Source organism: Shewanella sp. 553 (assembly GCF_059338375.1).
On the sequence record NZ_CM181701.1, the window covers coordinates 114555 to 171519 of the forward strand.

Genomic DNA, 56965 nt, shown 5'->3' on the forward strand with positions numbered 1-56965 from the left:
ATGCTGTTAACAAAACGATTTTTGCCCTATTTTGTCACCCAATGTTTAGGCGCATTAAACGATAATATTTATAAAAATGTTTTACTCTTGATGGTGGCTTATAGCCAGATCAATGAGTTGCCAATCAGCATTAATTTATTTGTCAATTTGGCCGCGGGCCTGTTTATTTTACCCTTCTTTCTTTTTTCAGCTCATGCCGGGATGCTCGCTGACAATATGGACAAGGCGAAGCTTATCCGCAGACTCAAACAACTCGAAGTGGTTATCATGTCGTGCGCTGCGATGGCGATGTTGTCTCAAAGCTACATGGTGATGTTACTGCTGTTATTTTTAACTGGCTGTCAGTCGGCCTATTTCGGGCCGGTAAAATATTCACTCTTACCGCAAGTATTGGCCGAAGAAGAGTTAGTTACGGGTAATGCTTGGGTCGAAATGGGTACATTTTTAGCTATTTTAAGTGGCACATTGAGCGCTGGGCTGTTGATGACGAGTGCGCATGGGATTGTCGCCAGTGCCTTGATTGTCTTTGTACTTTCCCTGTGTGGTTATTTGGCCAGTCGTGCCATTCCGGCTTTGCCTCTACAGCATGACGTAACCCCAATTCGTTTTGCTCCTTTATCTGACACATGGCGCGCCATTACCCAGGTGAGAAAGACGCCAAGCATCTGGATGGCGATCATCGCCATTAGCTGGTTTTGGTTTCTCGGTGCCACTTACCTAACGCAATTTGCTTATTTTGCTAAGTTACATCTGTCCTCTGATGCTAGCGTAGTGTCGCTATTATTAGCGCTATTTTCGGTGGGTATCGCGGTGGGCTCCTTTTTATGTGAACGCTTATCCTATGGTCATGTTGAGTTAGGTGTCGTGGCTTTAGGCATGGCTGGGTTGACCCTGTTTGGCCTCGATTTAGTCTGGGCTATTCCACCAGCGCCGTTAGATCCCTTGTGGGTTTATAGTGTGGGAGACTTTATCGCCACAACAGCGCATTATCGACTGATGTTTGACTTGTTGATGGTTGGGGTCAGTGGGGGCTTGTTTATCGTCCCGTTGTACGCTTTTATCCAGTCGCGTGCTGTACCGGGTAAATGCGCACAGGCGATTGCTGCTAATAATATTGTTAATGCGCTGTTTATGGTGTGCTCGGCATTATTGGCCATGTTACTGCTGGCGGGATTTGGGTGGAGTATCCCTGAGTTATTTACCTTACTGGCGGTACTTAATCTGGCGGTCGCTGCCTATATTTATGGACAAGCGCCTGAGTTTCGCTGGCGCTTTATCAGTTATCTCTTTCGTCATGTGCGTTACCGCTTCAGTGTCGAAGGGTGTGAAAAATTGCCCAAACAGGGGGCTGCGCTGCTGGTGTGTCCTCATATCAACCAGTTCGATGCTTTGTGCGTGATGGGCGTATCGAGTCGTCCGGTGCGCTTTGTAATGCCATCCTCTATCATGGCGAGCTCTGTTAAGCCGGCAGGAGTGATCCCTTTGGCTATGGGTGAGATAAGCGGCGCAAGCAATAATGAAGCATTAACCATGATTGAGCAGGCGTTAGCCAATGGCGAGTTACTGTGCCTGTTAAGCGATAATTTAACCGTGAGTGATGCCATGACGGCGAGTTATCAGGCTCAATTTAACGCCTTGATCGCAAGTATTGCGGCGCAACCTCCTGTGAAGGTTATACCGGTTGCAATTAAAGGATTAGCAGAGCCGAGTGAGAGTCAAGCAAACACACTTCAACCTCGGCGGGTTTGGCCAAAGGTGTCGCTAATTGTCGGTGATGCCATGGCGGTATCTCAGGTGAGCGCCACATCACTGCAACAGCAAATCACTCGCTTGATGACAGACCCATCATAAAATCAAGACCCCGGCTTAAAACCGAAACTCATTATCTACATTTTGGAGTTTAGCTTTGGGATGAAATAATCCTAAATAGCTAAGCTATCTCGGATTATTCCATCGCTTTGCTCGAATTCAGGTGAGTGATTCAGTCACGCTTAATGGCGGTCATGTCATTAAGTGATGTTATTGGGGCGTGTATTGATCGAGCCACTGATGCACAGCTTGATGATCACCTTTAAAAATAATCCGATCGGCTTTTTTATCAATCTGATATTGGTACATAGGATCGTAGTATTTACTCAGCAGCACGTTTATCCACTCGAGATGAGCTGCTGTCGTGCCCTGGCTTTGTTGTACATTTAAGGCATGAGTCACCATCGCCTGCAGTTCATCATGTTGTTTGCCGCCAAGGCGTTTTTTTATGCCACTGATGCTTTGCGACAAATAATCGGCAAAAGCGATAAAGCCTGCCTCTTCGCCGAGGCGATCAAGATAACCTTGATGCATCTTATGGACATATTCGTCGAGCAATCGGTTTAATCTGGCTGTTTGGCTCTCCTCTAATACCACCACTTTTGCCACTTGCATGCCTTTATAAAAGGCTTGTGGTAGCGCAGAGCGACCAATGAGGTAGCTTTCATCTTCGAGCAGTAACGATTTGGCTTCGCTAGCTTGGTGTTTTAGCAGTGCCACAGCGAGGTTATTTTCGAAGTTGATCTGCGAAGGTTGCGGCTCGTGGTAGCGGCCAAAGCTTGAGCCGCGATGATGGGCAAGGCCTTCTAAATCCACGCCTTCTGGGCGCTGTAATAAAAAGTCCGTTTTACCACTGCCAGTGATGCCGCTGAGGATCAACATGGGTTTTACCCTAGGGGTTTGATCTATGGTGTCTATCAAAAACTGACGCATCGCCTTATATCCGCCTTCGATATAGGGGACGGATAGCCCAGCCTCCTTAAGCCATTGCTGTGTCAGTTGTGAACGCAGTCCACCGCGGAAACAATATAGGTAAGCATTAGGGTGACGAGCAAAATACTCGCGCCATGCATCGACCCTTTGTTGTTTGATATCACCATGAACGAGCGTATGACCTAAGGCAATCGCGGCGGCTGGCCGCGTTGCTTATAACATGTGCCCACCTGTTCGCGCTCATCATCTTGCATTAAGGGTAAGTTAGTACTGGCCGGAAACGCCCCTTTATCGAACTCGATGGGCGCGCGCACATCCATTATGGGGTGGTCGTTGATGAACAGCTGGGTGTATTGGTTTTTAGAAACCATAAGTGGTGACATTAGCGCAGTTCCACGAGTTGCTTCGTTGCGGGTTTGGTGACCAAATGACCAATACTGATTGGGGCAATATCATTAGCCTCGAGCAGGCTAATTAAAGCCGCTTCATGGCTTGCTGAAACGGCAATCAATAATCCGCCACTTGTTTGTGGATCGCACAATAGTGCTTTTTGTTCCTCATTGACCAGGGGTAAATGTTCGCCATAGCTGTCGTAGTTTCTATGGGTACCACCGGGAATGCAGCCCATCTGCAGGTAGTCTTTCGCTTTGGGTAACAAGGGCAGGGCGTCGATATCAATCTTAGCTGCTACATCAGCACCTAAGCACATCTCAATGAGATGGCCCGCTAAGCCGAAACCTGTCACATCTGTCATGGCACTGACGCCGGCAATTTTTGCGATAGCTGGGCCGATTTTATTGAGCTGGCACATGGCCTCTGGAGCGATATTACTATCTTCATCGGCTAGCTTTTTTTGCTTCTGAGCCGTGGTCAAAATACCGATCCCCAGTGGTTTAGTGAGATACAGTTTATCGCCGACTTTAGCGGTATTGTTTTGTTTGAGCTCGGTTAACGGAATTTGCCCTGTAACGGCCAGCCCAAAAATGGGTTCAGGTGCATCGATACTGTGGCCACCCGCCAGCATGATGCCAGCATCGGCGCACGCTTGGCGACCGCCATCGACAACTTGCTGAGCGATCTCTGCTGGTAACGTATTCACTGGCCAGCCCAATATGGCGATAGCCATCATTGGTGTCCCGCCCATGGCATAAATATCGCTAATCGCGTTGGTGGCGGCAATGCGGCCGAAGGTAAAAGGATCATCCACTATCGGCATAAAAAAGTCAGTGGTGCTGATAATGCCCGTGTCATCATTAAGCTTATAGACGGCAGCATCATCGCGGGTACTGTTGCCAACGAGAATATTCGGGTCGTCGAAGTGAGGTAGTTGTGATGCCAGAATCGTTCCCAATACTTTGGGAGAAATTTTGCAGCCACAACCTGCGCCATGACTGTATTCGGTAAGTTTGATCTTGGTATCTGACATGAGCTCGAACTATCTCTAAATGAACGGGTTAGCCGCCCATGATAGACCCATCTATTTAGCACTTCAATCTGTGGTAAGGCAGATGTGCGTTACGCACGTCAAAGGGGCGGTTAAATTTATGTGGGGGGAGGAAAAACCGGGTCACTGATAAGTGGCCCGGTGTGATAAAACCCTAACTTAGATATAATTGGCGGTGAGTAATTTCCAGTTGCGCTTACGCATGAGTAGATCTTGTTTGAGTTCTTCGACCCTGAGCATTAACTGTTTGTGGGTCAGTTTTTGCCGCTTGGCGTCTAATAACTCTTTGTGCGCTTGGTAATATTCGCTAATGTGGGTTTTGAGTAACTCATATTCGTCATGCAGTTTCTCGAGTATCTCTTCACCATTGGCTAACTGTTCGACTTTGTTGCGAGTGCGTTTTAGCTGCATCTGTAATTTAGCGCTCTCGATTCGTTCCTGTGGCGTGACGCGCAACTGGGTGGCCAATCCTGTCCATGCCATCATATTGATAAGCCACTTGGTGGGGTCGTATTGCCACCAATGGATGCCATTGCGATAGTCGTTTTCAAAAATATGGTGGAAGTTATGGTATCCCTCACCGTAGGTAAAGACCGCTAAGATACCATTATCTCGTGCGGTGTTTTTATCTGTGTATGGCTGTTTACCCCAGATATGTGCTAGCGAGTTAATGAAGAAGGTGCAGTGATGAACGACGACTAATCGAAGTAGGCCTGCCATGAGTAACATGGCCCATATATCGCCATTGAGCCAACCCAGTAACGCAGGTAAGCCAATGTTCATGATCAGCATGAGTGATAGATAATGTTTGTGCTGCCACATCACAATTTTATCATTTTGCAGGTCACGTACGTTTTTATAATCGTGGTAACGCTGGGCTTGATATTCTCGCAACATCCACCCTATATGGCTATACCAGAAACCCATGTTCGCCGAATAAGGGTCTTTATCGTTGTCATCAACATGCTTATGGTGAATGCGATGATCTGATGACCAGTGTAAGGCACTATTTTGTAAAGCCAGCGCGCCACCTAATGTAAATAATAGACGCATTGACCAATGTGATTTATAGGTGCGATGAGACCAAAGTCTATGATACCCAGCGGTAATTGATAATCCGCTCGCAAAGGCCAAGCCGATAAAGGCCACCCATTCGGCAATACCATAACCGTAGGTGATGCCGTACCAAGGTACGAGTATGACAGCACCTAAAAAGGTGATGGCAAACAGCAGTATATTAGTCCATATGAGGGGAGGTTTTTTCATTATAATATCCAACAGCCAAATTGAGCGTACATCTGTAAGCCAATTTAACGTGCTTAATAGGCTAGGTCAAGATAGGCTGCGTTTTTATGTTAAAGAATGTATTATTGCTAGATTCTCTTTATCTAGTGGATTCATCATGATGGGCGTCAGGGCACAGCAGAAAGAAAAAACGCGTCGCGCGTTAGTTGATGCTGCATTTAATCAGTTAAGCGCAGAGCGCAGTTTTTCTAGCCTAAGCTTGCGAGAAGTGGCTCGTGAAGCCAATATCGCGCCAACTTCATTTTATCGTCACTTTAAAGATATGAATGAACTGGGTTTGACCATGGTCGATGAGGGCGGTTTAACATTACGCCAGATGATGCGTAAGGGACGTCAACGCGCCGAGGCGGGTGGTAGCGTGATCCGTATCTCGGTCGAGACCTTTATGGAGGTGCTTGAATCTAACCCTAACGTATTCCGTATTCTGTTACATGAACGTTCGGGCACATCGGCGCCGTTTCGTGCTGCGGTCGCGCGTGAGATTGAGCACTTTATATCAGAGTTAGCGCATTACACCGAAGCCACGGCGAGGCGCTCACCAGAATTAGCCCGTGCCCAAGCTGAGGCATTGGTCACATTGGTGTTTAACGCAGGAGCTGCAGCGTTAGATATGAAACGAGTGGATCGTAAGATATTAGCCGACAGGTTGGTTATCCAGTTGCGTATGGTGGCGAAAGGGGCTGAGTCGTTACAACAAAAAATGGAAAACCGCTGAGCCAGTATGAGGTTTTAGCGAGACTCGATACGCAAAAGGGCCTAATGGCCCTTTTTGGATCTTAATACTTAGATCTTAAGGTTTTAGTGTGAGCTGAACAATTTGGTGTTTAGCGTTTTTCTAATAACACACCAGACTCCATGTGATCGGTATATGGGAACTGATCAAATAGCGCAAAGCGGGTGATTTTGTGGGTCTTATCCAACACTTTGAGGTTATCTATTAGCGTATTTGGGTTACATGAAATATAGATGATCCGCTGATAACCTTGCACCATGGCTAAAGTATTGTCATCAAGACCGGCCCGTGGCGGGTCAACAAATATGGTGTTGCAGTTATAGCTGTCTAAATCTATCCCTTCGAGACGTCTATAGCTGCGTTTCTTGGCTAAGGCGTCGGTGAAGTCTTCGGCCGACATACGAATGATCTGCACATTCTCTATATTATTGGCTTCAATATTATATTGCGCAGAGTCGACCGAAGGTTTAGCTAATTCAGTGGCGAGCACGCGGTTGAAGTTTTGTGCCAAGGCAATAGAGAAGTTGCCATTACCACAATAGAGCTCTAACAGATCGCCACTGCTCTCTTTGGTGCTATCGATCGCCCACTCTAGCATCTTGATAGACACTTGTCCGTTAGGTTGAGTAAAGCTATTTTCTACCTGTTTATAAATCAAAGTCTGCCCATTAACGGGCAATGACTCAATCACATAATCGCGATCTAGCGTCAGCTTTTGTTTGCGCGCACGGCCAATTATATTGACGTTAAATTGTGTACCCAGACGTTGCTTGAGGGCTTGTGCTTCATCTTGCCATTGTTGGTCAAGCTGTTTGTGGTACAGCAATGAGACTAAGATCTCACCGCTTAGGGTAGACAAAAAGTCGACCTGAAATAGCTTATGGCGTAATACAGTGTTAGGACGAAGCTCGGCCATTAACGCTGGCATCATTTGATTGATTAGCGCACTGGCAGGTAAGAACTGCTCACAGCGCACTTTTTGATTGAGCGCCTTGTCGAACATATAGTAATAAAGATCTTCGCCCTCATGCCATACGCGAAATTCGGCGCGCATACGATAGTGTTCGGGTGTCGACGCGAATACTTGCAATGATGGGGTGTCAAAGTCAGCAAAAAGTTGCGCTAATTGTTCACGTTTAGCATCGAGTTGCTTATCGTATTGGTTAGGATCCATTGCTTCTAAATTCATTTTTAAACACCGTTACTATCATTGGGGCGCAAATAGTATACTACCCTGCCTTGATGTCCAATATCTGGCTTTTGATTTATCCCTCGCTATGGGAAAATATCATGTTTATCTTATTTTGAGTTTACCCACGGGGAATTGAGTTTGTCGGCAAATATTTTAGTATTCGATTCAGGTGTGGGTGGGCTTTCCATACTCTCTGAAATTAAACAAACACTGCCCAATGAAAACTATTATTATTTATTTGATAACGCCAGATTGCCTTATGGTGAGCTTGAAGAACAAGTATTGATTAGTGGCGCCGTGCAGCTAATTACTCAAACGGTAGATAAAGTTGCCGCCGATATTGTTGTCGTGGCTTGTAACACTGCCAGTACCCTGGTATTACCAGCACTGCGTGCTCAACTGGTTATTCCGGTAGTTGGGGTGGTACCTGCGATTAAACCCGCGGCCGCCATGAGTATGAATAAACGTATCGGATTACTCGCCACTCCAGGAACCGTTAACCGCAGCTATACACATACGCTAATCCAAAAGTTTGCCGCTGATTGCGAAGTGACATGTTTTGGGTCATCAGAGTTGGTGCTGTTGGCTGAAGCTAAAATGGCGCAAGAACGCATTGATTATGAGTTACTTGCCCAAATCTTGTTACCCATAAAACAATCAGGCATAGATACATTAGTCTTAGGCTGCACGCACTTTCCTATTTTAAAAGTGGAGTTACAAGATTATCTTGGTGAAGGGGTCAGGTTATTAGACTCTGCAAAAGCGATAGCTGCCAGAGTTAAAACCTTGCTCAATAGTGATATTGCAGAAGGAGGTAGGGGAGCAAGCCATGCTTTCTTTACGACACAAGAGATATCTAAAGGATTAAAAACAACACTAGTGGAATATGGCTTCTCATCTATTGGTCAGTTAAGGCCATAGAGTCTGACATAAGACCACTAATGTTATTTGCTCATACTATATAAGTATGCTTTTACTGCTAAAGGTAAAAGAGGATCGCTAACTAGTTAGCTTCCTGAGTAGATTCTGGCTTGTCAGCATCTTGTGACTTTGCTTCACGCACTTTAAGTGTACGCTCCTGAAAATCAAACTCGTTTAACTTAACCATGGCTTTCTTAGCACCCGCTTCTGACATCTCGATAAATCCGAAACCTTTACGGCGTCCCGTTTTACGATCGCGAACTAAACGTACTGAGTTTACTGGGCCGTACTTACCAAATAACACCTTTACTTCGCCTTCATGGACACGATATGGCAAGTTGCCAACATACAGTGTCATCGTAGGGCCTTTATACTGTTCATCAGTATCGGTATCTGACTTAGGTGATTGAAGGGTAAAAATAACGCTTGCGATAATAGCACCAGTGAAAAACGCGATTGCAGAATAGAAGTCTGGCGCGAACTGAGATATTGCCAATGCGCCAACAAGGGCGACGATCAAAACAATAAGAAATGGCTTTTGCATATATTTGTTCTCTGAAGAATTGATAATTAACTGTTAACAGCTCGTATATGGTAATGAATTATTGGCAATTACACTAGTATATTGACGAAAAAACGAACTTAATTAACGATTAATATAACTGAGTCGTTAGCCCCATCGGTGTAAAACCACACAAAGTGATATAAAAAGCGCCATAACGGCGAAAAGATCATCGAGCGATCGCCGAACGTTTAAAAAACCCTTGCGCCCCCCAGATATCTCCCTATAATGCGCAACCACTGACACGGCGAAGCTCGCAGAGATAAGTCGTAAAGCACTAAGTAACTTGGTTAAACACCTAGCTTACAGCGTGGTCAGGCACTGAAAAGTGCCGCATCAAAAAGTTTTCAAAAACTGCTTGACGCGAACCACGGATTGCGTAGAATACGCAGCCCTAGCCACTTGGAACTACCGAGATGTGCTAACGCTCTTTAACAATTTATCAAGTAATCTGTGTGGACACTCACAGGTGTTGAGTTAATCGAAATTGCCTAACCTTCGGGTTGGCAATCAAAGAATTAAATCAATGTAACGATGAGTGTTCATAGCAATATGTACAAACGTTTTTAAGATTCTTCCGAGTCTTTTAAACGGAATCAGAATTCATTGAGCCGAATCGCAAGATTCAACAAAACTTTAATTGAAGAGTTTGATCATGGCTCAGATTGAACGCTGGCGGCAGGCCTAACACATGCAAGTCGAGCGGTAACAGGAAGAAAGCTTGCTTTCTTTGCTGACGAGCGGCGGACGGGTGAGTAATGCCTAGGGAACTGCCCAGTCGAGGGGGATAACAGTTGGAAACGACTGCTAATACCGCATACGCCCTACGGGGGAAAAGAGGGGACCTTCGGGCCTTCTGCGATTGGATGTACCTAGGTGGGATTAGCTAGTTGGTGAGGTAATGGCTCACCAAGGCGACGATCCCTAGCTGTTCTGAGAGGATGATCAGCCACACTGGGACTGAGACACGGCCCAGACTCCTACGGGAGGCAGCAGTGGGGAATATTGCACAATGGGCGCAAGCCTGATGCAGCCATGCCGCGTGTGTGAAGAAGGCCTTCGGGTTGTAAAGCACTTTCAGCGAGGAGGAAAGCTTAAACGTTAATAGCGTTTAGGTGTGACGTTACTCGCAGAAGAAGGACCGGCTAACTTCGTGCCAGCAGCCGCGGTAATACGAGGGGTCCAAGCGTTAATCGGAATTACTGGGCGTAAAGCGTACGCAGGCGGTTTGTTAAGCGAGATGTGAAAGCCCCGGGCTCAACCTGGGAATTGCATTTCGAACTGGCAGACTAGAGTCTTGTAGAGGGGGGTAGAATTTCAGGTGTAGCGGTGAAATGCGTAGAGATCTGAAGGAATACCGGTGGCGAAGGCGGCCCCCTGGACAAAGACTGACGCTCAGGTACGAAAGCGTGGGGAGCAAACAGGATTAGATACCCTGGTAGTCCACGCCGTAAACGATGTCTACTCGGAATTTGGTGTCTTGAACACTGGGTTCCCAAGCTAACGCATTAAGTAGACCGCCTGGGGAGTACGGCCGCAAGGTTAAAACTCAAATGAATTGACGGGGGCCCGCACAAGCGGTGGAGCATGTGGTTTAATTCGATGCAACGCGAAGAACCTTACCTACTCTTGACATCCAGAGAATTCGCTAGAGATAGCTTAGTGCCTTCGGGAACTCTGAGACAGGTGCTGCATGGCTGTCGTCAGCTCGTGTTGTGAAATGTTGGGTTAAGTCCCGCAACGAGCGCAACCCTTATCCTTATTTGCCAGCACGTAATGGTGGGAACTTTAGGGAGACTGCCGGTGATAAACCGGAGGAAGGTGGGGACGACGTCAAGTCATCATGGCCCTTACGAGTAGGGCTACACACGTGCTACAATGGCAAGTACAGAGGGTTGCAAAGCCGCGAGGTGGAGCTAATCTCACAAAGCTTGTCGTAGTCCGGATTGGAGTCTGCAACTCGACTCCATGAAGTCGGAATCGCTAGTAATCGTGGATCAGAATGCCACGGTGAATACGTTCCCGGGCCTTGTACACACCGCCCGTCACACCATGGGAGTGGGCTGCACCAGAAGTAGATAGCTTAACCTTTCGAGGAGGGCGTTTACCACGGTGTGGTTCATGACTGGGGTGAAGTCGTAACAAGGTAGCCCTAGGGGAACCTGGGGCTGGATCACCTCCTTACCTATACGACTAACTTAATGTTTGTTGAGTGTTCACACAGATTACTTGATAGAAAGAAAGAGCAAAATATCGAAAGATAATTTTTGAGGGATTTGATTCAGTTAGAATTAAATAACCAAAAAGAATGGGTCTGTAGCTCAGCTGGTTAGAGCGCACCCCTGATAAGGGTGAGGTCGGTGGTTCAAGTCCACTCTGACCCACCAAATCTTCGTTTATTCTATGTTAACTTATTACTCGTTTAGTGAACTAAACGTCGCAACAAGTTACCTTGACTAAACTCGATTTGGCTTCGCCAAAATTATTTGGCATTCGATATATTTGTTTGACTGCATGTAAATGGGGCTATAGCTCAGCTGGGAGAGCGCCTGCCTTGCACGCAGGAGGTCTGCGGTTCGATCCCGCATAGCTCCACCATTTACTTGCACATGGATAGAGATGCCAAAGATAAATGCAAAATTTATCTTTGGCTTTTTTAAGCCCGCTCTTTAAAAATTTGGAAAGCTGATAGTGTTAATGTGAAAGGGACTGTGATTGCTTACTTTGTAGGTGGTTATGGTTTGTAGCATTGACGCGAAAATTAAAATTGAGTTCTCAAACACTTAAATCAAGTGCCGAATCATTGTAATGATGATTCATGAGTATTCTTTTGGCGAAAGTAAACACCATTAGTTGCGATACAACATCAAGCTTACCCGCTTGATAAAGTTTGTTTCCTTGTGAAACTCATTTGGGTTGTATGGTTAAGTGACTAAGCGTATACGGTGGATGCCTTGGCAGTCAGAGGCGATGAAGGACGTAGTAACTTGCGAAAAGCGTTGGCGAGCTAGTAACAAGCATTTGAGCTAACGATGTCCGAATGGGGAAACCCACATGCATAAGCATGTATCACAACATGAATACATAGTGTTGTGAGGCGAACCCGGGGAACTGAAACATCTAAGTACCCGGAGGAAAAGAAATCAACCGAGATTCCCCTAGTAGCGGCGAGCGAACGGGGATTAGCCCTTAAGCGTAGAGGGTGTTAGTGGAATGTGTTGGAAAGCACAGCGGCACAGGGTGATAGCCCCGTACATGAAAACTAACTTTACGTGAAAACGAGTAGGACGGGACACGTGACATCTTGTCTGAACATGGGGGGACCATCCTCCAAGGCTAAATACTCCTGACTGACCGATAGTGAACCAGTACCGTGAGGGAAAGGCGAAAAGAACCCCTGTGAGGGGAGTGAAATAGAACCTGAAACCGTATACGTACAAGCAGTGGGAGCGGTTCTTGAGACCGTGACTGCGTACCTTTTGTATAATGGGTCAGCGACTTACATTTTGTAGCGAGGTTAAGCGAATAGCGGAGCCGTAGGGAAACCGAGTGTTAACTGCGCGTTTAGTTGCAAGGTGTAGACCCGAAACCCGGTGATCTAGCCATGGGCAGGTTGAAGGTTGAGTAACATCAACTGGAGGACCGAACACACGTATGTTGAAAAATGCGGTGATGACTTGTGGCTGGGGGTGAAAGGCCAATCAAACCGGGAGATATCTGGTTCTCCTCGAAAGCTATTTAGGTAGCGCCTCGAGCGAATACCATTGGGGGTAGAGCACTGTTAAGGCTAGGGGGTCATCCCGACTTACCAACCCTTTGCAAACTCCGAATACCAATGAGTACTACTCGGGAGACACACGGCGGGTGCTAACGTCCGTCGTGAAAAGGGAAACAACCCAGACCATCAGCTAAGGTCCCAAAGTTATTGCTAAGTGGGAAACGATGTGGGAAGGCTTAGACAGCTAGGATGTTGGCTTAGAAGCAGCCATCATTTAAAGAAAGCGTAATAGCTCACTAGTCGAGTCGCCTGCGCGGAAGATTTAACGGGGCTAAGCAATACACCGAAGCTATGGGTACTAGCGCTTGCGCTAGTGCGGTAGAGGAGCGTTCTGTAAGCCGTTGAAGGTGAAGGGGTAACCCACGCTGGAGGTATCAGAAGTGCGAATGCTGACATGAGTAACGATAAAGGGGGTGAAAAACCCCCTCGCCGAAAGACCAAGGGTTCCTGTCCAATGTTAATCAGGGCAGGGTGAGTCGACCCCTAAGGCGAGGCCGAAAGGCGTAGTCGATGGGAAACAGGTTAATATTCCTGTACTTCTGCTAACTGCGATGGAGAGACGGAGAAGGCTAGGCTAGCGCGGCGTTGGTTGTCCGCGTTTAAGGCTGTAGGTGGTGCACTTAGGCAAATCCGGGTGCACATACACTGAGAGTTGACGACGAGGTTCTACGGAACTGAAGTAGTTGATGCCATGCTTCCAGGAAAATCTTCTAAGCTTCAGGTTAGCAGGAATCGTACCCCAAACCGACACAGGTGGTTGGGTAGAGAATACCAAGGCGCTTGAGAGAACTCGGCTGAAGGAACTAGGCAAAATGGTACCGTAACTTCGGGAGAAGGTACGCTCCTGTTGGTGATGAGACTTGCTCTCTAAGCTGACGGGAGTCGCAGATACCAGGTGGCTGCAACTGTTTATCAAAAACACAGCACTGTGCAAACTCGCAAGAGGAAGTATACGGTGTGACGCCTGCCCGGTGCCGGAAGGTTAATTGATTGGGTTATCTTCGGAGAAGCTCATGATCGAAGCCCCGGTAAACGGCGGCCGTAACTATAACGGTCCTAAGGTAGCGAAATTCCTTGTCGGGTAAGTTCCGACCTGCACGAATGGCGTAATGATGGCCACGCTGTCTCCAGCCGAGACTCAGTGAAGTTGAAATTGCGGTGAAGATGCCGTATACCCGCGGCTAGACGGAAAGACCCCGTGAACCTTTACTATAGCTTGGCACTGAACATTGACCCTACATGTGTAGGATAGGTGGGAGACTTTGAAGCAGGAACGCCAGTTCTTGTGGAGTCAACCTTGAAATACCACCCTTGTAGTGTTGATGTTCTAACTCTGGCCCCTGAATCGGGGTTGAGGACAGTGCCTGGTGGGTAGTTTGACTGGGGCGGTCTCCTCCCAAAGAGTAACGGAGGAGCACGAAGGTTGGCTAAGTACGGTCGGACATCGTACGGTTAGTGCAATGGCATAAGCCAGCTTAACTGCGAGACATACACGTCGAGCAGGTGCGAAAGCAGGTCATAGTGATCCGGTGGTTCTGAATGGAGGGCCATCGCTCAACGGATAAAAGGTACTCCGGGGATAACAGGCTGATACCGCCCAAGAGTTCATATCGACGGCGGTGTTTGGCACCTCGATGTCGGCTCATCACATCCTGGGGCTGAAGTCGGTCCCAAGGGTATGGCTGTTCGCCATTTAAAGTGGTACGCGAGCTGGGTTCAGAACGTCGTGAGACAGTTCGGTCCCTATCTGCCGTGGGCGTTGGATGATTGAAGGGAGCTGCTCCTAGTACGAGAGGACCGGAGTGGACGAACCGCTGGTGTTCGGGTTGTCATGCCAATGGCATTGCCCGGTAGCTACGTTCGGAATCGATAACCGCTGAAAGCATCTAAGCGGGAAGCGAGCCCTAAGATGAGTCATCCCTAGGACTTTAAGTCCTCTAAAGGGCCGTAGGAGACTACTACGTTGATAGGCAAGGTGTGTAAGCGTTGTGAGGCGTTGAGCTAACTTGTACTAATGACCCGTGAGGCTTAACCATACAACCCAAAAGGGTTTCTAACTAAGTGAATACTTAGCGAAAGAATACCGACACTTGATTTAGTGTACTCAAATTTAAAACAGCTTTCTAAATTTCCAAATTTGTCTGGAAACCATAGCATTGTGGTACCACCTGATCCCATCCCGAACTCAGAAGTGAAACGCAATCGCGCCGATGGTAGTGTGGGGTCTCCCCATGTGAGAGTAGGTCATTTCCAGACGCCTAATACGATAAAGCCCGTTGCTAATGCAACGGGCTTTTTTCGTTATTGTTTTCATAAAATAGATCTAGATAGCTCTCTATATTAGCTAAATTGAGAACCGACAGTCTTATTGGATCATTGCAAGGATAACCTCTCTTGAGATCTGATCGATAAAAGTGAGACTAACGGTTACAATAGCTTTTTTTCATGCTACTTAGAATTATGGACTCCATTATTACTCATTCATTAGTCACGCATAATACCTTAGGTATAGATGTCAGTTGTGAACGCTTAATAAAAGCGACTGATGAGCAACAACTCATCGATACCTGTCTTGAGACGGCAAATACTAACAGGCCGTTATTGGCCATTGGTGGCGGTAGCAATATCGTGTTAACGGATAGTTTCATGGGTACCGTGGTGCTTATTGCAACTAAGGGGATTAATGTCGTTGAAGATGAAGACCGTTTTTATTTATCGGTGGCTGCAGGTGAGAATTGGCACGAGTTAGTACAATTTTGTTTAACGCATAATATGCCAGGTCTTGAGAATTTAGCGTTAATCCCAGGTTCTGTAGGCGCTGCACCTATCCAAAATATAGGTGCATATGGCGCTGATTTTTCGCAGTTTTGTGAATGGGTAGAATATCTAGATCTTACCACTGGAGAGCGTGTAAGGCTTAGTTCGGAGCAATGTTTATTTGGTTATCGGGATTCGATTTTTAAATCGACATTAAAAGATAAAGCAGTGATTTTGAATGTGGGCCTTCGGTTAGAAAAACAGTGGCGCCCAAATTTAAGTTATGGCCCATTGCAGCAATTAATATCAGATAGGTTAACACCAACAATGATTTTTGATTGTATCTGCGAGACGCGTAGCAGTAAATTGCCTGATCCCGCAGTATTAGGTAATGTGGGTAGCTTTTTTAAAAACCCTATCGTTTCTAGTGAACACTTTACTCAACTACAACAAGAGTACCCAGCTATTGTTGGCTACCCGGTGAACGTTGATAGCGTAAAGTTAGCAGCGGGTTGGCTTATCGAAAATGCGGGATTAAAAGGCCATGCTATTGGTGGTGCGGCCATACATTTAAAACAAGCCTTGGTTATCGTAAATGTCGGCAAAGCCACAGGGGCTGATGTCTGTACATTAGCGCGTGAGGTGATACAGCGGGTTAACCAAATATATTCGGTCTGTTTAGAGGTTGAGCCACGTATCATCGGTGCAGTAGGAGAAAGGGAATTAAATCATGCATGAACAATGGCTGCGTAAACGCGCAATTATTAAATCACTCGCAGGTGGAGAGTTTGTTTCGGGAGAAGCGCTAGCTCATGAGCTTGGGATCTCAAGGGCTGCCATCAGTAAGCATGTGGCAAGTCTAGAGGAGTTTGGGGTTAATATTTATAGTGTTAAAGGTAAAGGCTATAAATTATCGACTCCATTGTCTCTTATCGATGAGCAACGTTTGAAGGCACAAATTAAAGGTCGTTGTTTTTACTTTAATGATATCAATAGCACTAATGCGTTTTTATTAAATCATGTCAATGAACTCAGCAGTGGTGATATTTGTGTTGCCGAGCATCAATCGGCTGGGCGAGGCCGAAGAGGGCGCACTTGGGTTTCGCCCTATGGTTGCCACCTATATACTTCCTTTTTTTGGCAGTTCTCACAAGGTATGTCGCAAGCTATGGGGTTGAGCCTTGTGGTTGCGTGTTCATTAGCCACAGTATTGCGTGTGTTAGGCGTCGATGGAATAGGGGTTAAGTGGCCAAATGATATCTATCTTAATCATAAAAAATTAGCCGGTATTCTTATTGAGATGAGTGGTCAGGCTGACTACGAATGCAATTTGGTTATTGGAATAGGGATTAACCTTTCGATGTCGGCAGAGCAGGCGGATAAGATTGATCAGCCTTGGAGTGATCTGTCTGAGTTAAGTCAACAACCTGATAAGACTGAGCTAATGATAGCGCTGCAGCAGCAACTGGTGAGCGATCTTAGTTTGTTTGAATCGCAAGGACTGAAGGCGTTCAAGCAACGTTGGCGAGAAGCCGATTTGTTTGACGGTAAAGTCGTTAAATTGCTGATGGGCGACAATAGTGTTGAAGGTATTTGTTGTGGCATAGATGAGCAGGGAGCCATTTTACTTGATAACGGCGATGGTATAAAGGCGTATGTCGGCGGTGAAATATCGATGCGGCCAGTATGAGGCGCTAAACTAGCGTACATGATAAACGCACGCTAGTTTACTGCCTATTTACGTAACAGCACCTGATTCATCATATGGTCGGTGCCTTTACTTAAAATCAGATGCGCTCGATCGCGGGTCGGTAAGATATTTAAATTAAGATTGGGGCCATTGATACTGTCCCAGATGTTGGCCGCAATACGAGTCGCTTCAGTGTCGTTGAGATCCGAATAGTGATGAAAATAAGAGTTCACATCACTAAATGCTCCTTGTCTAAATTTTAAGAAACGCGATATATACCAATGCTTTAGTAGTGATTCGTCTGCATCTACATAGATAGAAAAATCTACAAAGTCAGATACAAATGGTTGTGAGATTGCTACATGACTGTCTTGGCTGGTTTGTAATACATTTAACCCTTCGATAATCAGAATATCGGGTTGTTCAATAACCTGCTGAGTATCAGCGACTCTGTCATAGGTTATGTGAGAATAGATGGGGGCATGGACTGTACTTTCGCCGGCTTTTATCTTCGATATAAATTCGACCAACATCTTCATATCGTAGCTTTCGGGGAAGCCCTTACGCTGCAATAAACCACGACGCTTCAATTCTGCCAGTGGGTACAAAAAGCCATCAGTGGTGACCAGATCAACCTTTGGATGTTCTGGCCACTGTCTTAATAAGGCTTGCATGATACGCGCTGTGGTGCTTTTACCCACAGCAACACTGCCTGCGATACTAATAATGTAAGGGCGCTTTGGCGGTTCTCGGCCTATAAATTGGCTTAATACTAGGCCGCGTTGTTGTTTGGCACCGATGATAAGGTTTAATAGTCGACTAAGGGGTAAGTAAATATCGGTGACTTCATCGAGTGAGATAGATTCATTGATACCGCGTAAGTCTTCGAGATCTGTTTCACTGAGGGTAAGTGGTACCGATTTTCGTAGTTCAGCCCATTGTTGGCGCTCGAAAGCAAGATAAAGCGCATTGTGAATTTGATTAGTGGCTAACATGGATAAATCTCCCCTTAGGCAACGCACAGTACACCATCGTCTTTATGTGAACAACTGCAAAAATGCTATTCCTACAGGAGGGAATAAGTAATCGCTCTCTTCTGCCTGAATAGTGCACAGTAAGTGATGCTTTTGGTGGAAAAAGCGCCGCTTAAGCGTTTTTTTTACAGATATTTCAAATTAGCTATTGCACTTGTGCTCATGATTCCCTAATATCCGCTACCGAAATGACACGCCGGCATAGCTCAGTTGGTAGAGCAACTGACTTGTAATCAGTAGGTCCCGAGTTCGACTCTTGGTGCCGGCACCATTTCTCTGGAGGGGTTCCCGAGTGGCCAAAGGGATCAGACTGTAAATCTGACGGCTCAGCCTTCGAAGGTTCGAATCCTTCTCCCTCCACCATTTTTTAGGTAGTTAGGTAACCTTAGTTAGGTTGCGCGGATGTCGTATAATGGTATTACTCCAGCCTTCCAAGCTGATAACGCGGGTTCGATTCCCGCCATCCGCTCCAATTTTCGCTGATTGTGCCCATATCTAAGAGCAATCCCATCTAAAAGGGTCAGTTCTCGATAACTGCCTTCAGCTCCTACTAAGCCCCCTAATTATCTTAATGAATCGATTCGATGACATAATATGCATCGGATTTTTTGTTGTATGTAGATTTCATCACCAAGTATCTCTAATTGGGGCAATACCATGGCTAAAGAAAAATTTGAACGTAGCAAACCTCACGTAAACGTGGGCACCATCGGTCACGTTGACCATGGTAAAACCACTCTTACTGCAGCAATCTCTGCTGTATTGACTAAGACATACGGCGGTGAAGCTCGTAACTTTGCACAAATCGATAACGCTCCAGAAGAGCGTGAGCGCGGTATTACAATTAATACTTCTCACATCGAATATGACACTCCATCACGTCACTACGCACACGTAGACTGCCCAGGTCACGCGGATTATGTTAAAAACATGATCACTGGTGCTGCACAGATGGACGGCGCTATCCTAGTAGTTGCTTCTACAGATGGTCCAATGCCACAGACTCGTGAGCACATCCTGCTTTCACGTCAGGTTGGTGTACCTTTCATCATCGTATTCATGAACAAATGTGACATGGTTGATGACGAAGAGCTTCTAGAACTAGTAGAAATGGAAGTTCGTGAACTTCTATCTGAATATGACTTCCCAGGTGATGACCTACCAGTTATCCAAGGTTCTGCGCTTAAAGCCCTTGAAGGCGAGCCAGAGTGGGAAGCTAAGATCCTTGAGCTTGCAGAAGCGCTAGATACTTATATTCCAGAGCCTGAGCGTGCAATTGACGGTGCATTCATTCTTCCAATCGAAGACGTATTCTCAATCGCTGGCCGTGGTACTGTTGTAACTGGTCGTGTAGAGCGCGGTATCATCAAAGTAGGTGAAGAAGTAGAAATCGTTGGTATTCGCGATACTACTAAGACCACTTGTACTGGTGTTGAAATGTTCCGTAAACTGCTTGACGAAGGTCGTGCAGGTGAGAACTGTGGTGTACTACTACGTGGTACTAAGCGTGATGAAGTTGAGCGTGGTCAAGTATTGGCTAAGCCTGGTTCAATCACTCCACACACTACATTCCAGTCAGAAATCTATGTTCTGTCAAAAGAAGAAGGCGGACGTCACACTCCATTCTTCAAAGGTTACCGTCCACAGTTCTACTTCCGTACAACAGACGTAACCGGTACTATCGAATTGCCAGAAGGCGTAGAGATGGTAATGCCTGGTGACAACGTACAGATGACAGTAACGCTGATCTGCCCAATCGCGATGGACGAAGGTTTACGCTTCGCTATCCGTGAAGGTGGCCGTACAGTTGGTGCTGGTGTTGTAGCTAAGATCATTGCTTAATAGCAAAGTGTCTTAACACAATACTGAAAAAGGCAGCCTAGGCTGCCTTTTTCATTTTTAGTCATTGATATTTGTTGGCAACAGGCCCTGAGCCGCCTTGCCAATTGCATTGAATAAGAATACAATCTATGGCCGATTTTTGACCCTCTGGGCTTACTTTTTGCTCTAGTAGTGGGTAAGCTCGGGCATACAGTGGAATGGTCAACACAATCTTACTTGAGAAAGAATTTTGCGACTGACCAAACTTAAGCTCAGGTCGTAGTGAGTAACGGAAGTAACCGATGACAACAAATACTGAAAATCAGGGTAACTCTCTGGATATGGTAAAATGGGGCGTAGTAGTTATTCTGCTGGCTGCTGCCATTATTGCTAATCAGATGTATAGCGAAGCAAGCGTATTGGTGCGTGCTATCGGTGTCGTAGTGGCATTCGCAATAGCCGGCTTTATCGCTCTTCAAACCGAGAAAGGCAAGCAAGCGTTGGCCTTTGCTCGTGAGTCGCACATTGAAGTTCGTAAAGTGGTTTGGCCTACGCGTCAAGAAGCGCTAAACACGACTTTTATCGTTTTAGCGGCAACAGGCATTTTGGCTCTTATCCTTTGGGGTATGGATGCTGTATTGCTGAGAATTGTTAATTTTATTACAGGCGTATAGGCACTTCGTATGACTGAAGCTAAAAAAAGATGGTATGTGGTTCAGGCCTTTTCTGGTTATGAAGGTCGCGTATGTAAATCATTGCTTGAACACATCAAAATGCATGAAATGGAACACTATTTCGGTGAGGTTTTAGTACCGACTGAAGAAGTGGTTGAAATGCGTGCAGGCCAGCGTCGTAAGAGTGAACGTAAATTCTTCCCTGGCTATGTATTAGTCCAGATGGAAATGAATGACGAAAGCTGGCACTTGGTGAAAAGCATCCCTCGTGTAATGGGCTTCATTGGTGGTACGTCAGATCGTCCTGCGCCGATTTCAGATAAAGAAGCCGATGCGATTTTACAGCGTCTACAAGAAACTACTGAGTCGCCAACGCATCGCGTGATGTTTGAACCTGGTGAAGTCGTGCGCGTGACCGACGGTCCATTCGCTGACTTTAACGGCACGGTAGAAGAAGTCGATTACGAGAAGAACCGCGTCAAAGTATCGGTAATGATCTTTGGTCGTTCAACGCCAGTAGAGCTTGATTTTAGCCAGATCGAAAAGAGCTGATTAAATAAAGCGCAAAACGTATTGGAAATGGCTGCGGATTTTTGTATAATCCGCAGCCATTATTTTCGGGGAGCTAATAGGCATGTCGCCTTTAGCGTTTGTACCCATACTTGAGGAAAATGTCTCATGGCAAAGAAAGTTGATGGTTACATCAAACTACAAGTAGCAGCCGGTGCTGCAAACCCGTCGCCACCAGTTGGCCCTGCATTGGGTCAGAAAGGTGTTAACATCATGGAATTCTGTAAAGCATTCAACGCTCGTACTGAGAAGTTCGAGAAAGGTATGCCAATTCCTGTTGTTATCACTGTTTACACTGATCGCTCTTTCACTTTTGAAACTAAGACTCCTCCAGCTTCGTTCCTACTGCTTAAAGCAGCGGGTCTTAAGTCTGGTTCAGGCCGTCCTAACACTGAAAAAGTGGGAACTATCAAGCGTAGCGCTGTCCAGGAAATCGCTGAGACTAAAGCCGCTGATATGACTGGTGCTGATATTGAAGCGATGATTCGCTCAATTGAAGGTACTGCGCGTTCAATGGGTTTGGTAGTAGAGGATTAATATCATGGCAAAGCTAACTAAACGCGCGCGTTTGATCCGCGAAAAAGTAGAAGTAACTAAGAGCTACGACATCAACGAAGCTGTTGCACTTCTTAAAGAACTAGCAACTGCTAAGTTCGTTGAGAGTGTAGACGTAGCGGTTAACCTAGGTGTTGACCCACGTAAATCTGACCAAAACGTGCGTGGTGCAACTGTACTTCCACACGGTACTGGTCGTGATGTACGTGTTGCTGTGTTCACTCAAGGTGCTAACGCTGAAGCGGCTAAAGCAGCTGGCGCTGAACTTGTGGGTATGGATGACCTTGCTGCACAAGTTAAAGCGGGCGAAATGAACTTCGACGTAGTTATCGCATCTCCAGATGCAATGCGCGTTGTTGGTCAGTTAGGCCAAATCTTAGGCCCACGTGGTCTAATGCCTAACCCTAAAACTGGTACTGTGACTCCTAATGTTGCAGAAGCAGTTAAGAACGCGAAAGCGGGTCAAGTACGTTACCGCAATGACAAGAACGGTATTATCCACACTACTATCGGTAAAGTGGATTTCGATACTGTTCAACTAAAAGAAAACCTAGAAGCTCTACTTGGCGCGCTTATCAAAGCTAAGCCAGCTGCAGCTAAAGGCGTTTTCGTTAAGAAAGTAAGCATCTCTACCACTATGGGTGCAGGTGTGGCAGTTGATCAGAGCACTCTGACTCCAGCAGCTTAATTTCTTGGCATGATTTTACAAAGTGGGCAAGTTAGCATATAATGCGCGCACTTTGTGGGTTGAGGTCTATTTTCGTACTACTTTTAGTATTACAGAATAGACCCTCGTCCAAGACCGTAGGTGTTAACGCAGTGCGCTAACTTAATTTCCTACGTAGACGGTGTCGGACCCCAGTTAGATTTTATTCTGCCTGGATATTCGCGCCGTAAGTAACTAAGTTAATTGACTTAGTTTGGTAATTGCTAGGGAATTCCCTAGATAGAATCCAGGAGTAAAGCCAATGGCATTAAGACTCGAAGACAAAAAAGCGATTGTTGCTGAAGTCAACGAAGCTGCCAAAGGTGCTTTATCTGCAGTTGTTGCCGATTCACGTGGTGTAACTGTAGGTGATATGACCGGTCTTCGTAAAGCCGCTCGTGAAGCTGGTGTGTACGTTAAAGTTGTACGTAACACTCTAGTTAAACGCGCTGTTGAAGGTACTGCTTTTGAGTGCCTTAGCGATACGTTTACTGGTCCTACTTTGATCGCATTCTCTAATGAGCATCCAGGTGCAGCAGCGCGTCTTCTTAAAGACTTCGCTAAAGTACAAGGTAACTTTGAGATCAAAGCAGCAGCCTTTGAAGGGGAACTAATCCCTGCAGATAACATTGATCGTTTAGCAAAACTACCAACATACGAAGAAGCACTAGCTCAGTTCATGATGACTCTAAAAGAAGCATCTGCTGGCAAGTTCGTTCGTACATTGGCCGCTCTACGCGATCAGAAAGAAGCTGCTTAATTTTACAAGCCGCTTAATTAAATTGAATTCAGTACAATTAGGAATTTTTTGTTATGTCTATCACTAAAGACCAAATCTTAGAAGCCCTTGCAGCAATGTCTGTAATGGAAGTTGTTGAACTAATCGAAGCAATGGAAGAGAAGTTCGGCGTTTCTGCCGCTGCTGCTGTTGTTTCTGGTGGTGGCGAAGCTGCTGCTGCTGAAGAGAAAACAGAATTCGACGTAATTCTTACTTCTCACGGTGACAACAAAGTTGCTGTTATTAAAGCACTTCGTGGCGCTACAGGTCTAGGCCTGAAAGAAGCTAAAGGCATGGCTGAATCTGCTCCAGTAGCAGTTAAAGAAGCTATCTCTAAAGAAGAAGCTGAAGCTCTTAAAACTGAACTTGAAGCAGCTGGTGCTGCAGTAGAGATCAAGTAAGTTATAATATAACTTACATCCCACCCGAGTCATCGGGCGGAGGCTGGCGGTTTTTTAACCGTCGGCCTTTTTTGCGCTGTAAGCGTTGGCGATTTTTTTTTCACCGTTTGTCGCCAGATTTTGCAGTCCCTAGCAGAGATTACTGGTTAGGTTCTTGCTATCAACGGTGATGGGCAAACGTGCTGATTCAACCCCTTAGCGTTGATTCAGTCTTGGTCACATCTCGCAATCAGAGGAAACCCATGGTTTACTCCTATTCTGAAAAGAAGCGTATTCGCAAAGACTTTGGTAAGCGTCCACAAGTTTTGGATATCCCTTACCTATTGTCAATCCAGTTGGACTCCTTTAAGAAGTTCACCGATCAAGATCCTACAGGCGAGCGTGGTTTAGAAGCCGCTTTCCGTAGCGTTTTTCCCATCAAGAGCTTTTCTGGTAATTCTGAGCTGCAATATGTCAGCTATAAACTAGGTGAGCCTGTTTTTGATGTGAAAGAGTGTCAAATTCGCGGTGTTACATACTCTGCACCACTACGTGTTAAGTTACGTATGGTTCTGTATGACCGTGAAGCGGCGCCTGGCACAGTAAAAGATATTAAAGAACAAGAAGTCTATATGGGGGATATCCCTCTTATGACTGACAACGGTACCTTTGTTATCAATGGTACTGAGCGTGTTATCGTATCTCAGTTACACCGTAGTCCTGGTGTATTCTTCGATCACGACCGTGGTAAGACCCACTCTTCTGGTAAGGTGCTGTATAACGCACGTATTATTCCTTACCGTGGTTCATGGTTGGATTTTGAGTTCGATCCAAAAGATGCGCTATTTGTCCGTATTGACCGTCGTCGTAAACTTGCGGCGTCTATCATCTTACGTGCATTGGATTATTCGACTCAAGATATCCTAGATCTGTTCTTTGAACGTGTTCAATACAAGATCAAAAAAGATACCTTGGTGATGACGCTAGTTGCTGACCGCCTGCGCGGTGAAACAGCAAGCTACGACATTAAAGATGCTGAAGGCACTATCTTAGTTGAGAAAGGTCGTCGCATTACTGCACGTCATATTCGTCAACTTGAGAAGACCAATACTACTGAGCTTGAAGTACCGGTTGAGTACATTTCAGGTAAGATTGCTGCACAAGACTATATCGACCCAGATACGGGCGAAGTGTTGGTTTCTGCAAACGCAGAGATCAGCCTAGAAGATCTTGCTAAGCTTTCAATGGCTGGTATCAAAGATATCGATACACTGTTCATCAACGAGCTTGATCACGGTGCATATATCTCTGACACGCTGCGTATCGATTCTACAACTAACCGCTTAGAAGCGTTAGTTGAGATCTATCGCATGATGCGTCCTGGCGAGCCACCAACCAAAGATGCTGCAGAAGCCCTATTCCAGAACTTGTTCTTCAGTGAAGAGCGTTATGACCTATCTAAAGTAGGTCGTATGAAGTTCAACCGTCGTCTCGGTATCGATGACGATGAAGGTACAGGCATTCTGACCAAAGAAGATATCGTTGCAGTAATGCAGAACATCATCAAAATCCGTAACGGTAATGATGAAGTCGATGATATCGATCACTTGGGTAACCGTCGTATCCGTAGTGTTGGCGAAATGGCTGAAAACCAGTTCCGTGTAGGTCTAGTTCGTGTAGAGCGTGCCGTACGTGAGCGTTTAAGCCTTGGTGATCTGAATGAGCTAATGCCTCAAGATCTGATCAACGCTAAGCCTATTTCTGCTGCAGTGAAAGAGTTCTTCGGTTCTTCTCAGCTGTCTCAGTTCATGGACCAAAACAACCCACTATCAGAAGTGACTCATAAGCGCCGTATTTCGGCTCTTGGTCCAGGTGGTTTGACACGTGAGCGTGCAGGTTTCGAAGTTCGAGACGTTCACCCAACTCACTATGGTCGTCTATGTCCAATTGAGACCCCTGAAGGTCCAAACATTGGTCTAATCAACTCGTTAGCAAGCTTTGCACGCACTAACTCTTATGGTTTCCTTGAAACACCTTACCGCAAGGTAATTGATGGTGTGATCACTGATCAAGTTGATTACTTGTCAGCAATCGAAGAGGGCCGTTACGTTATTGCACAGGCTAACATTGAGCTTGATGCCGATGGCCGTATGGTTGAAGAGCAAATTGCTTGTCGTCATAAGGGTGAATCTACCTTTATGCGCGCTGCCGACGTTCAATATATGGACGTATCGCCACAACAGATCATCTCAGTTGCTGCGTCACTGATCCCGTTCCTAGAACACGATGATGCTAACCGTGCATTGATGGGTGCGAACATGCAACGTCAAGCGGTTCCAACATTGCGCGCCGATAAGCCGCTGGTTGGTACGGGTATCGAACGTACGCTAGCGGTTGACTCAGGTGTTGTTGTTGCAGCTAAGCGTGGTGGTTATGTTGATTACGTTGACGCTAGCCGTATCGTAGTTAAGGTAAACGAAGCAGAATTGACTCCAGGTGAAGCTGGTATCGATATCTACAACTTGACCAAATACACTCGTTCTAACCAGAACACCTGTATTAATCAGCGTCCATGTTGCAGCGTTGGTGACCCAGTTGTTCGTGGTGACGTACTTGCCGATGGCCCATCTACCGATTTAGGTGATTTGGCACTTGGTCAGAACATGCGTATCGCGTTCATGCCCTGGAATGGTTACAACTTCGAGGATTCGATCTTAATCTCTGAGCGCGTTGCGCAAGAGGATCGTTTCACCACTATCCACATTCAAGAGCTTTCATGTATCGCTCGTGATACTAAGTTGGGTAGCGAAGAGATCACTGCTGATATTCCAAACGTAGGTGAGTCTGCGCTTTCTAAGCTAGATGAATCAGGTATCGTTTACATTGGTGCTGAAGTTAAGGGTGGCGACATCCTAGTGGGCAAAGTGACACCTAAAGGTGAAACTCAGCTAACGCCAGAAGAGAAGCTATTGCGTGCGATCTTCGGTGAAAAAGCATCTGATGTTAAAGATAGCTCACTACGTGTACCTAACTCAGTTAAAGGTACCATCATCGACGTTCAGGTATTTACCCGTGACGGCGTTGAGAAAGATAAGCGTGCGGTAGAAATCGAAGAGATGCATATCGCCCAGGCTAAGAAAGACCTCACTGAAGAATTTAAGATTCTTGAAGATGGTGTGATTGGCCGTGCTCGCAACCTATTAATAGGTGCTGGCTACACTGAAGCCCAGCTTGATGCCATTCCTCGTTCACAGTTGTTAGTGCAAACTATCGACGATGAAACTAAGCAAACTGAACTAGAACAGTTAGCTGAGCAAGCGGAAGAGCTAAAAGCTGACTTCGATAAGAAGTTCGAAGTTAAGCGTCGTAAGATCACTCAAGGTGATGACTTAGCGCCTGGCGTACTTAAGATTGTTAAGGTTTACCTAGCAGTTAAACGTACTATTCAGCCTGGTGATAAAATGGCGGGTCGTCACGGTAACAAGGGTGTTATCTCTAAGATTAACCCTGTAGAAGATATGCCGTACGACGAAAATGGTAACCCAGTGGACATCGTATTGAACCCACTAGGTGTACCATCGCGTATGAACATCGGTCAGGTTCTTGAAGTGCATTTAGGCGCAGCGGCGAAAGGTATCGGTGACAAGATCACTGCTATGCTGGAAGAGCAGCGCGAGCTTGCAGAGCTTCGTAACTACATCAAGCAAGTTTATGAACTTGGTGAAGACGTGCAACAGCGCGTTGATATCGATTCATTTACTGATGAAGAAGTTATTCGTCTTGCTAAGAACCTAAGAGGCGGTGTTCCGACTGCGACTCCAGCATTCGATGGTGCAAAAGAGAAAGAAATTAAGGAGATGCTTGAATTAGCTGGTCTTCCTACTTCTGGACAGCGCACCTTGTTTGATGGTCGTACCGGTAACCAATTTGAACGTCCAGTAACCGTAGGTTACATGTACATGCTTAAACTTAACCACTTGGTTGACGATAAGATGCACGCGCGTTCAACTGGTTCTTACAGTCTTGTTACTCAGCAACCACTGGGCGGTAAAGCTCAGTTTGGTGGTCAGCGTTTCGGTGAGATGGAAGTATGGGCACTTGAAGCATACGGTGCCGCTTACACTCTACAAGAGATGCTTACTGTTAAGTCTGATGATGTTAACGGTCGTACTCAGATGTATAAGAACATCGTCGACGGTAACCACCAGATGCAACCAGGTATGCCTGAGTCCTTCAACGTATTGCTGAAGGAGATCCGTTCACTCGGTATTAATATCGAGTTGGATCAAAAGTAAGACTTGGCCATCGCCGAAGTTTGGCAATAAACGGTGCTCCGCGCAAGCGGAGCACCCGGTTTAACTCCTTCAGGAGAGAAACGTGAAAGACTTATTAAAGTTTCTGAAACAGCAAAGCAAGACTGAAGAATTTGAAGGGATCAAGATTGGCCTAGCGTCGCCAGATCTCATCCGCTCTTGGTCATTTGGTGAAGTTAAGAAGCCAGAAACCATCAACTACCGTACTTTCAAGCCTGAGCGTGAAGGTTTGTTCTGTGCGCGTATTTTTGGTCCAGTAAAAGATTATGAATGTTTATGCGGTAAGTATAAGCGTCTTAAGCACCGTGGTGTGATCTGTGAAAAGTGTGGCGTAGAAGTTACCCAGACTAAAGTACGTCGTGAGCGTATGGGTCACATTGATCTAGCAAGCCCAGTGGCACACATTTGGTTCTTGAAATCACTGCCGTCCCGTATCGGTTTGATGCTAGATATGACACTGCGTGATATCGAACGTGTACTTTACTTCGAATCATTTGTTGTGATCGAGCCTGGCATGACCAGCCTTGAACGCGGCCAAATGCTGACTGAAGAAAATTACCTTGACGCACTCGAAGAGTACGGTGATGAGTTCGAAGCTAAGATGGGTGCAGAAGCAGTTCTTGAATTGCTACGTGCTATCGATCTTGAAAAAGAGATTGAGATGATGCGCGAAGAGTTGCCATCAATCAACTCTGAGACTCGTCGTAAGAAGATCACTAAGCGTCTTAAGCTCATTGAAGCGTTCTTCACTTCAGGCAACAAGCCTGAGTGGATGATCCTCAAAGTGCTACCGGTTCTGCCACCTGACTTGCGTCCTCTAGTTCCACTAGATGGCGGTCGTTTTGCTACGTCTGATTTGAACGACCTTTACCGTCGTGTGATCAACCGTAACAACCGTCTAAAGCGTCTATTAGACCTAGCTGCTCCAGACATCATCGTGCGCAACGAAAAGCGTATGTTGCAAGAGTCTGTTGATGCGCTACTAGATAATGGTCGTCGTGGTCGTGCTATTACTGGTTCTAACAAGCGTCCGCTTAAATCTTTGGCCGATATGATCAAAGGTAAGCAAGGTCGTTTCCGTCAGAACTTGCTAGGTAAACGTGTTGACTATTCTGGTCGTTCGGTAATTACCGTAGGTCCTACTTTACGTCTACACCAGTGTGGTCTTCCTAAGAAGATGGCACTTGAGCTATTTAAGCCATTCATCTATGGCAAGTTAGAAGGTCGTGGCCTAGCTACTACCATCAAAGCTGCTAAGAAGATGGTTGAACGTGAAGTACCTGAAGTATGGGACGTGCTAGATGACGTGATCCGCGAACATCCAGTGATGCTTAACCGTGCACCAACACTGCACAGATTGGGTATCCAGGCGTTCGAGCCTGTCCTTATTGAAGGTAAAGCGATTCAGCTACACCCACTCGTTTGTGCGGCATACAACGCCGACTTCGATGGTGACCAAATGGCTGTTCACGTGCCGCTAACGCTCGAAGCGCAGCTAGAAGCACGTTCACTAATGATGTCGACCAACAACATCCTTTCACCTGCAAACGGTGAGCCAGTGATCACACCGTCACAGGACGTTGTATTGGGTCTTTACTACACCAGTCGCGAGCGCGTGAATGGTTTAGGTGAAGGCATGGCGTTTGAATCTGTTGATGAAGTAGAAAAAGCTTACCGTACAGGTGTGGCTGAGCTACATGCGCGCGTTAAAGTACGTATCACAGAGACAACGATTGCTGACAATGGTGAGCGTACAGAAGCACGTCGTATCGTAGATACTACTGTGGGTCGTGCACTGTTATCTCAGATTCTGCCAAAAGGCTTATCGTATGATTTGGTTAACCAAAACATGGGTAAGAAGCAGATCTCTAAGCTATTGAACACTTGTTACCGTCAACTAGGTCTTAAAGATACCGTTATCTTTGCTGACCAATTGATGTATACCGGTTTCCACTTTGCGACAGTATCGGGTGCCTCTGTTGGTATTAACGATATGGTTATTCCTGATGAGAAGTACACGCTTGTAGCAGATGCTGAAGCTGAAGTACTTGAGATTCAAGAACAGTTCCAGTCGGGTCTGGTTACCGCAGGTGAGCGTTATAACAAAGTCATCGATATCTGGGCAAGTGCGAACGAAAAAGTTTCTAAAGCGATGATGGATAACCTGTCTACTGAGACAGTGATTAACCGTGATGGTGAAGAAGAGACTCAAGCATCGTTCAACAGCATCTACATGATGGCCGACTCAGGCGCTCGTGGTAGTGCTGCACAGATTCGTCAGCTAGCGGGTATGCGTGGTCTGATGGCTAAGCCAGATGGCTCAATCATCGAAACCCCAATTACGGCTAACTTCCGTGAAGGTCTAAACGTACTCCAGTACTTTATCTCTACTCACGGTGCACGTAAGGGTCTAGCGGATACGGCACTTAAGACAGCGAACTCGGGTTACCTGACTCGCCGTCTAGTTGACGTTGCGCAAGACTTAGTTGTTATCGAAGACGATTGTGGTACCCACGAAGGTCTAACAATGAAGCCGCTGATTGAAGGTGGTGATGTTGTTGAGCCGTTACGTGAACGTGTGCTTGGTCGCGTAGTAGCAGAAGATGTTTACTACCCAGGTACAGAGAATGTACTTGTACCTCGTAACACCCTGCTTGATGAAGCATGGTGTGACACGTTAGAAGAGCATTCAATCGATGAGATGATCGTTCGTTCTGTTATTAGCTGTGATACTGACTTCGGTGTTTGTGCTGCTTGTTATGGTCGTGATTTGGCTCGTGGCCATATCATTAACCAAGGTGAAGCTATCGGTGTTGTTGCTGCTCAGTCAATTGGTGAGCCAGGTACACAGCTGACGATGCGTACCTTCCACATTGGTGGTGCGGCATCTCGAGCGTCTGCAGAAAACAACGTCCAAGTTAAGAATGCTGGTTCGCTAAAACTGCATAACGCTAAGCACGTTAAGAACAGTGTAGGCAAGCTGGTTATCGTATCGCGTTCATCAGAACTGGCTATCATTGATGAGCTAGGTCGTGAGAAAGAGCGTTACAAAGTCCCTTACGGTACCATCTTAGAAAAGTTAGAAGATGCATCAGTTAATCCTGGTGAAATCATCGCTAACTGGGATCCGCATACTCACCCAATCATCTCTGAAGTGGCGGGTAGTATCAAGTTCGTTGATATGATTGACGGTGTCACTATGACACGTCAAACCGATGAGCTAACGGGTCTGTCTTCGATTGTTGTGTTAGACGTTGGTCAACGTCCTGCAGCCGGTAAAGAGATGCGCCCTGCGATCCGTCTAGTGGGTGCCGATGGCAACGACTTGATGATCCCAGGTACTGAAGTACCAGCGCAATACTTCTTACCAGGTAAGGCGATTGTAAACCAAGACGATAATGCACCAATTAACGTTGGTGATGCGTTGGCACGTATTCCACAAGAATCGTCTAAGACGCGCGATATTACCGGTGGTCTACCACGCGTTGCCGACTTGTTTGAAGCGCGTAAACCAAAAGAGCCTGCAATTCTTGCTGAGTACTCAGGTACTATCTCGTTTGGTAAAGAGACCAAAGGCAAGCGTCGTCTAGTGATCACTCCTGCAGATGGTGGTAAGCCATATGAAGAGATGATTCCTAAGTGGCGTAACCTAAACGTGTTCGAAGGTGAAAAAGTCGAACGTGGTGAGGTTATTGCTGACGGTCCAGAAGCGGCGCACGATATCTTGCGTCTGCGTGGTATTCACAAAGTGGCTAACTATATCGTTAATGAAGTCCAAGACGTATACCGTCTACAGGGCGTAAAAATTAACGATAAGCACATTGAAGTGATTATCCGTCAGATGCTTCGTAAGTGCGAAATCACCGAAGCGGGTGATAGTGATTTCCTACCTGGTGAGCAAGTTGAAGTCTCGCGCGTTAAGATCGCTAACCGCGAACTTGAAGCGCAAGGTAAGGCACCAGCTAAGTTCGAACGTGAACTACTAGGTATCACTAAGGCTTCTCTGGCGACTGAGTCGTTTATCTCGGCTGCATCGTTCCAGGAAACGACACGCGTATTGACTGAAGCTGCCGTTGGCGGTAAGAGCGATAAGCTACGTGGCCTGAAAGAGAACGTGATTGTTGGTCGCTTGATTCCTGCCGGTACGGGTTATGCGTATCATCAGAAACGCAACCAAGTGAGTGCTAATAAAGGTCAAGCTGAAGAAGCTCCCGTTATTAGTGCAAGCGAAGCTGAGCAAAACTTGGCAGATCTGCTTAATCTAGCAGGTAGTGCTGAGTAATTAGCGCTTAAACGTAAACAGGTTGTAAAAAAGGCACCTAGGGTGCCTTTTTTTTACTTAAATTGGGTAAAAAGTTGGCTATTTCTTGACAGGAACTGATTACCTTTCTAAAATTTCGCGTCCCACACCTGTGGGATATAGATTTTTCACACCTTACTGTTGAGTTTATCAACTGATTCGGAGCTATACATGGCAACTGTAAACCAGTTGGTACGTAAGCCTCGCTCGCCAAAAGTCATCAAGACTGCTGTGCCAGCGTTGAATGCGTGTCCACAAAAACGTGGTGTTTGTACTCGCGTATACACAACCACACCAAAAAAACCTAACTCTGCACTACGTAAAGTAGCTCGTGTGCGTCTAACTAACGGGTTCGAAGTCACTTCGTACATCGGCGGTGAAGGCCACAACCTGCAGGAACACAGCGTGATTCTGATCCGTGGCGGTCGTGTAAAAGACTTACCAGGTGTTCGTTATCACACTGTACGTGGCGCATTAGACTGTGCTGGTGTTAGTGAGCGTCGTCAAGGACGTTCTAAGTACGGAGCTAAGCGTCCTAAGTCTTAACGTTTTCCGTTAAGTAAGGCCAAGCTAGAGACATATTGAGATTCCAGTTTTGGGGTCCCTGAAGCATACGGAGAAATTGTTATGCCAAGACGTCGCGTTGTAGGACAACGTAAAATCCTACCAGATCCAAAATTTCATAGTGAGTTGTTGGCTAAGTTCATCAACGTCATTATGCAGGACGGCAAAAAGTCGACTGCAGAAAAAATTATTTACAAGGCATTAGATGTTGTTGCTGAAAAGAAAGGCGAAGAGCATCTAACTATCCTTGAAGCAGCCCTGGATAACGTCCGTCCAACAGTCGAGGTTAAATCTCGTCGCGTTGGTGGTTCTACTTACCAGGTACCATGTGAAGTTCGTCCAGTGCGTCGTAACGCACTAGCGATGCGCTGGTTGGTTGAAGCTGCACGTAAGCGTGGTGAAAAATCTATGGCTCTACGTCTAGCTGGTGAAATGCTAGATGCTTCTGAAAATAAAGGAACTGCTGTTAAGAAGCGCGAAGACGTGCATCGTATGGCAGAAGCGAACAAAGCGTTTGCTCATTACCGCTGGTAATCTTTTGGTGCAGGCTATTGTCTGCACCACGTTTTACATGACCCAGGTATTTGCCTGGGTAAAGAGGGTTTAATCGTGGCTCGTACAACTCCTATTGAGCGCTACCGTAATATTGGTATTTGTGCTCACGTTGACGCAGGAAAGACCACAACTACAGAACGAGTACTGTTCTTCACTGGTATGTCTCATAAACTCGGTGAAGTCCATGATGGCGCAGCCACTATGGACTGGATGGAACAGGAGCAAGAGCGTGGTATCACTATCACCTCAGCTGCAACTACGACGTTCTGGCGCGGTATGGAAGCACAGTTCGCTGAGCACCGTATCAACATTATTGACACTCCTGGCCACGTTGACTTCACTATTGAAGTTGAGCGCTCGCTGCGTGTTCTAGATGGCGCTGTTGTCGTATTCTGTGGCGCATCGGGTGTTGAACCTCAGTCAGAAACTGTTTGGCGCCAAGCGGACAAGTATCACGTTCCTAGAATTGTATTCGTCAATAAGATGGATCGCTCTGGTGCGGATTTTGAACGTGTAGTTAAACAGATACGTACCCGTCTGGGAGCGACTTGTGTACCAATCCAAATGAGTATTGGTGCAGAAGAAGAGTTTAAAGGGGTCGTCGACCTGATCAAGATGAAAGCCATTAACTGGAATGAAGCTGATCAAGGTATGACCTTCACTTATGAAGATATTCCTGCAGAGCTCGCTGATAAAGCGGCTGAAATGCGTGAATATCTCGTTGAGAGTGCTGCTGAGGCCTCTGACGAACTGATGGACAAGTACCTAGAAGGTGGCGAGTTATCAGAAGCAGAGATTAAAGCCGCATTACGTAAACGAACTCTCGCTAATGAGATCGTACTTGCTACTTGTGGTTCTGCATTTAAGAACAAAGGTGTGCAAGCGGTACTCGATGCTGTTGTGGATTATTTACCGTCGCCTGTCGAAGTTCCGCCTATTAAGGGAATTGACGACAAAGAGCAAGAGGTTGAGCGTCCTGCGGACGACAATGCGCCTTTCTCTGCGCTAGCATTTAAAATTGCAACAGACCCATTCGTCGGAACCTTAACCTTTATACGTGTTTATTCTGGTGTATTGGAAACCGGTTCTGGTGTGTATAACTCGGTTAAGCAAAAACGTGAGCGTATCGGTCGTATGGTGCAGATGCATGCAAACGATCGTAACGAGATCAAAGAAGTGCGCGCTGGTGACATCGCCGCAGCTATAGGTCTTAAAGATGTCACCACTGGTGACACGCTCTGTGATGCTGACCATAAAGTTATACTCGAACGTATGGAGTTTCCTGAGCCCGTAATCACGATTGCTGTGGAGCCAAGATCCCAAGCCGACCAAGAAAAGATGGCTATTGCATTGCAAAAACTTGCTGCAGAAGACCCATCATTTCGCGTTGAGACTAACGAAGAGTCTGGTCAAATACTGATCTCCGGTATGGGTGAGTTACACTTGGACATTATTGTTGACCGTATGCGTCGCGAATTTAATGTTCAATGCAATGTGGGTAAACCACAAGTAGCCTATCGTGAAACTATTCGCTCGAGTGTAGAAGTTGAAGGCAAGTTCGTGCGCCAATCAGGTGGTCGAGGACAATTTGGTCACGTTTGGTTAAAGTTAGAACCGCAAGAAGAAGGTTTTGGCTATGAATTTGTCAACGAGATTGTTGGTGGTGTTATTCCAAAAGAATACATCCCTGCAGTAGATAAAGGTATCCAAGAGCAGATGAAGAACGGCGTTGTCGCTGGCTTCCCTGTGTTGGATGTCAAAGTCACTTTGTTTGACGGCTCATACCATGATGTCGATTCAAACGAGATGGCGTTCAAAGTCGCTGGTTCAATGGCTTTCAAGAAGGGCGCTCTAGAAGCTGACCCAGTGTTACTCGAACCTTGTATGAAGGTCGAAGTAACCACTCCTGAAGACTATATGGGCGATGTAGTAGGTGACTTGAATAGACGACGTGGCATGATTGAAGGAATGGACGACGGCATTGGCGGCGTTAAACTTATTCATGCTGTAGTACCTCTATCTGAAATGTTTGGTTACGCAACAGATTTGCGTAGTGCAACCCAGGGGCGCGCTTCATACTCTATGGAGTTTTTGAAGTACTCTGATGCACCGCAAAATGTCGCAAAATCTGTTGTAGACTCGCGCGGATAACCGCAAACTAGTCTATAACTCATATTGAATGCTATTGCTCAGCAACGCTGGGCATTTTCTGAAAAGAAAGGAATATATCGTGGCTAAAGAAAAATTTGAACGTAGTAAACCCCATGTTAACGTTGGCACCATCGGTCACGTTGACCATGGTAAAACTACTCTTACTGCAGCAATCTCTGCTGTATTAACTAAGACATACGGCGGTGAAGCTCGTAACTTCGCACAAATCGATAACGCTCCAGAAGAGCGTGAGCGCGGTATTACAATTAATACTTCTCACATCGAATATGACACTCCATCACGTCACTACGCACACGTAGACTGCCCAGGTCACGCGGATTATGTTAAAAACATGATCACTGGTGCTGCCCAAATGGACGGCGCGATCCTAGTAGTAGCTTCTACAGATGGTCCAATGCCACAGACTCGTGAGCACATCCTGCTTTCACGTCAGGTTGGCGTACCTTTCATCATCGTATTCATGAACAAGTGTGACATGGTTGATGACGAAGAGCTTCTAGAGCTAGTAGAAATGGAAGTTCGTGAACTTCTATCTGAATATGACTTCCCAGGTGATGACCTACCAGTTATCCAAGGTTCTGCGCTTAAAGCCCTAGAAGGCGAGCCAGAGTGGGAAGCTAAGATCATTGAGCTTGCAGAAGCACTAGATACTTATATTCCAGAGCCAGAGCGTGCAATTGACGGTGCATTCATTCTTCCAATCGAAGACGTATTCTCAATCGCTGGCCGTGGTACTGTTGTAACTGGTCGTGTAGAGCGCGGTGTCATCAAAGTAGGTGAAGAAGTAGAAATCGTTGGTATTCGCGATACTACTAAGACCACTTGTACTGGTGTTGAAATGTTCCGTAAACTGCTTGACGAAGGTCGTGCAGGCGAGAACTGTGGTGTACTACTACGTGGTACTAAGCGTGACGAAGTTGAGCGTGGTCAAGTATTAGCTAAGCCTGGTTCAATCACTCCACACACAACATTCCAGTCAGAAATCTATGTTCTGTCAAAAGAAGAAGGCGGACGTCACACTCCATTCTTCAAAGGTTACCGTCCACAGTTCTACTTCCGTACAACAGACGTAACCGGTACTATCGAGTTGCCAGAAGGCGTAGAGATGGTAATGCCTGGTGATAACGTACAGATGACAGTAACACTAATCTGCCCAATCGCGATGGACGAAGGTTTACGCTTCGCAATCCGTGAAGGTGGCCGTACAGTTGGTGCTGGTGTTGTAGCTAAGATCATTGCTTAATCGCAAAGTGTCTTAACACAATACTGAAAAAGGCAGCTTAGGCTGCCTTTTTTATTGGTAATTTTGTATAGATACAAAGACTAGCTTTCTGGATGTGGATGGGTATAATAACGGCCACGTTTGAGAGTTACTGCCAATGTGGTGTTAATTCATTCAACGGGGTTGATCTCTATGTGCAGATCAGTATAATACCCCCTCTCGCCTTAACCATTAGGCGGGTAAATTGTCGGTTCTAGAAGCCGACGTAAAATAATACAGCGACTCCGATTTGGAGTCGAACGGTTAAATCATCTCGCTCTGCTTTTCCAGTAAGGAAGAAGCTAGAGGGTGATTTTTTATGTGTCCATTTTAGGAGCTCTGGTCAATGCAGAACCAAAGAATCCGTATCCGCTTAAAAGGATTTGATCATCGTCTGATCGATCAGTCTACTGCGGAAATCGTTGAAACTGCTAAGCGCACAGGCGCCCAGGTACGTGGTCCAATTCCACTACCAACGCGCAAAGAGCGTTATACCGTTTTGATCTCTCCACACGTTAATAAAGATGCGCGTGATCAGTACGAACTTCGTACTCATAAGCGTCTTGTTGACATCGTAGAGCCGACTGAGAAGACTGTAGATGCATTGATGCGTCTAGATCTTGCGGCAGGTGTTGACGTTCAAATTAGCTTAGGTTAATTGAGATCCTTAGAAGAGGTTTGAGAGATGGCTATCGGTCTTATCGGTCGTAAAGTAGGTATGACTCGCATCTTCACTGAAGATGGTGCGTCAATACCTGTAACAGTAATTGAAATTGCAGCTAACCGCGTTGCTCAAGTGAAAACTTTAGAAACAGACGGCTACCGTGCACTTCAAGTTACTACTGGTACCAAAAAAGCTAATCGCATCACTAAACCAGAAGCAGGTCACTTTGCTAAGGCAGGCGTTGAAGCCGGTCGTGGTTTGTGGGAAGTGCGTTTGGCAGATGGTGAAGGCGAAGGCATTGAAGTTGGTGCCGAGCTTAATGTTGATATCTTCGCTGACGTAGCGAAAGTTGATGTTACTGGTCAATCAAAAGGTAAAGGTTTCCAAGGCGGTATTAAGCGTTGGAATTTCCGTACCCAAGATGCAACACATGGTAACTCATTGGCACATAGAGCTAACGGTTCTATCGGTCAAAACCAAACACCTGGTCGCGTTTTCAAAGGTAAGAAAATGTCAGGCCACATGGGTGCCGAGCGTGTTACTACTCAAAATCTAGACGTTGTACGTGTAGATGTTGAACGTAACTTGCTATTGGTTAAGGGTGCAGTTCCAGGCGCTACTAATGGCGACCTGATCATCAAGCCTGCCGTTAAAGCTTAGGTCTGAGGAGATAGTAATGGAATTGGTATTGAAAGACGCACAGAGTGCTCTTGAAGTTTCCGAAACTACCTTCGGCCGTGACTTTAATGAAGCACTGGTTCATCAGGTAGTTGTAGCATACGCTGCAAACGCGCGTCAGGGCACTCGTGCTCAAAAGACTCGCGCAGAAGTAACTGGCTCTGGCAAAAAGCCATGGCGCCAAAAAGGTACAGAGTCGTGCACGTGCCGGTACCGTTAAAGGTCCAATCTGGCGTGGCGGTGGCGTAACATTCGCTGCTAAAGCACAAGATCACAGCCAAAAAGTTAACAAGAAGATGTACCGCGGAGCGCTTAAGAGCATTCTGTCTGAATTAGTACGTCAAGATCGCCTTGTTGTCGTTGAGTCATTTGGTGTTGAAGCTCCTAAAACTAAAGAGCTGAAAGCTAAATTGGCAGAAATGAACCTGGAAGACGTTTTAATTGTTACTCCAGAAATTGACGAGAACTTGTTCTTAGCTGCACGCAACCTATACAAAGTTGACGTTCGTGACGTTGCTGGTATCGACCCAGTTAGCCTAATCGCGTTCAACAAAGTACTAGTTACTGCCGATGCTATTAAGCAAATCGAGGAGATGCTGGGATGATAAGCGAAGAACGTTTGCTAAAAGTTATTCTAGCGCCACACATCTCTGAAAAGAGTACTGTATGCGCTGAAAATAACAACACGGTTGTTTTCCGTGTGGCTATCGATGCGACTAAAGCTGAAGTTAAAGCTGCAGTAGCTAAGTTGTTCGAAGTTGAAGTAGATTCAGTTCGCACTTTGGTTAACAAAGGTAAAACTAAGCGTCACGGTGCCCGTACTGGCCGTCGTAGCGATTGGAAAAAAGCCTATGTGACTTTAGCTGCTGGTGCTGATATCGATTTCGTCGGCGCTGAGTAAGCAAAGGAGAATTATCATGGCAGTTATTAAGTGTAAGCCAACCTCTGCTGGTCGTCGCCACGTAGTTAAAGTGGTAAACAGCGATCTGCACAAGGGTAAACCTTTTGCTGGCTTGTTGGCGAAAAAGTCTAAAAGTGGTGGCCGTAACAATACTGGTCGCATCACTGTTCGTCACGTAGGTGGTGGACATAAGCAGCATTACCGTATTGTTGACTTCAAGCGCAACAAAGACGGTATCCCTGCAAAAGTTGAACGTTTGGAATATGATCCAAACCGTACAGCTAACATCGCACTTGTTTTGTATGCTGATGGTGAGCGTCGTTATATCCTTGCTGCTAAAGGCATGCAAGCTGGAGATAAGATCCAGTCAGGTATCGATGCAGAAATCAAAGCGGGTAACGCTTTGCCATTACGCAACATCCCAGTAGGTAGTGTTGTACACGCAGTTGAAATGAAGCCTGGTAAAGGTGCTCAAATCGCTCGTTCAGCCGGTACTTATGTACAAGTTGTAGCTCGTGATGGCGCTTACGCTACTCTACGTCTTCGCTCTGGCGAAATGCGTAAAGTACCTGTAGATTGCCGCGCGACATTAGGTGAAGTTGGTAATGCCGAACACATGCTACGCCAGTTAGGTAAAGCAGGTGCTAAGCGCTGGAGAGGCGTACGCCCAACAGTGCGTGGTGTTGCAATGAACCCTGTAGACCATCCACATGGTGGTGGTGAAGGCCGTACTTCTGGTGGCCGTCATCCGGTTTCTCCATGGGGTGTCCCAACTAAGGGTTATAAGACCCGTAGTAATAAACGCACCGACAAGTACATTGTACGTCGTCGTAACAAAAAGTAAGAGGATTCGCCATGCCACGTTCTCTCAAGAAAGGTCCATTCATTGACCTACACTTGCTGAAGAAGGTAGAGAAAGCGATGGAAGCGGGTGACAAAAAGCCTATTAAGACTTGGTCTCGCCGCTCTATGATCATCCCTAACATGATTGGGTTGACCATCGCTGTCCATAATGGTCGTCAGCACGTACCTGTGTTCGTAACTGACGAAATGATCGGCCACAAGCTTGGTGAATTTTCACCAACTCGCACTTATCGCGGCCATGCTGCTGATAAGAAAGCGAAGAAGCGTTAATACGGGAGACTCAAGATGGAAGTTTTAGCTAAACATCGTTTTGCCCGTACGTCGCCTCAAAAGTGTCGTTTGGTTGCAGATCAAATCCGTGGACTGCCTGTTGCTAAGGCTCTCGAAATTTTAACTTTCAGCCCTAAGAAAGCAGCTGTACTTGTCAAAAAAGTACTTGATTCTGCTATCGCTAATGCTGAGCACAATGAAGGTGCTGACATTGACGAGCTGAAAGTTGGAAAAGTCTTTGTAGACGAAGGTCCAACAATGAAGCGTATCATGCCACGTGCTAAAGGCCGTGCTGATCGTATAATCAAGCGTACCAGCCACATCACTGTGGTTGTATCAGATCGCTAGGAGTTAGCAATGGGACAGAAAGTACATCCTAATGGTATCCGTCTGGGTATCACTAAGCCTTGGATCTCGACTTGGTACGCTGATAAATCAGATTATGCCAATAACTTGAGCAGCGACTGGGAAGTGCGTAAGTTTCTAGAAAAGAAACTTAAGCAAGCCTCAGTTTCTAAGATTGTTATCGAGCGTCCAGCTAAGAGTGTTCGTGTTACTATTCACACTGCCCGTCCAGGTGTTGTGATTGGTAAGAAAGGCGAAGACGTTGAAAAACTACGCAACGAAGTTGCCAAGTTGACTGGTATTCCAGCTCAAATCAACATCGCTGAGATCCGTAAGCCTGAGCTAGATGCGAAGCTTGTTGCCGAAGGCATCGCTTCACAGCTAGAGCGTCGTGTTATGTTCCGTCGTGCGATGAAGCGCGCAGTACAAAATGCAATGCGTCTTGGTGCCAAAGGTATCAAAGTTGAAGTGAGCGGCCGTCTAGGCGGTGCTGAGATTGCGCGTTCGGAGTGGTATCGTGAAGGTCGTGTGCCTCTACATACACTGCGTGCTGATATCGACTACTCTACTGCAGAAAGTCACACTCAATACGGTGTGATCGGCGTTAAAGTTTGGGTCTTCAAAGGTGAAGTCCTAGATGGCGTTGTTCCTGCGCATGAAGAGCCGAAACAGCAGCCGAAGCGTAAGCCTCGCGGTAAATAGGAGAGCTGGCAATGCTGCAACCAAAACGAATGAAGTTTCGTAAAATGTTCAAAGGCCGTAACCGCGGTCTAGCGAACGGCACTGAAGTTAGCTTCGGTGAATTCGGTCTGAAAGCTGTTGGACGTGGTCGTCTTACTGCTCGTCAAATCGAATCTGCGCGTCGTGCGATGACACGTCACATTAAACGTCAAGGTCAAATTTGGATTCGCGTTTTCCCTGACAAGCCAATTACCTCTAAGCCTCTTGAAGTGCGTATGGGTAAAGGTAAGGGTAACGTTGAATACTGGGTTTGCCAGATTCAACCTGGTAAGGTTCTTTACGAGATGAATGGTGTATCTGAAGTTCTAGCGCGTGAAGCGTTTGCTTTAGCTGCGGCCAAGCTTCCGATTAAGACTACCTTCGTAACTAAGACGGTGATGTAATGAAAGCGAGCGAACTAACACAGAAGAGCGTTGAAGAATTGAACGCTGAACTGCTTGGTCTGCTGCGTGAGCAGTTTAATCTGCGTATGCAACACGCCACTGGTCAGTTGACTCAAACTCATCAGCTTAAAATCGTGCGTCGTAACATTGCGCGCGTTAAGACCATTATTACTTCTAAGGCGGGTGCATAATGACTGATAAAATCCGTACTATGCAGGGTCGAGTAATTAGCAACAAGATGGACAAGTCTATCACTGTCGCTATTGAGCGTATGGTTAAACATCCTTTATATGGGAAGTTTATCAAGCGTACTACTAAGATTCATGCACATGACGAAACAAATCAGTGTAATGCTGGCGATATCGTGACTATTCGCGAATGCCGTCCGCTGTCTAAGACTAAGTCTTGGACTCTGGTTGAAGTAGTAACGAAAGCCTAATTTATTTAGGTATTAGTGAAACGGCTCCTTCAACTGGGGCCGTTTTTATTTTTAGTACTATCTATTCCTATTTTTGGGTGTTATACTTGCGCGCCTTTTTAGACAATAATGTCGTCTAAATTGGTTAAAATATGCCCCAAATGTGGGATTTGTGAAGTAACGATAGCGGAGCACTTAAAATGATCCAAATGCAATCGACTCTAGAAGTCGCCTGTAATAGCGGCGCTCGTAGAGTTCAGTGTATTAAGGTCTTGGGTGGCTCTCATCGTCGTTATGCCGGTATCGGCGACGTCATCAAGGTTTCTGTAAAAGAAGCAATTCCTCGCGGTAAAGCGAAGAAAGGTGATGTGTATAACGCGGTGGTAGTCCGTACTAAGAAAGGCGTTCGTCGTCCAGATGGTTCTGTCATTCGCTTCGATCGGAATGCAGCGGTATTGCTTAACGCAAACCTAGCACCGATTGGTACTCGTATCTTTGGACCAGTGACGCGTGAATTGCGTACCGAACAATTTATGAAAATTGTTTCTCTGGCACCAGAAGTACTGTAAGGAGCTTCAAAATGGCAGCTAAAATCCGTCGTGAAGACGAAGTAATTGTACTAGCAGGTAAAGACAAGGGTAAACGCGGTAAGGTTTCTCGAGTTTTGCCAACTGGTAAATTAATTGTAGAAGGCATCAATCTTGTCAAGAAGCACCAGAAGCCTAACCCACAAATGGGTGTGACTGGTGGTATTGTTGAGAAAGAAGCACCAATACAAGCATCAAATGTAGCGATTTTCAACTCTGCCACTGGCAAAGCTGATCGCGTTGGTTTCCGATTTGAAGACGGTCAAAAAGTCCGTTTCTTTAAGTCGAACAGTGAACTCGTTAAGTAATTGGAGTAAACGATGGCGAAACTGCATGATAAATATAAAGAGACTGTTGTCGCTGAACTTGCAAAGAAGTTCGGTTATACCAGTGTCATGCAAGTCCCTCGGATTGAGAAAATCACCCTTAATATGGGTGTTGGCGAAGCTGTAGCAGATAAGAAAGTTATGGAGCATGCGCTTCGTGACATGACTGCTATTGCTGGTCAAAAGCCAGTAGTAACTGTTGCTCGTAAATCAGTTGCTGGTTTTAAAATCCGTGATGGCTACCCGATCGGCTGTAAGGTAACTCTGCGTGGCGAACGCATGTGGGAGTTCCTTGAGCGTTTAGTTGATATCGCAATCCCGCGTATCCGTGACTTCCGTGGTTTGAGCGCTAAGTCGTTCGACGGACGCGGTAACTACGCAATGGGTGTACGTGAGCAAATTATCTTCCCGGAAATCGAGTACGATAAAATCGATAAAATCCGTGGTATGGATATTGTTATCACTACTACTGCGAAGAATGACGAAGAAGGCCGTGCTTTACTAGACGCCTTTAACTTCCCATTCAAGAAATAAGGGTAGCGAAATGGCAAAAAGTTCAATGAAAGCACGTGAAGCAAAACGTGCCAAGCTCGTGGCTAAGTATGCTGAACAGCGTCTAGCTCTTAAGGCTATCATTAGCAGTCCAACTACTTCTGATGAAGATCGTTGGGATGCAGTTCTTAAGCTGCAAGGCCTACCACGTGACTCAAGTTCTGCGCGTCAGCGCAATCGTTGTAGTCAAACTGGTCGCCCACATGGTTTCCTACGCAAGTTCGGCTTAAGCCGTATTAAATTGCGTGAAGCTACCATGCGTGGTGAAGTTCCTGGCCTGCGTAAGGCCAGCTGGTAATACTTGTCACGGAGTAAGCTAATATGAGCATGCAAGATCCAATTGCGGATATGTTAACTCGCATTCGTAACGGCCAAGCTGCTAACAAAGTATCAGTATCTATGCCTTCTAATAAGCTAAAAGTTGCTATTGCACAGACGCTTAAAGAAGAAGGTTATATTGCTGACTACGCCGTAGCAGGCGAAGCTAAGCCGGTTTTAGAAATCACTTTAAAGTATTTCCAAGGCCAACCAGTCGTTGAGACTATCCAGCGCGTAAGTCGTCCTGGTCTTCGTATTTACAAAGGTAAAAACGAACTTCCAAAGGTGATGGGCGGACTGGGTGTCGCAATCGTGTCCACTTCTAAAGGTTTGATGACTGATCGTACTGCCCGCCAAAATGGCATGGGTGGGGAAGTTATCTGCTACGTAGCATAAGGAGCTAGCAATGTCTCGTGTCGCAAAAGCACCAGTCGCTATTCCTGCAGGCGTAGAAGTGACTTTAAACGAACAAACTATCACCGTAAAAGGTTCTAAAGGTAGTTTGACTCGAGTAATTAACGCTGATGTTTCTGTTGTTGTAGAAAACAATGAAGTTAAGTGTTCACCAGTTGAAGGCGCTAAAACCGCTGCACAAGCTGGTACTGCTCGAGCTCTAATCAACAACATGGTTGTTGGTGTTCACGAAGGATTCGAAAGAAAACTGACTCTAGTAGGTGTTGGTTACCGTGCAAAAATTGCTGGTAACGGTATCGACTTGACTCTAGGTTTCTCTCACCCTCTAGTACACCAGCTTCCTGACGGCGTAACTGCAGAGTGCCCAAGTCAAACTGAAATCGTACTGAAAGGTACTGATAAGCAGTTGATTGGCCAAGTTGCTGCAGAGATTCGTGGCTACCGTCCACCAGAACCTTATAAAGGTAAAGGTGTTCGTTATGCTGATGAACAAGTACGCCGTAAAGAGGCTAAGAAGAAGTAGGTAACGCGATATGGATAAGAAAACATCTCGCTTACGCCGCGCTACTCGCGCCCGTAAGAAGATCCAAGAGCTGGGCGTTAACCGTCTGGTTGTACATCGTACACCACGTCACACGTACGCACAGGTTATTGATGCCAACGCGCAAGTTGTGGCGGCAGCTTCTACTGCTGAGAAAGCGGTATCAGAGCAGCTTAAATACACAGGTAACGTTGATGCAGCAAAAGTAGTGGGTAAAACCGTTGCAGAGCGTGCTATCGAAAAAGGCGTAACTGTAGTTGCATTCGATCGTTCCGGCTTTAAGTATCACGGACGCGTTGCTGCATTAGCAGACGCAGCTCGTGAAGCTGGCCTACAGTTCTAAGGAATGATTAAAAATGGCTAAATTTGAAGCTCAACAACAAAAAGATGATCTGCAAGAGAAATTGGTTGCAGTAAATCGTGTTTCTAAAGTAGTTAAAGGCGGACGTATCTTTAGCTTCACTGCACTAACTGTAGTGGGTGATGGTAACGGTAAAGTCGGCTATGGCTATGGTAAAGCGCGTGAAGTACCTGCAGCAATTCAGAAAGCAATGGAAAAGGCTCGCCGTAACATTGTTTCTGTTGAACTTGTAAATGGTACTTTGCACCACCCTGTTAAGGGCCGTCACACTGGTTCGCGTGTTTACATGCAACCAGCTTCTGAAGGTACTGGTATTATTGCCGGTGGTGCTATGCGCGCCGTATTGGAAGTAGCAGGCGTTCATAACGTTCTGTCAAAAGCATACGGTTCTACTAACCCGATCAACATCGTTCGCGCAACTGTAGATGCGTTGGTGCACATGAAGTCACCAGCTCAAATCGCAGCCAAGCGTGGCCTGAATGTTGATGAAATTCGAGGTTAAGCACCATGGCTACTAAAACTTTAAAAGTGACTCAGACTAAAAGTTCAATTGGACGTTTGCCAAAGCATCGTGCCACTTTGACTGGTCTAGGTCTACGCCGTATTAATCACACTGTTGAAGTTGAAGATACTCCTTCAATTCGCGGTATGATTAACAAGGTTTACTACATGGTTTCGGTGGAGGAAGTATAAGATGCGTCTAAATACTCTATCACCTGCTGCAGGTGCTAAATCAGCAGCTAAGCGTGTAGGTCGCGGTATCGGTTCTGGCTTAGGTAAGACTGCTGGTCGCGGTCACAAAGGTCAGAAGTCTCGTTCAGGCGGCGGCGTTCGCGTCGGTTTCGAAGGTGGTCAAATGCCACTTAAGATTCGTTTGCCGAAGTTTGGTTTCACCTCGCGTAAAGCGTTGGTTTCTGCCGAAATTCGTATCAGCGAACTAGCTAAAGTTAACGGTGATGTTGTCGACTTGAATGCACTGAAAGATGCGAATCTCGTTACTCGCAACATACAGTTTGCTAAAGTCGTTCTTTCAGGTACCATTGAACGCCCTGTGACCGTTAAAGGTCTTAAGGTAACTAAAGGTGCTCGTGCAGCTATTGAAGCTGCCGGCGGAAAGATCGAGGAATAATACGTCGATGGCAAAACCAGGACTTGATTTAAAAAGCGCGAAAGGTGGATTTTCTGAATTGAAGACTCGCCTCCTGTTCGTGATTGGTGCGATTATCGTCTTTAGAGCCGGTTCGTTCGTACCAATTCCTGGTATTGACGCAGCTGTATTAGCAGAGCTGTTTAATCAGCAGAAGGGGACCATCCTAGGCATGTTTAACATGTTCTCTGGTGGTGCCCTTGAACGTGCTTCTATCTTTGCATTAGGTATCATGCCGTACATTTCGGCATCGATTATCATGCAACTATTGACTGTTGTACATCCAGCACTTGCCGAACTCAAAAAGGAAGGCGAATCTGGGCGTAAAAAGATCAGTCAATATACACGATATGGCACCTTGGTCTTGGGTACATTCCAAGCAATCGGTATCGCAACAGGGTTACCAAACTTAGTTCCAGGTTTAGTTGTAAATCTTGGCTTTGGTTTCTACTTTGTTGCAGTTGTAAGCTTAGTGACAGGAACAATGTTCCTAATGTGGCTAGGTGAACAAATTACTGAAAGAGGCATAGGTAACGGTATCTCGATTCTTATTTTCGCAGGTATTGTTGCTGGTCTACCATCTGCTATCGGCCAAACGGCTGAGCAGGCGCGTCAAGGCGACTTGAACGTACTAGTATTATTGTTGATTGCGGTAATTGTATTTGCTGTAACCTATTTTGTTGTGTTTGTTGAGCGTGGACAACGTCGTATCGTTGTTAACTATGCTAAGCGTCAGCAGGGCCGTAAGGTGTTTGCCGCGCAGAGTACTCACTTACCGCTTAAGGTTAATATGGCGGGTGTGATTCCACCAATTTTTGCGTCAAGCATCATATTGTTCCCAGGCACACTGGCTCAGTGGTTTGGACAAAATGAAGGTTTGTCTTGGTTAAGTGATTTTTCACTTGCTGTATCACCAGGTCAGCCGCTTTACTCATTATTATACGCAACAGCAATTATCTTCTTCTGTTTCTTCTATACTGCGTTGGTGTTTAACCCACGAGAAACTGCGGATAACTTGAAGAAGAGTGGTGCGTTTATTCCCGGGATCCGTCCTGGAGAACAGACTTCGCGTTATATAGATAAAGTAATGACTCGCCTAACATTAGCTGGCGCATTATATATTACCTTTATCTGTTTAATTCCGGAGTTCATGTTAATTGCGTGGAAGGTACAGTTCTATTTTGGCGGTACCTCACTACTAATTATGGTAGTCGTGATCATGGACTTCATGGCTCAGGTTCAGACCCATATGATGTCTCATCAGTATGAGTCTGTGATGAAGAAAGCTAACCTAGTTAACAAAGCGAACTTAGATCGCTTTGGACGCTAAGTAGCTTTACGGAGTGATGAAATGAAAGTTCGAGCTTCCGTGAAGAAGATCTGCCGTAACTGCAAGATCGTCAAGCGTAGCGGCGTTGTACGCGTTATCTGTGTTGAACCAAAACACAAACAGCGTCAAGGCTAAAAACTTTTGACCAGCTCAAATATTGAGCTGGTCAAAATATTATTTGCAAAATCGTCATCTGTCGAGTATCCTACCGGGCTTTTCACAGATGGCCTTTAACTTATGAGGAGTGCATAGTGGCCCGTATCGCTGGCATTAACATTCCTGATCAAAAGCATACAGTCATTGCATTGACTGCTATCTATGGTATTGGACTTACTCGCGCACAACAAATCTGCGCGGCGACTTCAATTGCTGAAGATGCTAAGATCAAGGAATTGAGCGAAGCTCAAATAGACACACTACGCGAAGAAGTTGCTAAATACATTGTAGAAGGTGACTTACGTCGTGAAGTATCCATGAACATCAAGCGTCTAATGGACCTTGGTTGTTATCGTGGTCTTCGCCACCGTCGTAGCCTGCCCCTTCGTGGGCAACGTACTAAGACCAATGCGCGTACGCGTAAGGGTCCACGTAAGCCAATTAGAAAGTAACGGGAAGGTAAACCAATATGGCTAAAGTTCCGTCACGTTCAACGCGCAAGCGCGTACGTAAACAGGTTGCTGATGGCATGGCTCATATCCATGCATCTTTCAACAACACAATTATTACCATTACAGATCGTCAAGGTAATGCACTATCTTGGGCAACATCTGGTGGTTCAGGTTTCCGTGGTTCACGTAAATCTACCCCGTTTGCTGCACAGGTTGCTGCTGAGCGTGCAGGTGTCGCTGCTCAGGACTACGGTGTTAAAAACCTTGAAGTTTTTGTGAAGGGTCCAGGTCCAGGTCGTGAATCAGCTATTCGAGCGCTGAACGCGGTTGGTTATAAAATAACCAACATTACCGATGTGACGCCGATCCCTCATAATGGTTGTCGTCCTCCTAAGAAGCGTCGCGTTTAATCGCCCGTTTTTAATAGGATAGTTGGAGAAAGAACATGGCAAGATACTTGGGTCCAAAGCTCAAGCTCAGCCGCCGAGAAGGTACAGACCTTTTCTTAAAAAGCGGTGTGAGAGCAATTGATTCGAAGTGTAAGCTTGAAGCTGCACCTGGACAACACGGCGCTCGTAAGGCTCGTTTGTCTGAGTATGGCGTTCAGTTACGCGAAAAACAAAAAGTTCGTCGTACTTATGGTGTGCTTGAAAAGCAATTCCGTAACTACTACAAAGATGCTGCACGTATAAAAGGCAACACAGGTGAAAACCTACTGACCCTTTTGGAAACTCGTTTAGATAACGTTGTTTATCGTATGGGTTTCGGTGCTACACGTGCTGAATCACGTCAGCTAGTTAGCCATAAGTCAATTATGGTCAACGGCCGCGTTGTTAACATTCCATCATTTAAAGTGTCTGCGAATGATGTAATTAGCGTTCGTGAGAAGTCTCAGAAGCAAGCTCGTATTAAAGCTGCTTTAGAAGTTGCTGCTCAGCGCGAAAAGCCAACATGGGTTGAAGTAGATACTACTAAGATGGAAGGTGCTTTTAAGCGTCTACCGGAGCGTAGCGATTTATCTGCTGAAATTAACGAACAGCTGATCGTCGAGCTTTACTCTAAGTAAAGCTAATAAACAAGAGAGGACACAATGCAGGGTTCTGTTACAGAATTTCTTAAACCGCGTCTCGTTGATATCGAGCAGGTTAACCCAACACGTGCCAAGGTTACACTCGAACCGCTTGAGCGTGGTTTTGGTCATACTTTAGGTAACGCGTTGCGTCGTATCCTATTGTCGTCTATGCCCGGCTGCGCGGTTACCGAAGTCGAGATTGATGGTGTACTGCACGAATACAGCAGCAAGGAAGGCGTACAAGAGGATATCCTAGAGATCCTATTAAACCTTAAAGGTTTAGCAGTGGTTATCGAGGGTAAAGACGAGGCTATGCTTACTTTAAGCAAGTCAGGCGCAGGCCCTGTTACCGCAGCAGATATCACGCACGATGGTGATGTTACTATTATGAATCCTGATCATGTTATCTGTCATTTGACTGGTAACAACGATATCAGCATGCGTATCCGTGTTGAGCGTGGTCGCGGTTATGTTCCAGCTTCGGCTAGAGCACAAACCGAAGACGACGATCGCCCAATCGGTCGCTTGTTAGTGGATTCATCTTTCTCACCTGTCGCGCGTATTGCTTACAATGTTGAAGCAGCACGTGTTGAACAGCGTACTGACTTAGACAAACTCGTTATTGATATGACCACTAATGGTACTATCGATCCTGAGGAAGCAATTCGTCGTTCTGCGACCATCTTAGCCGAACAGCTAGATGCGTTTGTTGAACTACGTGATGTCACTGAGCCAGAGCAGAAAGAAGAGAAACCAGAGTTCGACCCAATTCTGTTGCGTCCTGTCGACGATCTAGAGCTAACTGTACGTTCGGCTAACTGTTTGAAAGCCGAAGCGATTCATTACATCGGAGATCTGGTACAGCGTACTGAGGTTGAGCTACTTAAAACTCCTAACTTGGGTAAGAAATCTCTTACTGAAATTAAGGATGTGTTGGCTTCTCGCGGACTATCATTAGGTATGCGTCTAGAAAACGGACCTCCAGCTAGTTTAGCAGACGACCTATAAGTCTACGTTTGTACAGATTTAGGTAATAAGGATTAGGTCATGCGCCATCGTAAGAGTGGTCGTCAACTAAACCGTAACAGCAGTCATCGCCAAGCTATGTTTCGCAACATGGCAAGCTCATTAGTCCGTCACGAAGTGATTAAGACTACTGTAGCTAAAGCGAAAGAACTGCGTCGCGTAGTTGAACCTCTAATAACACTTGCTAAGAGTGATAGCGTTGCAAATCGTCGTTTGGCGTTTGCTCGTACTCGCGACGCTGAAGTCGTTGGTAAGTTATTCAATGAGTTGGGTCCACGCTACCAGGAACGTCCTGGTGGATATACCCGTATCCTAAAGTGCGGTCTACGTACTGGTGATAAAGCGCCTATGGCGTATATTGAACTAGTAGGTCGTCCAGAAGCTGCTGAAGCTGTTGAAGACGCTGCTGAGTAACACTTGGATTAATTGTTAAAAAGCCGGGCATTAGCCTAATGCTGATCAGTTAAGCATATAAACGATCAGTTGACCGATCTTTAAAAGGCTTCAAAATCCAATATCAGAAATGATATTGGATTTTTTTATGTCTTTAGAACAAGCTTTCTGCACCGCTTTTGAATACCACCAAGAAGCCACAGCTTTTACCAATCTTAATCACTTATTGGATGAAAACATCATCCAGCAAGCCTTTGAAACTGCGGGGGTCGCCACAGTAAGAAAACGTCGCTTACCCCTTGATGCAGTTATGTGGTCTGTCATTGGTATGAGTTTTTACCGACAACAGTCTGTATGGGAGCTTGCGACTCATATGGAGTTGATGCTACCAGGTAAAAAGAAGCTCATTGCCCCCAGTGCTCTTGTTCAAGGGCGCCAGAGGTTAGGTGTGCAGAGTATGAAAAATGCCTTTCAAATGATGGCAAAACATTACTATAGCAACACTCAATTTGAGACATGGTGTGGACTGAATTTATTAGCCGTTGATGGTGTAGTCTGGCGCACTCAAGACACCGCTGATAATCGTAATGCTTTTGGCTCACCATCAAATCAACATGGTGACACCTCATTTCCTCAGGTTCGTATGGTGTGTCATATGGAGCTCACTAGCCATCAACTGATAAATAGCGCGTTTGATGGTTATAAAACGAGTGAAATGAAGCTAGCAGAAGCGCTCATACAGTCAACTCCAGACCATAGTCTCACGATGTTCGATAAAGGTTTTTACTCCTTAAACTTGCTACATCAATGGCAACTAGGTGGTGAAGAGCGGCACTGGTTAATCCCTGCGAGAAAGGGGCTTCAGTACGAGGTTTTACACTCAAATGGCCGGTTAGATAAACAGGTGAAATTGGCAATAACCGCCCAAGCCAGACAACAAAACCCAGCGCTACCGACGCATATAGAAGCGAGGCTGGTGACAAAATCAATAAAAGGTAAGACGCATCAGGTATTAACCTCAATGGTCGACCCATTACGCTTTCCAAGTGCTGACATCGTTGAGTTATATAATCATCGATGGGAAATAGAGCTTGGCTACAGAGAGATGAAACAAACCCTACTAAACAGCGAGTATACGCTAAGAAGTAAAAAATCAGAGATGGTAGAACAGGAACTTTGGGGCTTACTACTTGGCTACAACCTGATGCGTCAAGCAATGACTGAAGGCTGAAGCTGTTGAAGACGCTACTGAGTAACACTTGGATTAATTGTTAAAAAGCCGGGCATTAGCCCGGCTTTTTTTATGTCAAAAATTTATACGATCCTAGATATCCGCTTTCGTTTTCCAGTCATTAGGCGGGTTAGCCTTGTTATTTATCAATATTGGTTTTATTTTTACTAGTCAATGACTTCACAGTTATATGATTTCAATCCCGTGATAATACCAACCTGAAGATAGTGTTGAATAACTATTAGGCTAGGGAGGGGGGACTGTGATGACTTGGTTGCAGTAATACTAATGCCAGATAAATAAGAGTTAAGTGGTGCAAGCTTCAAGTCGATATTCATGCGTGGCAGTATCGGTATGAATTCAAGCTATATCCGTATTAGCCGGTTAATCAACCCAGCGAGCTTCCTTTTTAAGGTTTTCTGGCAAAGATAAATGCCATTTCTTCATTCCCGAACGACTAAATATAAATTGACCTTGGCGATCGCTGACATAAGGAAGATCACTTGGGCTGGTTCCTAAGAGTATTTGTGTAATGAGTCTCCTTGCAAGTTTTTCATGTTCATTTCCATTAAGTATGTAACCACCGATATTGGCATATTTATTGACACTAAATTCCCAAAACCCAAAATGTGGAATAGGCGAATGAGCAGCTGTCCAAGCTAGTATTTTGTCTGCGTTGCTATTTTGGCCAAATTATTGGTCAAGGTGTGATAGAGGGCGATGAACAGTGCATCATAGCCATCATTCTTGGCGTTACTGACAGTCTGTTTTCAATGAATCTCGTTGGTAACGAAGGCTGAATCTAACTGAATATTGCCAATCATAATCGTTTGTTTATTGTGGTTGATGGGATCCAAGGCTGCTATTGAGGTTGGGCTGGTATCCGATAAGATGAGTAATTTTTTCTCTTTTTTATCGGGGAGTAGCAAATCAACAAACAATAAGGAACGCTTGAATAATGGATGCTCTAATACTCCAGTAAAGTTTTTATAACCGTGGAGTTGGTATTCTCTTGGGTTAGCATTTAACCCAAGAAATACCAAAGGTGTTCTGGTTTCACTCAGTCGCTTGCTAAGCAATGAAATTGCAATATCGTCGGCAAGCACTACCAAGTCAGGCTTGGTCGATAGATAGAGCTTCCAGGCTTTGTCTGATTGTGCTGAATAGGTTGCGGGGGGAGTACGTTTAGCATCTAGATAGAAGTCAGTTATATGGTCATTTTTGTTTAGTCGCTCTTAATACCCATGCTGTAATTGCTTGTCCAAAGGTTACTCCTATGATAACGGTGGATGAGCATGATGTTAGCAGCGTTGAGTGGCCGGCTTACTATGAGTAGTAGAGCCAACACCATACGCATGTATTATATCCTTATGGAAATAGCCTTTATAGTTACTGCTTTGATGTTAAAAAATAGGCAATAAAAAAGGCCTCAAATGAGGCCTTTAAATATCATTAATTAGTAACTGGATTTTTGCTCGCTACCATATTCAAGTTTTTCGTGTGTCTGCCCCATTGCTTCGGCGACTTCGGGCGGCATGTAGTTCTCATCATGCTTAGCTAACACTTCGGTTGCTTCGAGTTTACCGCTGTCAACTAATACACCTTGAGCAACGATACCTTGGCCTTCACGAAACAGATCGGGTAGAAGATCGTCGTAGGTTACGATAACCTCACCACCGAGCGAATCATGTACTGCAAATTCTACGTGTAGGCTATCAGGATCACGTATCATCGAGCCGACGGTAACCATGCCACCAACGCGAATACGTTGACCTACTTCTGGTTTCACTCCGGTATCTTTTTTACCCTGTACAATTTCAGTAGGGGTATAAAATAGGTTTAGGTTCGAATTCAACGCATATAGTAACAGCGATGCTATGGCGGCAACTCCACCGATTAAAGCAGTTGCAAGTGCAAGTCTCTTCTTACGTCTGGCGTTCACTATTGAGTACTCCGGTTTGCTTTGAGGCGTTCCTCACGCTGCATCTTCTTTGATATTTCAATGAGGATCTTACGTTTTTGACGTACACTGAAAAAAATCAAGGTTGCTAACGAGAAGACCGTTATTCCATAAGATAGCCACACATAAAAAGCATAGCCACCCATATTAAAAAAATCTGTTAATGAATCGAATTGCATTATTTGACTCCTTCAGCCTTAGCGAGTTCCCGTACCCATGGACGCATCCCATTTCTGGCTAAGATTTCAGCCCTAAAACGAACTAAAGTGATTGCACCAATCATTAAACCAAATCCTAAGATATTTATCAGTAATGGATAAAGCATCTCAGGCGCCATTGAAGACTTCTCGGTAATCTTAATTGTTGCTGGTTGATGTAGTGAGTTCCACCATTCAACCGAGTACTTGATGATTGGGATATTAATCACGCCAACGATTGCTAAGATACCCGCAGCCCTTGCTGCAAGTACTTTATCTTCGAAAGAGGCATATAAAGAGATCACACCTAAATAGAGGAACAGAAGCACTAGCTCTGATGTCAATCTTGCATCCCATACCCACCACGTTCCCCACATAGGCTTGCCCCAAGCTGCTCCCGTGATCAATGCGATAAAGGTAACGACGGCACCAATAGGAGCAATGGCCGCGGCGGCCCAATCAGCTGATTTGATTTGCCATACCAAACCGATAAAGGCTGATGTTGCCATGGCCATATAGGCAGACATCGACATCGATGCTGCAGGTACATGGATAAAGATAATGCGATAACTGTCACCTTGCTGGTAATCAACTGGTGCAAAAAGAAGTCCCCAAATCGAACCTACACCAATAAAGGCTATTGCCAACGTGGCAAACCAAGGCAGCAGTGTACCCGAGAGATTATATGCACGTTGAGGATCTGCGTATGAATGTAGCCATTTCCACATATTAGTTAGTACTCACTCTTAGTGAAGCGCCTATTGCAAAAGGTGCTAAAATTAACGAACCGACCAACATCGCGCCGATAATCGCGAGATGGCCACTATAGGGTAGGTTTAATCCTGCGGCATCGATAGCGCTGGTCGCGAAAATCAATACCGGAATGTATAACGGTAGAATCAATAAGCTGAGTAATACACCGCCTTTACGTAATCCTACAGTTAATGCTACCCCGATAGCGCCCAGTAAGCTCAGTACGGGGGTGCCGAGAGCTAGGGTTGCCATCAGGGCGCCATAGCTATTCTCTTCAAGATGTAATAACACGGCTAGTAATGGCGCAACTAAAATTAAGGGGACGCCGGTTAATATCCAATGGGCTAATACTTTGGCTAATACCATTAGTGACAGTGGCTGTGGACTTAATAACATCTGCTCAAGACTACCGTCGACAAAGTCAGCTTTAAAAAGGCGCTCCAACGACAGCATTGATGCGAGCAATGCTGCAACCCAGATGATACCAGGTGCTACACGCGACAATACTTGTGGTTCAGGCCCTATGCCGAGAGGAAATAGCGTTACCACTAGGATAAAAAATAACAGTGGATTAAAAATATCTCCCTTGTGTCTGATGGCTATCTGCAGATCACGCTTAAGCAGGGTATAAAATGCTTGAGTAAAACTAATGCCTTTGTTCATTTACTGGACCTTATACAAAGCGATAATCGAGGCGAATTTTTCGCAGAATATCATCACCTATAATACTCATATCTTGATGGGTCGTCATAATGACGCACCCCCCGTTTTGGGCATGACGTAAAAATAGGTGTTCCAACTCTTCAACGCCTTTCTTATCAATGGCAGTAAATGGTTCATCAAGCAGCCATACCTTACAATTGGTATGCCACAGTCTGGCTAATGCTGTTCTTCTATGTTGCCCAGCTGAAAGATGTCCAGCCAGTGCTTCTTCAAACCCAGACAAATTGACTTGAGCTAAGATGTCATTGGTACTGAAATCATCATACCCACTGATTCTTAAATTAAAGTTAAGGTTTTCTTCTGCGGTTAATTCACTTTTTACGCCTGCTAAATGACCAAGGTATAATAGGTCATCATTGTATTCGTCACGACAGCGGTTAATGTCTTCGCCTTTATAACGGGTTTCTCCGGCGTAGGGGCGGGACAAGCCAGCGAGTATTCGTAATAGGCTCGTTTTGCCGGCACCATTAGGCCCTTCAATCTGAACTATTTCGCCAGCTTGGATGTGAAAACTTAGTTCATCAAATAAGATCCGCTCTTCTCTAATGCACGTTAAGTTATCGGCTGATACCAGTGTTGTTGCTATTTTTTCTTTTACCACTGAACCCTCTATCTCAAGCCATATGTCATCTAAAGCGATATTAACATACTCCCCTAATAGGGTTTAGTAATGGTTACTTTTTAGTGTCAGCAATTTGATATGCTTCCAAAAAGTGAAACCTTTTAACACCTAGCATTGAACTTTTTCAACTTTTTCTAATGTAGCAGTTATGTTTGCTTAATAGGGTGGGGTGACACTTGAATTTCTGACGTTAGTCACAAAAAGATGAGATTTATTGAAGTTTGATGTATCCTAGAGGCGCTAAAAATTAAGTCTACCCAACGTACTGTCAGGGTGGCATTGAGCTTTGTTAATATTTGCATTAGGAACACTGAACATGAAAAAACTGTTAGCATTGTCAGCAGTGGCTGCATTGACCTTGTCAGCAAACGTATTTGCACAAGAAGGTGAAGCTATTTATAACAAGGCATGCCAAGTATGCCACAGCATGGGTGTAGCTGGAGCACCAAAAGCTCACGATGCAGCTGCATGGGAACCTCGCTTAGCTAAAGGTATTGACGCCTTAGTGGGTAGCGTGAAAACCGGTCTAAACGCAATGCCACCAGGTGGTATGTGTACAGATTGTACTGACGAAGATTACAAGAACGCTATTGAGTTCATGTCTAAGTAATTTGTTCGTTAATGAAAAAACCGGCGTAGAGCCGGTTTTTTTGTGCCAAAAATTAATCATCTGTCTAAGTTTGATGAGTTTTAGTCACAAAAAAGCCGACCTAATGGGGTCGGCTTTCTATGT

General features: G+C 45.6%; 58 protein-coding genes, 5 tRNA genes, 3 rRNA genes and 2 pseudogenes. 56 read left to right on the plus strand and 12 right to left on the minus strand.

Annotation, left to right across the window (positions count from 1 at the left end):
- The gene (locus AC5YBZ_RS00535; protein WP_494543300.1) at positions 1 to 1851 is read left to right on the plus strand and encodes an MFS transporter; all 1851 of its coding nucleotides are present in this window, start codon (positions 1 to 3) and stop codon (positions 1849 to 1851) included.
- A 168-nt stretch (positions 1852 to 2019) separates the two neighbouring features.
- On the opposite strand, the pseudogene mnmH reads toward AC5YBZ_RS00535, so the two are convergent.
- The 3 genes and pseudogenes from mnmH to AC5YBZ_RS00550 form a co-directional block, all read right to left on the minus strand.
- Positions 2020 to 3125 (minus strand): annotated as a pseudogene (gene mnmH, locus AC5YBZ_RS00540) (tRNA 2-selenouridine(34) synthase MnmH).
- Positions 3125 to 4168 (minus strand): selenide, water dikinase SelD, encoded by a 1044-nt coding sequence (selD, locus tag AC5YBZ_RS00545; RefSeq protein ID WP_494520364.1) that lies wholly within the window; start codon positions 4166 to 4168, stop codon positions 3125 to 3127. Before selD ends, mnmH begins: the two are co-directional and overlap by 1 nt.
- 177 nt (positions 4169 to 4345) lie before the next feature.
- Positions 4346 to 5452, minus strand: a complete 1107-nt coding sequence (locus AC5YBZ_RS00550; RefSeq protein WP_494543301.1) for a fatty acid desaturase — start codon at positions 5450 to 5452, stop codon at positions 4346 to 4348.
- Between the two features lie 139 nt (positions 5453 to 5591).
- On the opposite strand from AC5YBZ_RS00550, the gene fabR reads away from it, so the two are divergent.
- On the plus strand, positions 5592 to 6206 hold the full coding sequence (gene fabR, locus AC5YBZ_RS00555) for an HTH-type transcriptional repressor FabR (RefSeq protein WP_475516895.1): 615 nt from the start codon (positions 5592 to 5594) through the stop codon (positions 6204 to 6206).
- Between the two features lie 109 nt (positions 6207 to 6315).
- On the opposite strand, the gene trmA is transcribed toward fabR, so the two are convergent.
- Positions 6316 to 7413: a tRNA (uridine(54)-C5)-methyltransferase TrmA gene (trmA, locus tag AC5YBZ_RS00560; RefSeq protein ID WP_494520362.1), complete on the minus strand. Its 1098-nt coding sequence runs from the start codon at positions 7411 to 7413 to the stop codon at positions 6316 to 6318.
- Positions 7414 to 7554: 141 nt separating this feature from the next.
- On the opposite strand from trmA, the gene murI reads away from it, so the two are divergent.
- On the plus strand, positions 7555 to 8337 hold the full coding sequence (gene murI, locus AC5YBZ_RS00565) for a glutamate racemase (protein WP_494520361.1): 783 nt from the start codon (positions 7555 to 7557) through the stop codon (positions 8335 to 8337).
- Positions 8338 to 8419: 82 nt separating this feature from the next.
- On the opposite strand, the gene AC5YBZ_RS00570 is transcribed toward murI, so the two are convergent.
- Positions 8420 to 8881, minus strand: a complete 462-nt coding sequence (locus AC5YBZ_RS00570; protein ID WP_110458690.1) for an RNA recognition motif domain-containing protein — start codon at positions 8879 to 8881, stop codon at positions 8420 to 8422.
- Between the two features lie 655 nt (positions 8882 to 9536).
- Here AC5YBZ_RS00570 and AC5YBZ_RS00575 point away from each other — a divergent pair.
- From AC5YBZ_RS00575 to birA, 7 genes are all read left to right on the plus strand, one after another.
- Positions 9537 to 11083, plus strand: a 16S ribosomal RNA gene (locus AC5YBZ_RS00575).
- 126 nt (positions 11084 to 11209) lie between these two features.
- Positions 11210 to 11286: transfer RNA gene (locus AC5YBZ_RS00580), tRNA-Ile, on the plus strand.
- Between the two features lie 135 nt (positions 11287 to 11421).
- A tRNA-Ala gene (locus AC5YBZ_RS00585) sits at positions 11422 to 11497 on the plus strand.
- 324 nt (positions 11498 to 11821) lie between these two features.
- Positions 11822 to 14713, plus strand: a 23S ribosomal RNA gene (locus AC5YBZ_RS00590).
- A gap of 104 nt (positions 14714 to 14817) precedes the next feature.
- A 5S ribosomal RNA gene (gene rrf / locus AC5YBZ_RS00595) occupies positions 14818 to 14933 on the plus strand.
- The 16S, 23S and 5S rRNA genes sit together here with 2 tRNA genes alongside, the layout of an rRNA operon.
- 189 nt (positions 14934 to 15122) lie before the next feature.
- Positions 15123 to 16172, plus strand: coding sequence for a UDP-N-acetylmuramate dehydrogenase (murB, locus tag AC5YBZ_RS00600; protein WP_494520360.1), 1050 nt, complete (start codon positions 15123 to 15125; stop codon positions 16170 to 16172).
- The gene (birA, locus tag AC5YBZ_RS00605; protein WP_494520359.1) at positions 16165 to 17124 is read left to right on the plus strand and encodes a bifunctional biotin--[acetyl-CoA-carboxylase] ligase/biotin operon repressor BirA; all 960 of its coding nucleotides are present in this window, start codon (positions 16165 to 16167) and stop codon (positions 17122 to 17124) included. Before murB ends, birA begins: the two co-directional genes overlap by 8 nt.
- 44 nt (positions 17125 to 17168) lie before the next feature.
- Here birA and coaA read toward each other — a convergent pair whose 3' ends face one another.
- Complete coding sequence (gene coaA / locus AC5YBZ_RS00610; RefSeq protein ID WP_494520358.1) at positions 17169 to 18119, minus strand: type I pantothenate kinase; 951 nt, start codon at positions 18117 to 18119, stop codon at positions 17169 to 17171.
- 234 nt (positions 18120 to 18353) lie between these two features.
- Between coaA and AC5YBZ_RS00615 the strand changes: the two genes are divergently transcribed.
- The 45 genes and pseudogenes from AC5YBZ_RS00615 (at position 18354) to AC5YBZ_RS00835 (ending at position 51977) form a co-directional block, all read left to right on the plus strand.
- Positions 18354 to 18429: transfer RNA gene (locus tag AC5YBZ_RS00615), tRNA-Thr, on the plus strand.
- A 7-nt stretch (positions 18430 to 18436) separates the two neighbouring features.
- A tRNA-Tyr gene (locus AC5YBZ_RS00620) sits at positions 18437 to 18521 on the plus strand.
- Between the two features lie 35 nt (positions 18522 to 18556).
- Positions 18557 to 18630, plus strand: a tRNA-Gly gene (locus tag AC5YBZ_RS00625).
- 185 nt (positions 18631 to 18815) lie between these two features.
- A complete protein-coding gene (gene tuf, locus AC5YBZ_RS00630; protein ID WP_494543302.1) occupies positions 18816 to 20000 on the plus strand; it encodes an elongation factor Tu in 1185 nt (394 codons plus the stop codon).
- A gap of 281 nt (positions 20001 to 20281) precedes the next feature.
- Complete coding sequence (gene secE / locus AC5YBZ_RS00635) at positions 20282 to 20653, plus strand: preprotein translocase subunit SecE (RefSeq protein ID WP_110456997.1); 372 nt, start codon at positions 20282 to 20284, stop codon at positions 20651 to 20653.
- 9 nt (positions 20654 to 20662) lie between these two features.
- The gene (gene nusG / locus AC5YBZ_RS00640; protein WP_110456996.1) at positions 20663 to 21205 is read left to right on the plus strand and encodes a transcription termination/antitermination protein NusG; all 543 of its coding nucleotides are present in this window, start codon (positions 20663 to 20665) and stop codon (positions 21203 to 21205) included.
- Between the two features lie 126 nt (positions 21206 to 21331).
- On the plus strand, positions 21332 to 21760 hold the full coding sequence (gene rplK, locus AC5YBZ_RS00645) for a 50S ribosomal protein L11 (protein ID WP_110456995.1): 429 nt from the start codon (positions 21332 to 21334) through the stop codon (positions 21758 to 21760).
- 4 nt (positions 21761 to 21764) lie between these two features.
- Complete coding sequence (gene rplA / locus AC5YBZ_RS00650) at positions 21765 to 22466, plus strand: 50S ribosomal protein L1 (protein WP_475515499.1); 702 nt, start codon at positions 21765 to 21767, stop codon at positions 22464 to 22466.
- A 280-nt stretch (positions 22467 to 22746) separates the two neighbouring features.
- Positions 22747 to 23244, plus strand: coding sequence for a 50S ribosomal protein L10 (gene rplJ / locus AC5YBZ_RS00655; protein WP_110456993.1), 498 nt, complete (start codon positions 22747 to 22749; stop codon positions 23242 to 23244).
- Between the two features lie 53 nt (positions 23245 to 23297).
- Positions 23298 to 23663, plus strand: a complete 366-nt coding sequence (gene rplL, locus AC5YBZ_RS00660; protein ID WP_028767981.1) for a 50S ribosomal protein L7/L12 — start codon at positions 23298 to 23300, stop codon at positions 23661 to 23663.
- A 242-nt stretch (positions 23664 to 23905) separates the two neighbouring features.
- Positions 23906 to 27937 carry a DNA-directed RNA polymerase subunit beta gene (rpoB, locus tag AC5YBZ_RS00665; protein WP_475515501.1) on the plus strand — a complete coding sequence of 1344 codons (4032 nt, stop codon included), beginning with the start codon at positions 23906 to 23908 and terminating at the stop codon, positions 27935 to 27937.
- An 82-nt stretch (positions 27938 to 28019) separates the two neighbouring features.
- The gene (gene rpoC / locus AC5YBZ_RS00670; RefSeq protein WP_494520354.1) at positions 28020 to 32237 is read left to right on the plus strand and encodes a DNA-directed RNA polymerase subunit beta'; all 4218 of its coding nucleotides are present in this window, start codon (positions 28020 to 28022) and stop codon (positions 32235 to 32237) included.
- Between the two features lie 189 nt (positions 32238 to 32426).
- Entirely contained in the window at positions 32427 to 32801 is a 375-nt protein-coding gene (rpsL, locus tag AC5YBZ_RS00675; RefSeq protein ID WP_069670836.1) for a 30S ribosomal protein S12, read from the plus strand.
- 81 nt (positions 32802 to 32882) lie between these two features.
- Positions 32883 to 33353: a 30S ribosomal protein S7 gene (gene rpsG, locus AC5YBZ_RS00680; RefSeq protein ID WP_110456990.1), complete on the plus strand. Its 471-nt coding sequence runs from the start codon at positions 32883 to 32885 to the stop codon at positions 33351 to 33353.
- 75 nt (positions 33354 to 33428) lie between these two features.
- Complete coding sequence (gene fusA / locus AC5YBZ_RS00685; RefSeq protein ID WP_494520353.1) at positions 33429 to 35525, plus strand: elongation factor G; 2097 nt, start codon at positions 33429 to 33431, stop codon at positions 35523 to 35525.
- Between the two features lie 79 nt (positions 35526 to 35604).
- Positions 35605 to 36789 carry an elongation factor Tu gene (gene tuf / locus AC5YBZ_RS00690; RefSeq protein ID WP_494520352.1) on the plus strand — a complete coding sequence of 395 codons (1185 nt, stop codon included), beginning with the start codon at positions 35605 to 35607 and terminating at the stop codon, positions 36787 to 36789.
- A gap of 364 nt (positions 36790 to 37153) precedes the next feature.
- Positions 37154 to 37465 carry a 30S ribosomal protein S10 gene (gene rpsJ / locus AC5YBZ_RS00695; protein WP_011070616.1) on the plus strand — a complete coding sequence of 104 codons (312 nt, stop codon included), beginning with the start codon at positions 37154 to 37156 and terminating at the stop codon, positions 37463 to 37465.
- Positions 37466 to 37492: 27 nt separating this feature from the next.
- Positions 37493 to 38131 carry a 50S ribosomal protein L3 gene (rplC, locus tag AC5YBZ_RS00700; protein ID WP_110456984.1) on the plus strand — a complete coding sequence of 213 codons (639 nt, stop codon included), beginning with the start codon at positions 37493 to 37495 and terminating at the stop codon, positions 38129 to 38131.
- A gap of 16 nt (positions 38132 to 38147) precedes the next feature.
- Positions 38148 to 38754: pseudogene (gene rplD, locus AC5YBZ_RS00705) on the plus strand (50S ribosomal protein L4).
- Positions 38751 to 39050: a 50S ribosomal protein L23 gene (rplW, locus tag AC5YBZ_RS00710; RefSeq protein ID WP_011863968.1), complete on the plus strand. Its 300-nt coding sequence runs from the start codon at positions 38751 to 38753 to the stop codon at positions 39048 to 39050. Before rplD ends, rplW begins: the two are co-directional and overlap by 4 nt.
- A gap of 16 nt (positions 39051 to 39066) precedes the next feature.
- On the plus strand, positions 39067 to 39894 hold the full coding sequence (gene rplB / locus AC5YBZ_RS00715) for a 50S ribosomal protein L2 (protein WP_028764679.1): 828 nt from the start codon (positions 39067 to 39069) through the stop codon (positions 39892 to 39894).
- Positions 39895 to 39905: 11 nt separating this feature from the next.
- Complete coding sequence (gene rpsS / locus AC5YBZ_RS00720; protein ID WP_006083596.1) at positions 39906 to 40184, plus strand: 30S ribosomal protein S19; 279 nt, start codon at positions 39906 to 39908, stop codon at positions 40182 to 40184.
- Between the two features lie 15 nt (positions 40185 to 40199).
- Positions 40200 to 40532, plus strand: coding sequence for a 50S ribosomal protein L22 (gene rplV / locus AC5YBZ_RS00725; RefSeq protein ID WP_011863971.1), 333 nt, complete (start codon positions 40200 to 40202; stop codon positions 40530 to 40532).
- A 9-nt stretch (positions 40533 to 40541) separates the two neighbouring features.
- A complete protein-coding gene (gene rpsC, locus AC5YBZ_RS00730; protein ID WP_110456982.1) occupies positions 40542 to 41231 on the plus strand; it encodes a 30S ribosomal protein S3 in 690 nt (229 codons plus the stop codon).
- 11 nt (positions 41232 to 41242) lie between these two features.
- Positions 41243 to 41653, plus strand: coding sequence for a 50S ribosomal protein L16 (rplP, locus tag AC5YBZ_RS00735; RefSeq protein WP_494520351.1), 411 nt, complete (start codon positions 41243 to 41245; stop codon positions 41651 to 41653).
- Entirely contained in the window at positions 41653 to 41844 is a 192-nt protein-coding gene (gene rpmC / locus AC5YBZ_RS00740; RefSeq protein ID WP_011863974.1) for a 50S ribosomal protein L29, read from the plus strand. Before rplP ends, rpmC begins: the two co-directional genes overlap by 1 nt.
- The gene (rpsQ, locus tag AC5YBZ_RS00745; protein ID WP_110456980.1) at positions 41844 to 42092 is read left to right on the plus strand and encodes a 30S ribosomal protein S17; all 249 of its coding nucleotides are present in this window, start codon (positions 41844 to 41846) and stop codon (positions 42090 to 42092) included. Before rpmC ends, rpsQ begins: the two co-directional genes overlap by 1 nt.
- A 179-nt stretch (positions 42093 to 42271) precedes the next feature.
- Positions 42272 to 42640: a 50S ribosomal protein L14 gene (rplN, locus tag AC5YBZ_RS00750; RefSeq protein ID WP_011863976.1), complete on the plus strand. Its 369-nt coding sequence runs from the start codon at positions 42272 to 42274 to the stop codon at positions 42638 to 42640.
- An 11-nt stretch (positions 42641 to 42651) separates the two neighbouring features.
- Positions 42652 to 42966, plus strand: a complete 315-nt coding sequence (rplX, locus tag AC5YBZ_RS00755) for a 50S ribosomal protein L24 (RefSeq protein WP_475515507.1) — start codon at positions 42652 to 42654, stop codon at positions 42964 to 42966.
- A gap of 12 nt (positions 42967 to 42978) precedes the next feature.
- Positions 42979 to 43518, plus strand: coding sequence for a 50S ribosomal protein L5 (gene rplE, locus AC5YBZ_RS00760; RefSeq protein ID WP_110456978.1), 540 nt, complete (start codon positions 42979 to 42981; stop codon positions 43516 to 43518).
- 10 nt (positions 43519 to 43528) lie between these two features.
- Entirely contained in the window at positions 43529 to 43834 is a 306-nt protein-coding gene (rpsN, locus tag AC5YBZ_RS00765) for a 30S ribosomal protein S14 (RefSeq protein ID WP_110456977.1), read from the plus strand.
- A gap of 23 nt (positions 43835 to 43857) precedes the next feature.
- Positions 43858 to 44250, plus strand: a complete 393-nt coding sequence (gene rpsH / locus AC5YBZ_RS00770) for a 30S ribosomal protein S8 (protein WP_110456976.1) — start codon at positions 43858 to 43860, stop codon at positions 44248 to 44250.
- A gap of 10 nt (positions 44251 to 44260) precedes the next feature.
- Entirely contained in the window at positions 44261 to 44791 is a 531-nt protein-coding gene (gene rplF, locus AC5YBZ_RS00775) for a 50S ribosomal protein L6 (protein ID WP_494520350.1), read from the plus strand.
- Positions 44792 to 44801: 10 nt separating this feature from the next.
- Positions 44802 to 45152 carry a 50S ribosomal protein L18 gene (gene rplR / locus AC5YBZ_RS00780; RefSeq protein ID WP_028764670.1) on the plus strand — a complete coding sequence of 117 codons (351 nt, stop codon included), beginning with the start codon at positions 44802 to 44804 and terminating at the stop codon, positions 45150 to 45152.
- A 13-nt stretch (positions 45153 to 45165) separates the two neighbouring features.
- Positions 45166 to 45672, plus strand: coding sequence for a 30S ribosomal protein S5 (rpsE, locus tag AC5YBZ_RS00785; RefSeq protein WP_028764669.1), 507 nt, complete (start codon positions 45166 to 45168; stop codon positions 45670 to 45672).
- A 5-nt stretch (positions 45673 to 45677) separates the two neighbouring features.
- On the plus strand, positions 45678 to 45863 hold the full coding sequence (rpmD, locus tag AC5YBZ_RS00790) for a 50S ribosomal protein L30 (protein WP_028764668.1): 186 nt from the start codon (positions 45678 to 45680) through the stop codon (positions 45861 to 45863).
- A gap of 1 nt (position 45864) precedes the next feature.
- Entirely contained in the window at positions 45865 to 46299 is a 435-nt protein-coding gene (rplO, locus tag AC5YBZ_RS00795) for a 50S ribosomal protein L15 (protein ID WP_110456973.1), read from the plus strand.
- A 7-nt stretch (positions 46300 to 46306) separates the two neighbouring features.
- Positions 46307 to 47647, plus strand: coding sequence for a preprotein translocase subunit SecY (secY, locus tag AC5YBZ_RS00800; protein ID WP_028764666.1), 1341 nt, complete (start codon positions 46307 to 46309; stop codon positions 47645 to 47647).
- A 21-nt stretch (positions 47648 to 47668) separates the two neighbouring features.
- Complete coding sequence (gene rpmJ, locus AC5YBZ_RS00805) at positions 47669 to 47782, plus strand: 50S ribosomal protein L36 (RefSeq protein WP_006083579.1); 114 nt, start codon at positions 47669 to 47671, stop codon at positions 47780 to 47782.
- A 116-nt stretch (positions 47783 to 47898) separates the two neighbouring features.
- Positions 47899 to 48255: a 30S ribosomal protein S13 gene (rpsM, locus tag AC5YBZ_RS00810; protein ID WP_494520349.1), complete on the plus strand. Its 357-nt coding sequence runs from the start codon at positions 47899 to 47901 to the stop codon at positions 48253 to 48255.
- Between the two features lie 17 nt (positions 48256 to 48272).
- Complete coding sequence (gene rpsK, locus AC5YBZ_RS00815) at positions 48273 to 48665, plus strand: 30S ribosomal protein S11 (protein ID WP_011863988.1); 393 nt, start codon at positions 48273 to 48275, stop codon at positions 48663 to 48665.
- Between the two features lie 35 nt (positions 48666 to 48700).
- Complete coding sequence (gene rpsD, locus AC5YBZ_RS00820) at positions 48701 to 49321, plus strand: 30S ribosomal protein S4 (RefSeq protein ID WP_110456970.1); 621 nt, start codon at positions 48701 to 48703, stop codon at positions 49319 to 49321.
- A 24-nt stretch (positions 49322 to 49345) separates the two neighbouring features.
- Positions 49346 to 50335 (plus strand): DNA-directed RNA polymerase subunit alpha, encoded by a 990-nt coding sequence (locus tag AC5YBZ_RS00825; protein WP_494543303.1) that lies wholly within the window; start codon positions 49346 to 49348, stop codon positions 50333 to 50335.
- Between the two features lie 39 nt (positions 50336 to 50374).
- Positions 50375 to 50767 (plus strand): 50S ribosomal protein L17, encoded by a 393-nt coding sequence (gene rplQ / locus AC5YBZ_RS00830; protein WP_220062695.1) that lies wholly within the window; start codon positions 50375 to 50377, stop codon positions 50765 to 50767.
- A gap of 127 nt (positions 50768 to 50894) precedes the next feature.
- Entirely contained in the window at positions 50895 to 51977 is a 1083-nt protein-coding gene (locus tag AC5YBZ_RS00835; RefSeq protein ID WP_494543304.1) for an IS4 family transposase, read from the plus strand.
- A 770-nt stretch (positions 51978 to 52747) separates the two neighbouring features.
- On the opposite strand, the gene AC5YBZ_RS00840 is transcribed toward AC5YBZ_RS00835, so the two are convergent.
- From AC5YBZ_RS00840 to ccmA, 6 genes are all read right to left on the minus strand, one after another.
- Complete coding sequence (locus AC5YBZ_RS00840) at positions 52748 to 53083, minus strand: hypothetical protein (protein ID WP_494520348.1); 336 nt, start codon at positions 53081 to 53083, stop codon at positions 52748 to 52750.
- A gap of 350 nt (positions 53084 to 53433) precedes the next feature.
- A complete protein-coding gene (gene ccmE / locus AC5YBZ_RS00845; protein ID WP_494520347.1) occupies positions 53434 to 53919 on the minus strand; it encodes a cytochrome c maturation protein CcmE in 486 nt (161 codons plus the stop codon).
- Positions 53919 to 54116, minus strand: coding sequence for a heme exporter protein CcmD (gene ccmD / locus AC5YBZ_RS00850; protein ID WP_494520346.1), 198 nt, complete (start codon positions 54114 to 54116; stop codon positions 53919 to 53921). The genes ccmE and ccmD overlap by 1 nt, the downstream gene beginning before the upstream one ends.
- Positions 54116 to 54862: a heme ABC transporter permease gene (locus AC5YBZ_RS00855; RefSeq protein WP_475515513.1), complete on the minus strand. Its 747-nt coding sequence runs from the start codon at positions 54860 to 54862 to the stop codon at positions 54116 to 54118. Before AC5YBZ_RS00855 ends, ccmD begins: the two co-directional genes overlap by 1 nt.
- A 1-nt stretch (position 54863) precedes the next feature.
- The gene (gene ccmB, locus AC5YBZ_RS00860) at positions 54864 to 55550 is read right to left on the minus strand and encodes a heme exporter protein CcmB (protein WP_494520345.1); all 687 of its coding nucleotides are present in this window, start codon (positions 55548 to 55550) and stop codon (positions 54864 to 54866) included.
- A 10-nt stretch (positions 55551 to 55560) separates the two neighbouring features.
- Positions 55561 to 56211 (minus strand): cytochrome c biogenesis heme-transporting ATPase CcmA, encoded by a 651-nt coding sequence (ccmA, locus tag AC5YBZ_RS00865; RefSeq protein ID WP_494520344.1) that lies wholly within the window; start codon positions 56209 to 56211, stop codon positions 55561 to 55563.
- A gap of 337 nt (positions 56212 to 56548) precedes the next feature.
- On the opposite strand from ccmA, the gene AC5YBZ_RS00870 reads away from it, so the two are divergent.
- Entirely contained in the window at positions 56549 to 56842 is a 294-nt protein-coding gene (locus tag AC5YBZ_RS00870) for a c-type cytochrome (protein WP_475515515.1), read from the plus strand.
- The last annotated feature ends 123 nt before the right edge of the window (positions 56843 to 56965 follow it).

Bases quoted from the DNA above. Each gene is read 5' to 3' on its own strand.
- AC5YBZ_RS00870 (WP_475515515.1), top strand. From the start codon at position 56,549: ATGAAAAAACTGTTAGCATTGTCAGCAGTGGCTGCATTGACCTTGTCA.
- AC5YBZ_RS00855 (WP_475515513.1), bottom strand. From the start codon at position 54,862: ATGTGGAAATGGCTACATTCATACGCAGATCCTCAACGTGCATATAAT.
- secY (WP_028764666.1), top strand. From the start codon at position 46,307: ATGGCAAAACCAGGACTTGATTTAAAAAGCGCGAAAGGTGGATTTTCT.
- rpsG (WP_110456990.1), top strand. From the start codon at position 32,883: ATGCCAAGACGTCGCGTTGTAGGACAACGTAAAATCCTACCAGATCCA.
- rplK (WP_110456995.1), top strand. From the start codon at position 21,332: ATGGCAAAGAAAGTTGATGGTTACATCAAACTACAAGTAGCAGCCGGT.
- AC5YBZ_RS00535 (WP_494543300.1), top strand. From the start codon at position 1: ATGCTGTTAACAAAACGATTTTTGCCCTATTTTGTCACCCAATGTTTA.
- rpmD (WP_028764668.1), top strand. From the start codon at position 45,678: ATGGCTACTAAAACTTTAAAAGTGACTCAGACTAAAAGTTCAATTGGA.
- tuf (WP_494543302.1), top strand. From the start codon at position 18,816: ATGGCTAAAGAAAAATTTGAACGTAGCAAACCTCACGTAAACGTGGGC.
- AC5YBZ_RS00825 (WP_494543303.1), top strand. From the start codon at position 49,346: ATGCAGGGTTCTGTTACAGAATTTCTTAAACCGCGTCTCGTTGATATC.
- rpoB (WP_475515501.1), top strand. From the start codon at position 23,906: ATGGTTTACTCCTATTCTGAAAAGAAGCGTATTCGCAAAGACTTTGGT.
- rplP (WP_494520351.1), top strand. From the start codon at position 41,243: ATGCTGCAACCAAAACGAATGAAGTTTCGTAAAATGTTCAAAGGCCGT.
- birA (WP_494520359.1), top strand. From the start codon at position 16,165: ATGCATGAACAATGGCTGCGTAAACGCGCAATTATTAAATCACTCGCA.
- rpsN (WP_110456977.1), top strand. From the start codon at position 43,529: ATGGCAAAAAGTTCAATGAAAGCACGTGAAGCAAAACGTGCCAAGCTC.
- selD (WP_494520364.1), bottom strand. From the start codon at position 4,168: ATGTCAGATACCAAGATCAAACTTACCGAATACAGTCATGGCGCAGGT.
- rpsK (WP_011863988.1), top strand. From the start codon at position 48,273: ATGGCTAAAGTTCCGTCACGTTCAACGCGCAAGCGCGTACGTAAACAG.
- ccmB (WP_494520345.1), bottom strand. From the start codon at position 55,550: ATGAACAAAGGCATTAGTTTTACTCAAGCATTTTATACCCTGCTTAAG.
- rpsQ (WP_110456980.1), top strand. From the start codon at position 41,844: ATGACTGATAAAATCCGTACTATGCAGGGTCGAGTAATTAGCAACAAG.
- rplE (WP_110456978.1), top strand. From the start codon at position 42,979: ATGGCGAAACTGCATGATAAATATAAAGAGACTGTTGTCGCTGAACTT.
- coaA (WP_494520358.1), bottom strand. From the start codon at position 18,119: ATGTTAGCCACTAATCAAATTCACAATGCGCTTTATCTTGCTTTCGAG.
- AC5YBZ_RS00835 (WP_494543304.1), top strand. From the start codon at position 50,895: ATGTCTTTAGAACAAGCTTTCTGCACCGCTTTTGAATACCACCAAGAA.
- rpmC (WP_011863974.1), top strand. From the start codon at position 41,653: ATGAAAGCGAGCGAACTAACACAGAAGAGCGTTGAAGAATTGAACGCT.
- AC5YBZ_RS00570 (WP_110458690.1), bottom strand. From the start codon at position 8,881: ATGCAAAAGCCATTTCTTATTGTTTTGATCGTCGCCCTTGTTGGCGCA.
- rplN (WP_011863976.1), top strand. From the start codon at position 42,272: ATGATCCAAATGCAATCGACTCTAGAAGTCGCCTGTAATAGCGGCGCT.
- rplA (WP_475515499.1), top strand. From the start codon at position 21,765: ATGGCAAAGCTAACTAAACGCGCGCGTTTGATCCGCGAAAAAGTAGAA.
- rplB (WP_028764679.1), top strand. From the start codon at position 39,067: ATGGCAGTTATTAAGTGTAAGCCAACCTCTGCTGGTCGTCGCCACGTA.
- rplF (WP_494520350.1), top strand. From the start codon at position 44,261: ATGTCTCGTGTCGCAAAAGCACCAGTCGCTATTCCTGCAGGCGTAGAA.
- rplO (WP_110456973.1), top strand. From the start codon at position 45,865: ATGCGTCTAAATACTCTATCACCTGCTGCAGGTGCTAAATCAGCAGCT.
- AC5YBZ_RS00550 (WP_494543301.1), bottom strand. From the start codon at position 5,452: ATGAAAAAACCTCCCCTCATATGGACTAATATACTGCTGTTTGCCATC.
- secE (WP_110456997.1), top strand. From the start codon at position 20,282: ATGACAACAAATACTGAAAATCAGGGTAACTCTCTGGATATGGTAAAA.
- rpmJ (WP_006083579.1), top strand. From the start codon at position 47,669: ATGAAAGTTCGAGCTTCCGTGAAGAAGATCTGCCGTAACTGCAAGATC.
- murB (WP_494520360.1), top strand. From the start codon at position 15,123: ATGCTACTTAGAATTATGGACTCCATTATTACTCATTCATTAGTCACG.
- rplQ (WP_220062695.1), top strand. From the start codon at position 50,375: ATGCGCCATCGTAAGAGTGGTCGTCAACTAAACCGTAACAGCAGTCAT.
- rpsJ (WP_011070616.1), top strand. From the start codon at position 37,154: ATGCAGAACCAAAGAATCCGTATCCGCTTAAAAGGATTTGATCATCGT.
- rpsL (WP_069670836.1), top strand. From the start codon at position 32,427: ATGGCAACTGTAAACCAGTTGGTACGTAAGCCTCGCTCGCCAAAAGTC.
- rplW (WP_011863968.1), top strand. From the start codon at position 38,751: ATGATAAGCGAAGAACGTTTGCTAAAAGTTATTCTAGCGCCACACATC.
- rpsE (WP_028764669.1), top strand. From the start codon at position 45,166: ATGGCTAAATTTGAAGCTCAACAACAAAAAGATGATCTGCAAGAGAAA.
- rplL (WP_028767981.1), top strand. From the start codon at position 23,298: ATGTCTATCACTAAAGACCAAATCTTAGAAGCCCTTGCAGCAATGTCT.
- trmA (WP_494520362.1), bottom strand. From the start codon at position 7,413: ATGAATTTAGAAGCAATGGATCCTAACCAATACGATAAGCAACTCGAT.
- rplJ (WP_110456993.1), top strand. From the start codon at position 22,747: ATGGCATTAAGACTCGAAGACAAAAAAGCGATTGTTGCTGAAGTCAAC.
- fabR (WP_475516895.1), top strand. From the start codon at position 5,592: ATGGGCGTCAGGGCACAGCAGAAAGAAAAAACGCGTCGCGCGTTAGTT.
- rplV (WP_011863971.1), top strand. From the start codon at position 40,200: ATGGAAGTTTTAGCTAAACATCGTTTTGCCCGTACGTCGCCTCAAAAG.
- rplX (WP_475515507.1), top strand. From the start codon at position 42,652: ATGGCAGCTAAAATCCGTCGTGAAGACGAAGTAATTGTACTAGCAGGT.
- rplC (WP_110456984.1), top strand. From the start codon at position 37,493: ATGGCTATCGGTCTTATCGGTCGTAAAGTAGGTATGACTCGCATCTTC.
- rpsS (WP_006083596.1), top strand. From the start codon at position 39,906: ATGCCACGTTCTCTCAAGAAAGGTCCATTCATTGACCTACACTTGCTG.
- nusG (WP_110456996.1), top strand. From the start codon at position 20,663: ATGACTGAAGCTAAAAAAAGATGGTATGTGGTTCAGGCCTTTTCTGGT.
- rpsH (WP_110456976.1), top strand. From the start codon at position 43,858: ATGAGCATGCAAGATCCAATTGCGGATATGTTAACTCGCATTCGTAAC.
- rpsC (WP_110456982.1), top strand. From the start codon at position 40,542: ATGGGACAGAAAGTACATCCTAATGGTATCCGTCTGGGTATCACTAAG.
- rpsD (WP_110456970.1), top strand. From the start codon at position 48,701: ATGGCAAGATACTTGGGTCCAAAGCTCAAGCTCAGCCGCCGAGAAGGT.
- ccmD (WP_494520346.1), bottom strand. From the start codon at position 54,116: ATGCAATTCGATTCATTAACAGATTTTTTTAATATGGGTGGCTATGCT.
- rplR (WP_028764670.1), top strand. From the start codon at position 44,802: ATGGATAAGAAAACATCTCGCTTACGCCGCGCTACTCGCGCCCGTAAG.